Here is a 56,876-nt window from a genome sequence, read left to right as displayed (position 1 = left end):
TGCAGTGAACGCTAACTAAATTCACTTATAAGTAAGGCCCGTGCGAGAAATCGTACGGGCCTTATTTTTTTCCCAAAAATAATTACTTCTTAGGCTCCGGTGGTATCTCGCCAACTTTAGCTTTCATTGCAGCAACAGCTTTTGCGGGAGATAAATCATTACCGTTCTTCCAGGCATCTAAATACTTCCACGGTAGAACTTCTCCACGACGCACCCACCACGTATCTGGCGGTGTTGGCCAGGAAATTCCAAAGTGAAGATGTGGCGATGTTCCGCGCGCACTTCCGGTAGCTCCAATTGCTCCGAGGATGCGACCTGCGGTAACTGCAACGCCGGGCTGAATGCTAAGCGGAATGGATCGCAGATGTGAACCGTAGTAACGAACACCATCTTCACCAATAATTGACACAGATAAACCACCTCGTGTGATTCCTAGATTAGGTGGACTCCGCCAGGTATCTACCCGATTAACTTCATCAACAACGCCGTTAATAGGTGCCACGAATTTGCAGCCCGCCTTTGCCAAAATATCTGTCGCGGCATAGTCATGATGTGCTCGTGCATAGTTCACTTCGCAATTTGCTACCGGAAAAACATATACAGGCGCCGCATGTGCTGAAGGCGTAGCGCTAAGAAGTAAGAGCACAACAAGAGTTTTCTTAAGCATGTGGGCAAGAGTAACTAAGCGGTACTTATTTCTTGAGTGCGGCGCGGTCTAATCTGGCTGTGACTATCATGTGAGGAACTGTTAGCGCCCAGATTGTGACCAAGGTCAACCATAAGAATTTGTCACTGAGATCTTGTTGTGAAAAGCCAGCCAAGATAACGACGAAGATTAATGTTCCAACAAGTGCTGGCAGCCCTGGAATAACGGCGGCCACAAAGGCCTGACCAGGGCGTCCCCGCAAGTATGCACTCTCTGAATTAGGTAAGAGTGAGGTAAGACGAGCGGTATGGCGCATTGCATGCCAACAGCCGAAGTAGACGGCAAACGCCACAAGAGGTGGTGCAAAGGAGGCGAGGGCGGCCAAGAGCAGAATGTCGAGTGCATCTCGATAACGCTTACGTTGGAGCAGTGCCAGAAGGCAAAGAGTTGTAACTACGGCAACTGCCATCAGAATTTCAGTAGTGAACCCACTATGCCAATTAATCAGCGCAGGATTAACTTTTTCAAGTGCATCGGTACTGCGGCTGTTTACCAGCGGGATGGCAACCGGAAGCAGCCCAGCAGCAGGTGCATAGAACCAAGCCGGAATTCGGGAACTGCCATCTAGTGAATCTTTCTCACTTAAGAATGCTGCATCTCCGATTCCAAAGTGGGTGGCACTCATGATGACAACAAAGATGAATCCCCAGACGTTCCATCGCAGGATTGCATAGATAGCGAGTAGGGCGATGGCGACGTAGAGCATGATAAATAACGCCATCCGAATAGGAGCTGCCTTAGGAAGTGTGACCAGATGATCTAGGGCGCCATGTGGAATACCAATAGCTAAGGCGATCGTTGCCAGAACTAACTGCCAGCCCAGGGAGTTTGTTCCAAGCCACTGCGAGAAGAGCAGTGAGAGCACGGTAGCAATGGCAATCACCGCGCTGGAGAGAGTGCGGACCCGGCTAAAGAGCCGTAATTTAGTCTCACTCATAGCGAACACAGTAGCAATTTTTCACAGAGTTATATGCAAAAATGCAGGCATGAAACAGTGGTCTTATATGGCGATGCTCATATTTACCTTCTGCGGCTCGGCCTGGCTAGAGATCTATTTGAAGACCGGCGTCTTGCGTCGCATCAAGCGAGTAGCAATTAGCGTTTTGCCCATCAGTATTTTTTTTCTTGCTTGGGATGCCTATGCAATCGCACAAGGCCACTGGTTCTTCGATCGGGAACAAATGTTAGGGATTTATGGACCGTTTAGTATTCCGCTAGAGGAATATATTTTCTTTATGGTGATTCCGATGGCAGCTATCTTTACGATTGAGGGCGTCACCACCGTTAAACCACACTGGCGTAAAGATGAGTTCGGCGAATGATTTACTCTGATATCGCAATTACCGCATTTGCCATAGCGGTTATGGCAGACCTCTTTCTCTTTAAAACTTCCATGCTCACGCGACCAGCATTCTGGACCTCTTATGCAATCATCTTGCCATTCCAGTTTCTGACAAATTGGTGGCTCACCTCAAGAAATATCGTGATGTATAGCCCTGATGCGATTGTGGGACTTCGATTCTTCTCCGCTCCAGCAGAGGATGTTCTCTTCGGATTCGCACTTGTTTTGAGTGTGATGGCCCTCTGGGAGTTCTGGGGCCGCCGAGGAATGCAGCGCCACTGAGGTACTGCAACTGACCAAGCAGAACTAACTGGCTACTTACATACCGATGAGGATTTTAGGCAATTTCCTATCTGGGTTAGCTAATAACTTGATTGCATCACCAAACTGGGCAAAGTCAAAGACTTGATCAATAATTTTTGATGACTGAATAACACCCTTAGCAATCAGTTCAAGTGCCTCGTTATACAAACCAGGCCCATTGAGTACTCCATAAATAGAGATCTCACGTAATACGAGATCGGCAATATCGAAACCTTCCATAGGTTTATCTGGAACTCCAAGGAGCACAACCTCGCCACCCGCAGATACAGCCTTAAATGTGGATTGGATGGAACGATTTGTGCCTGCAGCCTCAACGACAACATTGACTGAAATGCTTTCCATTTGATGTGGCATGACAGGTTCAAATCCCAGCGAACGCACACGCTCTGCACTTACTTCATTGAGAACTGCTACTTGCACCTTCCAGCCTCTATGTGCAAGAACTTGCGCAGCAATTATTCCAATAGTGCCATCTCCCACTACTAGTGCGCGACCCCCAGAGGCTTGAATTCTAGATACGCCATTAATGGCAGTGACTGCCGGCTCGGTAAGAGTTGCATCACGAAGTGAAACTCCTTGTGGAATCGGATAAACATTTCCCATAGGGACTTTTACATACTCTGCCAATGCACCGGGTCCCCCGCGTCGTACTCCAATCTCAACGCGCTCCTGACACCACGTCGCACGATTTTTGCAACCTTCACAATTTCCGCACCCTACGATTGGATCCATAATCACTTGCGTACCAACAGGTAAAGCTGGATTCATGGATTGAACAATTGTTCCGCTCATCTCATGCCCAATTTGCATTGGGAAAGAAGCATTATTTGTTGAAAAATATGGATGCTTTCCGTTTAGTAGCTCCAGGTCAGTACCGCAAAGTCCGACAAAGCCAACACGAAGAAGCACCTCAGCTTGAGTGATTTCGGGAGTAGGGACTTCTAAAATCTCCCACTTTTGAGGAGCAGTGATGAAAAGTGCTTTCATCGCAACTTTAGGATGTTGCATGCTTAAAGAGCCACAGGCGCAAAGTCTCACGCTGTGAGTCCAAGAAGACGGCGAACAAAATGATAAATCCTCGAATTGGCTCTACCCAGAATGGGTCGATAGTAGTGAGGTTGAGAGCATTTGCGATGATTGATAACAAAAGCACTCCTCCTAAGACATCGAAGTAAGACCCACGTCCTCCGGAAAGACTTACCCCACCAATAACTGTTGCAGCAAATACTTCAAAAATCACACCCTGACCAACATTTGCTGGCGCTGACCCAAGTTCTCCGATGATGAGCAATCCGGCAACGCCGGCAGTTCCTCCGGCAACCATAAACATGCGACGCTTTACCGCACCTGGATCAATACCTGCAGCTCGTGCAGCTACTGCATTGCTTCCCACTGCATAAAGACGACGTCCGCTACTGGTAAAGCGAGAGATCATTATCGCAAGTCCAAAGGCGCAGGCAGTAAGAATTACTGAGTTAGGAACTCCAAATGATTTCTCTCCTCCTAAAAACAACAGGGCCGGGTCGATTCCGTTCAAAGTTCTGGCCTGATTTAACACATAGGTAAGTCCACCCAAAACAATAAGACTTCCGAGAGTTACAAGGAAACTATCCATCTTAAGTCGAGTTACCAATGAGCCATTTACCCAGCCAATTCCAATACCCACGGCAATGCCGATAAATGCTGCAAGAATTGGATTTACATTCCAACCACTACCGACATCTCCTTCGCCTAAAGATATCCAGGCAACCAGATAACCAACAAAACCCATATTCACACCGAGCGAGAGATCTTGATCTCCGCCGATAATTACCGTTGCGGCGGCAATAGATAAAAGGCCAAGGACTGTGCCATGAAGCAGCACATTAGAAAGGTTATTGAACTGGAAGAAGGTATCAATTGTCAGGGCTATCACAATAACTGTTACAGCTAACACAATCCAAATTAGATGGTCAACCAATCTGTTGATCCATTTTACTCTTTTCATGCGTTGATCCCTTCGATTGCTCGGATAAGTGTTTCGCCATCTAAATCTTCAGTTTCAAACTCACTAACTTTATTGCCCTTATATAGAACGATGACTCGGTCAGTTACCTGTAACAAAGTCTCTACTTCATCTGAGATGAGTAGCACTCCTGCGCCACGCTCACAAGCCTCTGCAACGATGGTCGTAATGCTCGCCTTGGCTGCAATATCAACACCTTGCGTCGGCTCCTCAAGAAGTAACAAAGAAGGACCGGATTGCAACATTTTGGCAAGTGCAACCTTTTGCTGGTTGCCTCCACTTAATGTGCCAACAATTTGACCGGGACCTGTACAAACAATGCTGTAAGTTTTAATTGCATCCTTAGATACTTTTCTAGCCTTACTTGGGAATTGCAGGCCCCATTTATTCTGCAACCTATCAAGTACTGTCATCGTGAGATTATCTGCAACGTTGAATTTTTCGAATACGCTTTCTCCTCGACGATCCTGCGATAGATATCCCACTCCCCGTGAAATCGCTTCTTTGGGGCGCTTTGCAACGCTACTTGCGCCACCGTATTCAGCGCTACCCGATGTCGCTCCTTGCAAGCCGAAAAGTGTCTGAACTAATTCATGCTTTCCGCATCCCTCTAACCCGGTTAACCCAACAACTTCACCAGTTCGAATCGTGAGAGAGATTTGGCTAAAAGCATTTTCCTTACTTAAATCTTTAACATCAAGCACAACTGCGCTCTTACCGAGATCCGAATCTGATGAGTGACTATCTGATTTGCGAGCTCTCTTCGTGAGCGCAGAGCTAGCCCCCATCTCCCTAATCAAATCATCGGATGAAATTTCAGAAGTTTGAAAAGTCCCTCGCGATAAGCCATCGCGCAGCACTGTCACTCTCTCTGTAATAGCAAAAACTTCTTGAAGGTGGTGTGAAATATAAATAATTGAAACGCCGGAGTCAGATAAATTCTCTATTAATTTGAAGAGTCTATCAATTTCAGGTTTTGCTAAGGCTGCGGTTGGTTCATCAAGAATTATCAGTTTTGCAGATCGAGATAGCGCCTGCGCGATTGCAATCATCTGTCGGGATGCAACACCAAGAGTTGCAATAGGAACTCTCGGGTCAATATCTAGACCAACTAATTTCAGAGAAGTTTCAGCCATCTCCCAGACTTTTGTCCAATTAACCAAGCCGTGCTTACCCATGGGCAGGCGGCCAACAAATAAATTTTCTCCTACCGAAAGCGTGCGGAATGAACTCATTTGTTGCGGAACAATTGCGATGCCCGCTTTAAGTGCGAATTCAGGATTGCCTGGTTCAAGTTTTACGCCATCAAAAATTACATGACCGTGGTCTAGCGTTACGAGTCCGGTGATGCCACCTACTAGCGTGGACTTTCCGGCACCGTTGCGACCAACAAGCCCGTGTACCTCTCCCTTAAGCACATTCATAGATACGTTCTGCAAAACCGTAGTCTTGCCATAGATCTTGGTAGCTTCAATAGCTTCCAAGCACATTTCATTCTTCAAGACGAATCCTTTTCCAAGAGATTAATTATTAAAAGACTACGCCAATCATCCATATAAAAGTGTTAATTCTCCCCGGAGAGATCATTGCTGATCTCTCCGGGGAGAATTTTTAACTCAACTACTTAGCATTACCCCACAAAGCGGTGTTGTCGACATTTGCCGGTGTAACCGGAATTGTCTTCAACGCCAATGTTGGGCCAGCTGGGCCGTTCTTGATCTTTCCAGAGATTGGTCCTGAAGCACCTTCAGCAGCAAAAGCGCCTTCAGTGATTGATCCACCTTCAAGTACAACCTTGACAAGATTTGTTACTGACCCGAAATCAGGCAAGGCCTGGCTTGAGGTTGCATCAAAATACCCATCGCGGAATACCTTCATTGTGGCTGAGCATCCATCTACTCCGGTAAGGAATACATGCTTTGCATTTCCACGCTTGAAGAGCTTGTTAACGGATTTCAGTGCTGTTGTCACTACAACTGAACCGACACAGTCGGAGTGCATGTAGATACCATCAAGTTTTTTAGTTGATGCAACGTCACGTGTGGCTTTAGAGAATTCAGCCTCAGTCCATTTAGTTGGCTTCTTGATGAGAGTTATCTTTGGATACTTCTTAATAACATCATCAAATCCGTTTCCACGGTCTTGGGCGGTGATGCTTGACATGTCGCCTTGAATCTCAAGGACGATACCCTTTGCTGATCCATACTTCTTAGTAAGAAGTTTGACCATTGCCTTACCGGAGTCTTGGCCAGCTAGGTAATTATCTGCCAACACAGTTGCTGCAACTTTGCAGCCATCTGGCAATCTGTCGATTGCAAAGACAGGAATACCAGCTGCTTCAGCCTTAGCTATAGGTGCGCAAATTGCTGCTGCATCTGCTGGAACCAGAATAATCGCGCTAACTTTTTGCTCAATGAGTGCTTCAATCTGTGTTGCCTGATCTTTGGCGACACCATTTGCGTTCTTAGCAACGAGTGTCCAGCCTTGCTTTGCCACCCAGGTCTTAACGCCAGCTGCAATAACTTGCTGCCCGGCATCTGCAAGAGATGGTGAACTCATTCCGATTACAACTTCAGCGCCTTGTGCGCTAGTGCTATTTAAACCCATTCCAAGCAGTGAGGCCACTGCGAGCATTGAGGCTTTCTTCTTCAAACTCTTCATCTTTCCCCCTTGATTCTAGAATCGTTTCCAAAAGAAACTTCAGCTATTCAAATCCCTATCGCCAATAAGGTCAACCCTTTTTCTCAAGAATTCACCACAATCTTCTATCCGCTCTCATCTGCCCACGCTCATCATCTAGGGGTGGCGCTAGGTCAGGTCCTCCCGAGACAAACCCAGCCGAGTCATCTGAGTGGAGAAAACCTCACGCCTTCATCCCTCCAACTCGCTTTGAAACAGATGAGATTGCATGACCTATCTAAAGAGTTATTAAGCGCCTGAGTCCAAGGGGCGAACTAGTTCCAATCGAACATAGCATTAGCACATGAAATCTTTGCCGAAAGCCGATCTTGATTTGGTTGCAAAGTATTTCCAAGAAAATGACATTAATCTTGAGAAAGCCTCCTTTCTGATTTCTGGCATGACGGGATTTGTCGGATCGTGGTTAGTTGAATCATTAATGCATCTCAATAAAGAGTTCGGTTTAAAGATTGAAATCACTGGGATCACTCGTAATGCATCTAAAGTCAACGCTTGGATTGATCTGACGTCAAAGAAAAATGTGAAGATCATTGAGTCAGATATAAGGGTGTGCAAAGAAATCGCAGGTACCTTTACTCACATTGTTCATGCCGCTACTCCGACGACTACCGCCACTCGGGCTGGTGACCTAGGAAATGTTTTTGAGTCAAGTGTTACAGGTGCTCAAAATTTACTTGAGATTGCGAAAAAACAAGATGTCCCGCCGATTTTTTTGCATACAAGTTCCGGTGCTATCTATGAAAAATCACCTAGCTCCTTGGAGAACATTCCCCTCAATTGGCCAAGGCGAGATCTTGACCCTTCTGATGAAGTTGATAGCGAGTATGCGAGAGCAAAAATTGAAACCGAGAAATTGATTGAAGCTGCCACCATTGAAGGGGCAGTGAAAGGAATTAACGCCAGGTTATTCTCCTTTATGGGCCCGAGAGTGCCACTTCAGGAGCATTACTCCATAGGTAATTTTATGCATTCGGGGATGTATGAAGATGAAATTAACCTCGCAGTAAACCCAGCTACCGTGAGATCTTACGAATACGCCGCTGACATGGCTAGCGCTTTGATCTACGTCTTGGGGTTGGGTCAAGCTGGTTCGATTCATATTGGTTCAGATAAGGGCCGTGAACTCAGTCATTGGGCAGAGCTTGTCGGTAAAGTTTTTTCAAAGCCTGTGAAAAATCTCAGCGCAGATTTAGCGAAAAAACCCATCACTATCCCCTATGTTCCAGAGCATGATCAGCGAATTCCAAGGGGTTTAGGGGAATCATTACTCATTGAAGAACAAGTGGTCATCTGGCGAGATTGGTTGAGAGAAAAGTATTGAACTCAATGCGGGTAATTTTGCATAGTTGCTCCACCCTTAACGTTTATTTTGCCGATTGATGTAGAACGAGTTCTGAGAGGCTAAGAAAAATAAAGGGAACGATGAACTCATAAATGAGTCAGTCCGCATAATCGCACCCATCACCGATTTTCCTTGGAATATTAAAACTTTTCCTCTAGGGTAAAGATATGAGAATTTTGATTATCGGTGGTGGCGGCATGGTCGGGCAGAAATTAGCCCACAACTTAGCGCGCTCAGGCAAGCTCGGTAATCGAGAGATAGCTGAACTTACACTGGCAGATGCCTTTGCGGCTCCAGCGTTATCGACCACGGCAAAATTTCCAATAAAACCAGTAGTTGCAGATATTACAAACCCCGTAATTGCACAATCTCTCATTACAAATAAGCCAGATGTCATTTTTCATCTCGCTGCTGTTGTGTCAGGTGAGGCAGAGGCTAATTTCGAAAAGGGTTACAGCGTCAATGTAGAGGGAATTAAGAACATCCTTGAGGCAATTCGTCTTACTGGTAACGGTTACATGCCGCGATTAGTCTTCACCTCATCTGTCGCCGTTTATGGCGGGCCTTACCCAGAGATCATCCATGATGATTTTCATCTGCAGCCTCGTACTAGTTATGGCACTCAGAAAGCAATTTCAGAGCTGCTTGTCAACGACTATAGCCGACGGGGTTTTGTCGACGGCGTAAGTCTGCGACTTCCCACAATCTGCGTTCGCCCAGGAAAACCTAATAAGGCTGCCTCTGGATTCTTCTCAAATATTCTCCGCGAGCCACTTGTTGGAATAGAGGCCATACTTCCTGCTTCAAAGAGTGCTACTAACTATTTCGCTTCACCTCGTTCGGCAGTTGGTTTTCTTGTCCATGCAGCGAATTTAGATACATCGGTTCTCGGTGATAACAGAGCAATGATGATGCCTGGGGTTTGGGGCACGGTCGGTGATGAAATTGATGCACTTCGCAGGGTGGCGGGAGATGAGATTGTTGCACTCATCAAAGATGAGCCTGATCCTGTGATCGAAAAAATGCTCTCTAACTGGAACTTCCCCGACATTACAAGTGCAAGAGCTAGAGCACTTGGCTTTAAAGCTGAAAATACACTTGATGAGATTATTCAGGTCCATATTGATGACGAACTAGATGGAAAGATTCCGGGGCGAAGCAAATGAAGCAGATTGCAGTCGTAACAGGAGCAGGCCGTGGCGTGGGTCGTATTACTGCCATTACCCTGGCACAAAAGGGTTGGCTAGTAGTTGCTGCAGGACGTGACAAGGTTGCAATCGACGCTGTCGCTAAAGAAGCAGGTGGCGGATCTGTCGGCATTGTCTGCGATGTGAGTGATCCCGAATCAGTTAAATCTCTTTTTGCACAAATCAAAAGTAGTTTCGGTCGGGTAGACCTACTTTTTAATAATGCTGGGGTAGTGATTCCGGGAGTTCCGTTAGAGGATGTAAAAGTTGAAGATTGGCAGAAGGTAGTGGATGTAAACATCTCTGGCGTCTTCTACTGCACCCAACAAGCATTTGCTCTCATGAAAACTCAATCGCCGATGGGTGGGCGCATCATCAACAACGGTTCTATCTCTGCCCAAATTCCTCGCCCGAATTCATCGGCATACACAGCATCAAAACACGCTGTGACCGGACTAACCAAGACCGCCTCACTCGATGGTCGCGCTTTTGATATCGCCGTTGGCCAAATAGATATTGGTAATGCCAATACAGATATGGCTGAAGTGATGCGAGTTGGCGCAACTCAAGCAGATGGATCAACGAAGATTGAGCCAACGATAGATCCACAAAATGTGGCAGATGCCGTAGCTTTCATGGCTAGTTTGCCCTTGACTTCAAATGTGCCATTTATAACTGTGATGGCTACCAAGATGCCATTTAGTGGACGCGGGTAAAGGTCTGCGCTCCACCAATTAAAGTGGTTTTACAACTCATAAAAGCTCTGCAGAAATCCTTGGCTCGATACTCGTGGCCCCACCCCGTAAGATTGCGCCCGACGAGGCGGTAGCTCAGTTGGTTAGAGCCCCAAACTCATAATTTGGTCGTCGTCGGTTCGAGCCCGACCCGCCTCACTCGAAGTGCAATAGTGCACAATAAAAAGGGGTTTGAATGTCCAAAAGTTCCGGCGCGATAAGCGTTGGCTTGCTCGCATATGGGGCAATCGGTGATGAACACAACCGTGCAATCGCAGCAACGCCAGGTCTGCACCTTGTAGCTGTGGCTGATACAAATCCGGAGCGATTAGCTGCTGCGCAACTCTTAGCACCTGATGTCACAACCTTTGCCGATTCAACTGCGATGCTCGATTCTGGGCTACTTGAACTTGTTGTCATCTCAACTCCACCCAACAGCCATTATCAATGGGCGAAGGAGTCACTAGCCCGCGGAATTAATGTGATCTTGGAAAAACCAATGGCGCTGACGGTGCAAGAGTGTGACGAATTGATGGAGTTGGCTGCCGCAAAGAACCTGCTGCTCGTTGTCTATCAAAACCGTCGCTTTGATGCCGATTTTGTGACGATGAAGAAACTTATTGATGATGGAAGTATCGGTGAAGTCTTCTCTTACGAGAGCTTTGTCGGCGGTTACTCCAAGCCATGTTCATATTGGCACTCAATGGTCGAAGTCTCAGGTGGTGCCATCTTTGACTGGGGCAGTCACTTCATTGATCAAATTTTGGCAATCATTCCGGGGAAGGTGGATTCAGTCACCGGAATTAATCAAAAACGACTCTGGACCCATGTCACAAATGCCGACCACGCAGATGTTTCAATCACCTTCGCAGGTGGGGCTCGCGCAACTTTTACCAATTCAGATCTTGCCGCAGCTCGTAAACCAAAGTTCTATGTATTAGGAACAACGGGAGCGATTATCGGTAACTGGGATCCAGCTGCCGGGTCAGCCCCCGCTGATTTACCGGCAATTCTGACAATCCATCGCGCCGATGGCACATCGGAAGTAATCACCAACACCGCCCCTACTCCTTATTCATTCCACCAAAGCGTTGTCGCCTATTTACAGAACAACATCCCAATGAATGTCACCACCGCCCAATCCCGAGATGTTGTTGCAATCATGCAGGCAGCTGAAGAGTCAGCGCAATCAAATGGCCGTTCCATAACACCTTCACTATTGCGATGACGAACACTCGCTGGGGGCTGCTGGGTGCAGGGTGGATTGCAACTAAAGCAATCGCACCAGCGATGCATGCTGCATCGGATGCGATCGTGCAGGCAGTGGCTAGTCGAGACTCGGCGCGATCACGAGCACTGAACCCTGTAACAATTCATGAAAGTTACGAAGCGCTAATCAATGATCCGTTAGTTGATGCCGTCTATATCAGCCTTCCCAATCACTTACATTGCCAGTGGAGCGTTGCCGCACTTAAGGCAGGTAAGCATGTCTTATGTGAAAAACCATTTGCTATTAACTCAAGTGAAGTTGAGCTTATGGTGAAGACTGCCCGAGAAAATGATCGATTGCTCGTTGAAGCAGTGTGGTCACGTTGGCATCCACGCATGGCACGGTTAGTTGATTATGTGAAAGCTGGAAATATCGGAAAGTTGCACTCGATTGAGTCATCATTTACTTTCCCAGCAAACATTGACGGCAACTATCGACTCTCACCGGCTATGGGAGGTGGAGCGCTCTTTGATGTTGGCGTGTATCCACTGCATGCCATGGCAGCCTTAGTTGGTGATAACGCGCAGATGGAGATTCAAAAGTGTGATGTCACGACGGGGCCGACCGGAATTGATCTGACCACCACCTGGCAGCTGCGCTTTGCTGGCTCTATTACTGCACAAGGTGTGGCCTCCTTTGAGATGCCAGAAAATCAAAGCTTGATTGTGCACGGCGAGAAAGAATCAGTTGAACTTGTTGGCAAAGAAGCATTCACATCGTGGAACTCACAAAGTCAATTGCGCTTAGGTGAAAACATTGAAGAATTTGATGCAGTTGATCCCTACCAGCTCATGATTGAAAATTTTGGCAAGAAAATTCAAGGACAAGAGAGTTGGGTGCTTCCACTGGAGACTTCACTCTTTGTGCAAAGAGCCCTTGATCAACTTCGCGCCAGGTTCTAGCCAGGCTTAGGCTCAGCGCTCTTTTCTCATAATGGGTGGAGTGCTTGTAAAGTGGGTAGTTCACCAGTTGGTTACCTACCATTTACCGAATTAGGACATTCTTAGACCGTGAGAGATCAGTTAGCGAATTACCAGGATAGAGAATTAACCTGGCTCGATTTCGATACTCGGGTGCTGGAACTGACAGAAGATCCCACTATTCCACTTCTCGAGCGAGTGCGCTTTCTGTCGATCTTCTCTTCAAATCTAGATGAATTCTTTATGGTGCGCGTTGCCTCACTGAAAGCAAAAATTGAGCGAGGCGTGACGACACCCAACTCTGCCGGTTACACACCAAGAGAATTGCTGAAAATTGTCCTTGAGCGCACCCAGAATTTAGTAAATATCCAAGCCGAGCGATTTAAAGATGTCATCATCCCTGAGCTTGCTACCCATGGCATTGAATTTTGCAAGATTAGCGAACTCACGGATGAAGAACGTAGTCAGCTGAAGGATTATTACGATAAGCGAGTCTTTCCAGTGCTGACTCCCCTAGTTGTGGATCCATCACACCCATTTCCATATATTTCCGGGCTCTCACTTAATATCGGTATCAATATCGAATCTAGTGAAGATCAAGACATTAGCTTTGCGCGCGTAAAAATCCCCACCAACCTTCCGCGCTTTATTCGCACCTCAGATCAGTCAAAGATTCGCTTTGTGCTCATCGACGAACTTATTGCCGAGCATCTCTCGGAGCTCTTCCCCGGTGTCACACTCAAAGATCACTTCTTCTTTCGCGTAACCCGAAATCAAGACCTCGACCTTGATGAAGATGAGACCGATGACATCCTGGAAACGATGGAGAAGGAACTTACTCGTCGTCGCTTTGGGCCTCCCGTGCGCCTTGAGGTAGATAAGGTCATTCATCCTGAAGTTCTGAACGAACTCATGGATGAGTTAAAAATCGAACCTATCGATGTCTTGAAATATGACTCGCCGCTTGATCTGCGCAGCCTGAACCAGATTGCAGATCTTGATTTCCCGGAGCTGAAATATGCGCCATTTAGAAGTGAGACTGCACCTGAGCTGCGCGATGTTGATCTAGATTCAAGTGATTCTTTCTTCACCGCGCTTCGAAAAGGTGAGATTCTGCTGCATCACCCGTATCAATCCTTTACTACCTCCGTTGTGAATTTCCTAGAAAATGCAGCACGAGACCCACATGTATTGGCAATTAAGCAGACCCTCTACCGAACTTCAGGTGATTCACCCATCGTGCAGGCGCTGATTGAAGCTGCCGAAGCCGGCAAGCAAGTACTTGCGGTGATTGAAATCCGTGCTCGCTTTGATGAAATGGCAAATGTGCGCTGGGCTAGAAAGCTAGAAGAAGTCGGCGTGCATGTTGTTTATGGACTTATGGGTCTTAAAACACATGCGAAGTTATCTCTAGTGGTGCGTGAAGAAGGCGAGAATTTGCGCCGTTACTGCCATGTGGGCACAGGTAACTACAACCCAAAGACTGCCCGTTTCTATGATGATCTTGGAATCCTTAGCGCTGATCCTATTTTGGGCGAAGATCTCTCTCGTCTCTTTAACGAACTCTCTGGTTACTCAACTAAGCATGAGTATTCCCGTCTTCTCGTTGCCCCACACAGTATGCGAAAAGGATTGATTGCTCGAATCAAGCGAGAGACCCGCAATCACCTCGATGGCAAGCCGGCCTGGATTAGATTTAAACTCAACTCACTTCTTGATGAAGAGATTATCGATCACCTCTATGAAGCAGCTGACGCAGGTGTAAAAGTTGAAATTGTGGTGCGTGGTATTTGCTCAATTCGCTTAAATACCCAAGCTCGCCGGGAGAACATCAAGGTTCGCTCAATTTTAGGAAGATTCTTAGAGCACTCACGTATTTATTATTTCCGCAACGGTGGAGCTGAGGATTACTACATCGGCAGCGCCGACATGATGCACCGAAACCTCGATCGCCGAGTGGAATCACTGGTGCTCATCGAATCTGAAAAGCATAAGCAGCGACTTGCTGCAATTCTTGATGACTCGGTCTCAGATAAGTATTCAACATGGAAACTAACGGATGAAAACAAGTGGGTTCGAAATATTAAAGATCATGATGGAAATCTCCTAGTTAACTTTCAAGATCACTTCGTCGATAGACATAACCGTTCATGATAAGAGCAGCCGGAGCACTTCTCTGGCGCGAGAATTCTGATCTTGCTATCGAGGTGGCACTGATTCACCGCCCGCGCTATGACGATTGGTCACTACCTAAAGGTAAAGTTGAAATGGGTGAGACGGCGCTGCAATGCGCTTACCGGGAAGTCTTAGAAGAGACTGGAATCCGTGCCTCATTTACTCGCCAGCTTGGCGCTGTTGAATACGAAGAGTCAGGCCAGCAAAAGCGCGTGAAGTACTGGGCCGCCTACTGCGCCCTTGATCAGAGTGATTTTATTGCTAACGATGAAGTTGATCAGATGAAATGGCTACCTGCAACCCAAGCACTGGAGCAGGCAACTCATGACTCTGATAAATCAATTATTGAAACATTTATGAATCAAGAGCAACATACAGATACCTTGATTATCTTGCGCCATACAAAATCCCTTGAGCGCGGTGACTGGGATGAAGCAGATTCTCATCGCACCTTAGATGAAACTGGATTTGATCAGGCACAACTATTGATTAAACACCTCGAGCCTTTCGCCATCGATGAGCTCTATACCTCGGACTACACCCGCTGCGTGCAGACTGTGACTCCCCTTGCTCATGCTCGCGGATTATCGATTACCACTGTGCCAAGTCTGAATGAAGAGAGTTTTGAATTAGATCCAGAGAAGGCAATTTCCTTTGCTAATGCGCTCAAACAAGATGAGAAGAACATTCTCATCTGCAGCCACAACCCTGTGATTCCTTCGATGCTACGCGGGATCCTTAACACCAAGTTAAAGAATAAGGATTTGATTAAACTTGAACCGGGTGATGCCTGGATTGTGCACCGCGTGCGCGGTGAAATTGTGGGCCTTGATTACTTAAGCATTTCTAACTAATACCGCACTCCTTTAAGTATTAGCGCTCTATCCAATCAAGGCGATGCAAGACGATCCCTTCGCGTAGCGCCCATGGGCAGATCTGAATCTCTTGCAAATTAAGTGTCTTCATCAGCTCTTTGGCAACCATTGCTCCCGCAACTATCTGTGGGGCGCGCTCTGCCGAAATGGATTGCATGGCTTTTCTGCCCTCAATATCAAGTGATTGCAGTTTAGGCACCATCGCTTCCAGTGCGCTGTAAGTTAAGTGTGGACCAAACTTTGGATAGAAAGTGGTTGCAATCTTTGCCAGCGTTCTAAATGTTTTACTGGTCCCTGTGGCAACATCTTTTTCATAAGTTGAAAGTGATTGCGAAAGCGGTGCAATTGCATCTTGAAGATACTCTTCCAGTGTGCGCAGTGATTTGGCTGTGAAAGGATCGCCCCTCAGGAATTTTCGGGTAAGGCGGCCCGCACCTAATTGCACAGATGTCTTGAAAGCGGGGTTCTCATCGGTTCCACGAGCAATTTCCAGAGAACCTCCCCCAATGTCGAGCACCAATAAATCTCCCGCTGACCATCCGAGCCAACGGCGGGCGGCGAGAAATGTAAATCGTGCTTCTTCTTCACCGCTGAGTACCTGTAAATCAATTCCACATTCTCGGTTAACGTGCGCCAACACTTCATCTGCATTAACTGCTTCACGGATGGCAGAGGTAGCAAAGGCGAGAAGTTCATCAATATTTAGGTGGGCTGCATCCTTCATGTTGGTAAGGATCGCATCGGTGATCTTGGTGATACCCAATTGAGTAATTGCACCTGATTCATCCAGATATTCAGTCAGACGAATAATTGATTTATGTGAAGAGTTTGGAATCGGCGGGGCACCTAAGTGCGCATCAACTACTTGCAGATGTATGGTGTTAGAACCGACATCTAATACGCCTAATCTCACTACCGAAGTCTAGCGAGTTGAGTTAGCGAAAGTTCCTGTAACTAAGAAATAGACACGGCGGGAGACCGAGACGGCATGGTCTGCAAATCGTTCGTAGTAGCGACCAAGTAAGGTGATATCCACGGCAGCCTCGACGCCATGCTTCCAAGTGTTGTTGGTCAGTAATCCAATGAGCTGACGGTGCAATTTATCCATTTCATCGTCATCTTTTTCCAGCTGAAGAGCTAACTCGGTATCGCGTGTTTCAATTACAGTAGGAATCTTGCGAGAGATATTTTCAGCGACAGAGCCAATGTGGTTAACGAGATCATTAAGTTCAGCCGGAACAACTTTCTCCGGATGGCGAAGTCGCGTCACTTTAGCAATGTGGTGAGCAAGATCGCCCATACGTTCTAAATCAGCGCTCATACGTAGCGCGGTGACTAGTGCACGCAAATCTGAGGCAACTGGTTGTTGGCGAGCAATAATGTCGATGATGCGTGAATCTAAATCGTGTTGGTATAGATCGATTTTTTCATCGTTGGAGATAACTTCTTCGGCAATCTTTAGGTCGGCTTCAATAAGTGCCTGGGTAGCGCTATGAATAGAGTCAGAGACCATATTTGATAGATCAACGAGTGACTGTGATACCCCGTCGAGTTCCTCTTGAAAGACCGACCGGATGAGTGCCATGGGGGTTAAGGTAGGCGAAGCGGGTGAATTTCGCAATGACTAAAGGTGAACGGACGGTAAACCGTCCCAGGCAGAGGTTAGGCTATTGCCATGTGGTTTCGTCGCGATGAAAATGACGTTGTCGTAGATGAGATTTCTCCTACTTTTCTCAATGTGTTATCGCAACTCGATCAAGATGCGATGCTTGTCGCCCCGGGTGAGGTCGTTCGATTTGCAACCGATGGCGTTGAAACGCTCAATCTATTGCGCGATGGTCGTATCACTAGCCCTGAATTAGTCGCCTTAATTCGCGTTGTCAGGCGCACACATCAGCGACATATCGGAAAGATTGAAATTCCACGAGGACCCATTGGTGAAGGTTTGCGAGAGCTCACTGTGCGCGCAATCTATTTAGAAGATGTCGATAACATCGTTGTTCTTCTTAGTGATGAGAGTGAAGCAGAACGCGTGCACGAGGTACGCCGAGACTTTGTTGCAAATATCTCACACGAACTAAAGACTCCAATCGGCGCCCTCTCACTCTTAAGTGAAGCTGTTCTCTCGGCAGCCGATGAACCCGCATCTGTCGTTAAGTTTGCTACACGTATGCAGCTTGAAGCCAAGCGCCTGACTGACCTTGTGCAAGAGATCATCAATCTTTCTCGGCTCCAGGATTCAGATCCACTTCAAGTGGCGACTGAAAATAACGTGGCTGACCTGATTAATGAGGCGATTGACTTGGTCAAGACAACTTCGGAAGCTAAAGGAATTTCAGTCGCTGCTGGAGATATCCCAGCAGTAGTCGTACTCGGTGATAGCGAACAACTGATTATGGCAATTCACAATCTCCTTGAAAATGCTATTAACTATTCGCCAGAGAATACAAAGGTATCTGTCTCCTCCAATACAAGTGATGGCATTGTGGAAATCGTCGTGGCGGATCAAGGAATTGGAATTCCAGAGGAAGCACAAGATCGTATTTTTGAGCGCTTTTATCGCGTGGATCCTGCGCGCTCACGCGAAACTGGTGGCACCGGACTCGGGCTCTCAATTGTTAAGCACGTAGCTTCAAATCATGGCGGAGAAGTAAAGGTATGGAGCTCGCCCAATGTTGGCTCTTCCTTTGCGCTACGTTTGCCGATTTACACACCTAACGGAGGCGTTACACAATGACCAAAATACTGATTGTTGAAGATGAGACATCATTTTCAGAGGCAATCTCCTTTCTTCTTGGAAAAGAAGGATTTGAGAGTGAAATTGCGGAAAACGGACGTGTTGCCCTCGAGCTCTTTAAGAAAAATCATTACGACCTCATCTTGTTAGACCTCATGATTCCGGAAGTTTCTGGAATAGATGTCTGCCGCGCAATTCGCACAACATCTCCTGTTCCCATCATCATGCTCACCGCTAAAGATTCAGAGGTCGATAAGGTTGTTGGTCTTGAACTTGGCGCTGATGACTACGTAACTAAGCCTTATTCATCGCGTGAATTAGTTGCGCGAATCAAAGCTGTGATGCGCCGTGGTGTACCCGATGAATCAGGATCAGATGCCAATTCTTCCATTCAAGCAGCTGGTCGCATCCGGATGGATATCGACCGTCACCAAGTGACTGTCAATGAGATTCTGATCAACTTACCTCTGAAAGAATTTGAACTTCTCGAATTTCTCATGCGCAATGCTGGCCGGGTGCTCACTCGTGGCCAACTCATCGACCGCGTCTGGGGCGGAGATTATTACGGGGATACCAAGACTCTGGATGTTCATATCAAGCGTCTGCGTTCAAAGATTGAAGATGATCCAGCTAATCCACTGCTGATTCAAACTATCCGCGGGCTTGGATATAAGTTCGAGGCTTAAGCCTGGTGCTTCGATAGGGATACCCCCAGGATACAAAGGGCGCGATGCGTCCTATCATTACATGTGCTCACACGACAAGGATCAACAGTTCGAGTCTTGCTCGTTAACGATGATTCCTTTGAGCTTGCCACGATGGCCGCCTCACTTCGCCTTCATAGCGTCAATGTTGTGGGAGAAGCGCCAGATAAGTTCATGGCCGAGAACTTATTTCGCTCACTTGAACCTGAAGCTGTCTTAATTGACCTGCAATTCTCAGGTGAAGCAGCGATTGTCTTATTACAGAAGCTGCGTAACGTAAACCCAGCACTGGGAATAGTTATTACAACATCCTGTCCTGATCTGCGCCTCTTTGGCCTCATGGAAAAAAATATTCCACCGGGTTCCAAGATAATTCTCAAGCGCAGCATCTCAGATTTGTCGGTCATCACCGGAGCCCTTGCACAGAGCGTGATATCTGCAACAGATGGCTCAAAGATGAATTGGATCAATATGCATACCTCAATTCATAAGGAAGATTTCATCACAGTTCTCAATGAGCTCACCGATATTCAGATCGAGACGCTGCGCCTTGTTGCACAGGGGCTAAGTAACTCTGAAATTGCTAAGGTGCGCTTTGTCTCAGAAAAGTCAGTTGAGCAGATTGTGGCGCGCATCGCACAACACCTATCTATAACCCCAGATCGTCGCCGTAATCTGCGCGTTGTCTTAGCCGGCGAATACTTTAAGTGGCTCGGTGCGCCAAGACATTAAGGCGCCTTGCGGTAATCTCTGCGCATGTCTTCCGCTCTTACCCTGGCAAAAATCCGGGTGCGCTGGAATGAAGTCCTTGATCTAGTTGAAAGCCAAGACCGAGTTATTTGGATTGCCTACTTTGATGCTCGCCTTGAATCATTTGATAACGGGCGCCTGACCTTAGATTTCAGTGATAGCAATAAGTTGGCAACCGGCCATGATTATCAAGAGGCACGCCTGCGTCATCGCTCAGTATTGCAAAGTGCTTTTCTTGATGTTTTCGGTGAATCGGTTGTGATCGTAGAAAAATGAGAAAATTTCTTACAATCCTGCTCTCACTCTCATTTCTCTCATTTGCCTTTCATGCCAGCCCAGCACGTGCTGCAGAATTAGTAGAAGCAGGTCCTGCTGGAAAGATTCATGGCGCAGATATCAGCAGGTGGCAGCATCCAAACGATAAGCCAATTAACTTCAAGAAAATGCGTGCTGCTGGAATTGATTTCGTGATGATTAAAGCATCAGATACCAGAGAATATTCTGATCGCCTAGCTCTGAAATATGTGAAGGCTGATCGCGTTGGCGCACAAGAAGCTGGAATTCACACTGGTTTTTATCACTATGCGCTCTTACCCAATGTGACAACTACGGCCGCAGTTCAACGAGATGCTCGGGCGCAAGCTCAGAAAGTTATCTGGAGAGTTGAGGCGCTGGGCGGCTTTAATGATTTAGATTTGCCATACGCACTTGATCTTGAAAATAACTGCGTCAAAGTCAGTTCTTCTGGCTCCTGTAGTAAATACGCAACTCGCGCACAAGCAACGCTCTGGAGTAAGACCTTCCTTGCCACACTCAAAGATAAGACTGGTCGCACACCCTTGATTTATTCTTCGCCACATTTTCTGGAAAATGCCTTGAACCGGGACAAAGAACTTTCACAATATCCGTTATGGATCGCCCAATACACAATTGATCCAGCTAAGCCCGAGGCTAGACCCAATGTGAAACCAGGTGGTTGTTATGTGCACTCGTGGACCACGGCGCAATGCTCAGCTAATTGGACGATGTGGCAATACACCTCGTGTGGAATCGCACCTAAGTATGGCGTTCCAGGTAATCGCTTAGATCTCAATGTCTTTGGTGGCACCTCTGAGAAATTTGAATCACTGCTCACGGGCTCGTGGTCCCCAGATCCAGCAGATCTGATGCCAGTCGGTGAAAGTTCAACCATCATAATTTCATCAGTTAAGGCAACGACAACGAATAAGAGTGCGGTGATTGCCATTGAGGTCACACGTCCAGACAGTTCACCTGTTGTCACCGGTTCGGTCAAGTTATATTTCACATCTGCAAATGCAATTAAGCCTACTGTTGAGCAGAAAGTTGAGCGCGAATCTAGTGGGTCGTGGACGCTTTCAATTTCTGGGCTTCCTGCTGGAACCTGGTTTGGCAGCGTTGCATATAAAGATCCCTCTGGAACTCACGCAGATGCAAAGACGCTAGTTGAACTGACGATTACGCAGGGAGAAGCACCTGTGCCTAAACCAACTAAGAAGGCTCCGAGCAAACCGGCCACTGATGGCTGCCGAAATCAGATTAAGAATTAACTCCCCCGCGATAAGGTTCTCGCACTATGGATGAAATCCTCGAGCTATCTGCCGGTGTAGTGCGCACAAGTCGCACCATGAGCGATGGCCGAACAATTCGTTATTACGACACAGCTGAACAGAAACGAACTGTTGCAGATCAACGCCCTGCCGAAGAACAACCTGGTATTGGCGAGCTACGTCTTGATCCATTAGTCAACGAATGGGTTGTGATGGCAGCTCACCGCCAGAGTCGCATCTTCTTGCCTCCAAAAGAACTCTGTCCGCTCTGTCCCACCACAGGTGATTTACTGACTGAGATTCCAGAAAATGATTTTGAAGTTGTTGTCTTTGATAATCGCTCACCTTCAATGCGTCCACCTAATGGTGACTTTGCCTTGCCCGATATGGTGGGTTCAGATACTGATGAAGGTGTGGCTGCCGGAAAGTGTGAAGTAATTTGTTTTACGGCCAATCACGGTGGCTCTTTTAAAACACTCTCTGCCCAAAGAGTGCGCACGCTGCTAGAAGCATGGCGTGATCGCACGCGCGAACTCTCGCAACAACCATTTATTGAACATATCGCTCCCTTTGAAAATCGCGGTGAAGAAATTGGCGTTACCTTGGCTCATCCGCATGGGCAGATTTATGCTTATTCATATCTACCACCCCGTGTTGTGAAGATGCTTGAAGTTGCCAAGGCACACCATGCCAAGACCGGGCGCGTGCTCTTTGATGATGTAGTTGCGCGCGAACTTCGTGATGGCACTCGAGTTATCGCCAAGAATGAACATTGGGTTGCCTACACCCCTTATGCCTCACGCTATCCATTTGAAATTCACGTCACCCCACTGCAACCTGTTGCAGATTTAGCAGAGTTAGCACCTGCTGTCTGTGATTCGTTTCCATCGATTGCCATCGAAGTAATGCAGCGCCTCGATGGAGTATTTGGTATCGATATGGCATATATCGCTGCCTGGCATCAAGCACCTGTGCGCCAAGGGCGCGATGTACTGAGGTTGCATTGGCAGATCACGAGCGTGCGCAGAGCACCGGGCAAACTTAAATATTTAGCCGGTTCTGAATCCGCCATGGGGGCATTTATTATGGATATGAAGCCAGAACAATCTGCGCAGCAACTCAAAGATGTGAAGCTGTAAAAAGAAAGTTATCTTCCTATAGCGACGGTGCTGAACCTAAAGTTACCTTAAAGCTCTTGCTGGCACCCGTTGGTAGATCCACCACCACAGTTACTGTGCTACCTGGTGCATAAGAGCGAATGCGCACAATTGCCGCTTCCGAGTTAGCAACCTTCACGCCATCGATACTACGAAGAACTGAGTTCACTGGGATGCCAGCTTTCTCTGCTCCTTCACCGGGGCTGAGCTGAGTAATTTTGGCACCAACTCCTGTGTAGGCAGGATCAAAGTAAACGCCAAGTACCGGACGCTTTGATTTTCCAGTTGCAATGATTTCATCAATCACACGTTTTGCTTCATTGATAGGAATTGAGAATCCAAGTCCGATATTTCCACTTGCCGCACCTGAAGATATTGTGGCAATTGCAGAGTTCACTCCAACGAGCCTTCCTGCGGCATCGACGAGTGCTCCGCCTGAGTTTCCAGGGTTAATGGCGGCATCTGTTTGGATTGCATTGACATAAGACTGTGCATCTTCTGTGCCAGTTGATACCGGGCGATTAAGTGCAGAGACGATTCCGCTTGTGACTGTACTAGCCAAGCCGAGTGGAGAACCGATCGCTAGAACAGGATCTCCAACACTGAGTTTAGAAGAGTCTCCCAAGGTAATGGCTGGAAGATTTCCCATTTGCACCTTGAGTACTGCTAGGTCATATCCAGGATCTCGTCCCACAATCGTTGCTGAATACTGATTGCCATTGGTCAGTTCTATCTTAATTGTTCCTGATGTCACAGCCGTATCAATCACATGGTTATTGGTGATGATGTAACTAAATGCAGATGTGCTCTGATAGACCGATCCGGAACCGGTGCCAGAACCCGAAGGAGCGGTAACGCTAATCGAGACGACCGATGGAGTTACCAGCGAAGCAATGGTCTTTGCATTCATTTCACTGCCACCGAGTTCAACAAGTGTTCTCGACGAAGAGCAGGTGCCGGTAGGCGAGAGATAGAGCGCATTGGTGCGCTTATCAGCACATGCCTTCACAACACTGGTTGAGTTTGTTGAGGCAGTTGCAACTGAGCCCGCAATGGCAGCTCCTGCAATAAAGGCTGCGATAACTTTGGCGTTCTTCATAACCATGATGCTTCCCTATTCTTCTGTGATTTTCCTGTTAGAGCAGTGAGAGCGTTGAGAGAGTTTAGGCTTCAACCACCCACGCACCACTTATTTTTACTTTTACTTTATCCAGCGGTCTTTCAGCTGGTCCGGAAACGACTTTAGCGCTAGCAAATGGATCAAATTGTGCTGCGTGGCAAGGGCAGATGAGTTTCTTCGATGAAGATTTATAGGTAACTGAGCAACCTTCGTGGGTGCAGATTGCTGAGTATGCAAAGAAGCCAGCCTTGGTGCGAAAGAGGATTGCTGGGACCCCTTGTGCAGAATGCACAAAATTAAATGTCTTTCCCACAGGCAGTTCGGCAACTTTAATTATCTGCGCTCCCTTACCTTTCGTTGAAGATTTCACTGAGGCCGAACTCTTTGGTAAGGCTCTTCCGGCAAAGGTTGCGGCTACGGCTAGGGCGCCCACAATCGCTGTGCGCAAGACACTTCGGCGCTGAAAATTTGTAGCAGGCATTCGTCGATTTCCAATCAGTAGTAGTAAGTAAGCAAGCCACATCACTGCGTATGCGCTATCACCTGCCAAGAAATATGGAGTTGTATAGAAAGAGCTAGAAAGCCAGAGCGTAACTGAAAGTAAAAATCCGCCAAAGGCAGCTGTTGCTGGTGCAACCCAGAGTAACGTTGCAATTCCAACTGCAAACTCTGCAACCATGACCAAGATTCCGACATAGGTTGCATGATCTAGAATGCGATTAAGTAAGAATCCGATCGGTGAATTTGCGGCAAAGGCAGCTAACTGGGTGCCGATATATGTGGGCTCACCTTGTGTGAGAAATCCAGGATCAGATGCTTTATCCCATCCGGCATAGATAAAGGTGGCACCGAGAAATACACGTAACAGGCGAGGGGCTCGATTCTGCGTGGCCCATGAACTCATTGCACCTCGGGAAATACTCTGCAATGCGTTCATAACTTTAGGATATCGCGAGCCGTGGCGCGTGGCTCCCTGACTTGGATTCGAACCAAGAACCTGTCGATTAACAGTCGACTGCTCTGCCGTTGAGCTATCAGGGAATGAGTGCTGACTCTACCGCAGGGGGTAAGCCTGCGCCAAAATGCCCACGTTAGAGCGAACTAATGGAGAGTTCGTGCAGCCCACGTTTCTGGGTTTCCAGGGCAACCAACTCTGCAAATGCTGCGTTGTACTGCTCCTGATTTTCAACCGGGTTAAGGCGCTGCAGACTTGATTTCAGATCTGCAATCTTTCGACTGACAAGTACTTCTCGTAATCTGGCGACGATACTAGAAACATACTTTTCAGAGACCGCCCCATCTGTGCGCACTGGTTCCACCGAGAGTTCAGTAAATAGCTGCTTCATGCGATCATCGTCAACTTTTTCCAGAGCTAGCGGTTCGGTGCCAAATGAATCGATAATGCGGCGTAGTTCCCGGTAGGCCGGATGAGTAAATGCTTCATCTTCAATAGTGCTCCAGCCAAAGACAAGTCCTGACATCTGTAACTTAGCTTTTAATACCTCTCGCTCTAACATCAACGTTGGCTCAGTCGGATTAGGTCGCCACTGCGCATCGGCAGCCGGTGCCTCGCTCTGAACCTGAGTTGTGCTCACCTTTTTCAGGGCCGTGTTCACTGCTGCGGTGACAACTTCGGTCTCTGTTCCTAACCACCCTGATAAAGATTTGATGTATTCCGGGCGTAGTGACTTATCGCGAATGGCTGCGACCAGCGGGGCTGCGGTGTTGAGCGCATTCACGCGTCCTTCGGCGGTGTTCAGATCATGTTTTTTAAGTTCGGTGCGAATCGCGAATTCAAAGAGTGGCACTCTCTTTGCAATCAAATCACGCAAGGCCAGATCGCCCTTATGTTGGCGAAGGTCGCATGGGTCAAGGCCATCTGGTTCAACTGCAACAAAAGTTTGGGTCACAAACTTCTGGTCATCACCAAAAGCTTTCATGGCAGCTTTTTGTCCGGCGGCATCGCCATCGAAGGTGAAGATCACTTCACCGCGGAAGGTATCGGCATCCATCAGTAATCTGCGAATAATGCGGATGTGATCATCACCGAAGGCTGTGCCACAGGTTGCAACGGCAGTTGTTATTCCAGCCAAATGACATGCCATCACATCGGTATAGCCCTCAACCACAACTACCTGACGGCTCTTGGCAATTTCTTTCTTAGCCATATCAAGGCCATAAAGTACTTGTGACTTCTTATAGATAGGAGTTTCCGAGGTATTTAAATACTTAGGACCTTGATCCTCTTCATCGCTGGCTAATTTACGAGCTCCGAATCCGACGATATCGCCTGAGATATCTTTAATTGGCCACATGATGCGATTTCTAAACTTATCGATCGGCCCGCGCTCACCCATCTTAGAAAGTCCCGCTTCTTCTAATTCTTCAATGGTGTATCCGGCAGCGCGCAGATGCTTAGTCAGTGAATCCCAACTATTGGGGGCATATCCCACGCCAAATAAATCACATGCCGCCTTATCAAATCCACGTTTAGTAAGCAGATCACGGGCATGGGCGGCATCGGGGGAAGTATTAATCAGTTCTTGATAGAACTTTGCTGCAGCTAGGTGGGCTGAATATAAACGTGAACGTTGGGAAGTCGGTTGTGCTGGTCCACCTTCTTCATAACGAAGGGTGTAACCAATTTGAGAGGCAAGCCGTTCAATTGTTTCGGTAAAACTCAAATGCTCTGTCTTCATCATAAAATCGATGACATCCCCGCCGGCGCCGCAACCAAAGCAGTGATAGTAATTCTTAGAAGGTGTGACGTGAAAGGAAGGAGATTTTTCATCATGGAACGGGCAAAGCCCCTTCTTCTGTCCCCCGCCTGCGTTTTTAAGTGCAACGCCGGCTGCTGAAACAACTTCGTCGATATGTGCATGCTCGCGCACATAGACAATGTCATCAGCCTTAATCCGCCCGCTCATGTTCCTACCTTATCTACGCTTTGTGGGAGCTTGCGAGAGATGGGCGTGTAAGGCATATGCGCCGGGGTCGGTCAGGCTAGCAATTTGGTCAATGACAATACGTAACCGCTCTGAATCATTTGTGGCCTGCTTCCAATCGTCTTCAAAGATTGGGTCGAGTTCGCTGGGGGCTGCATCGAAGAGCATCTGCACCAAATCATGAATGACTACTTGTTGTTTTGCATAGCGCTCTTGCGACGCCGCAGCGCTAATCAAGTAATGCCCAGCAACAGCCTTCAGGAAATCAACCTCGACTTTTGCTTCGCGTGGAATTTCTAGATTGGCGCTATAGCGAGTCAGTGGGCCATCGCCATGAACATTGCGAGTTTCAAGTTCGGCAGCCAGCACAAAACGGCCAATCAGTTGTGAAGTCGTATCTTTTAAACGAGCAAGGGCGCGATGTGTGCGATCAAAGTGAGTTGGCCAGCAAGTCAGTGATTGCAAACGTGTAAGGGCAGCTGCGGCCTCGCTCTTGGTGGCATCACTGCCGTAGTTCGCGGTCATCTCTTGATATAAAGTATCGAAATCGTTATCAAAATTCTTTACCCGCACTTGGCCAGCAAAGATGGCATCTTCTAAATCGTGTACGGAGTATGCGCAATCATCCGACCAATCCATGATCTGAGCTTCAATACATTTGCGCTCATCGGGTGCACCTGCACGGACCCAAGTGAAGATTTCTGTGTCATCGCTATACACGCCAAACTTGCGCGGATTCTCTGCTCTGGTCCACGGATATTTCGTTGCCGCATCAAGTGATGCTCGGGTGAGATTAAGTCCAAGACTTTTTCCAGTTGCTGAAACAGTCTTGGCTTCAATGCGGGTGAGTAACCTAAAACTCTGAGCATTTCCTTCAAAGCCACCACACGATTGCGCAGCATCGGCTAGCGCTTCTTCCCCATTGTGACCAAATGGTGGATGTCCCATATCGTGTGACAAACATGCAGTCTCAAGTAGATCTGGGTCTGCGCCAAGTGACTCGCCTAGTTCGCGACCAATCTGGGCACACTCCAGTGAGTGAGATAAACGAGTGCGTTGAAAATCATTCTCCCAAGGAACTGCGACCTGAGTTTTGGCAGCTAGTCGACGAAGGGCGGCAGAGTGAATAACACGGGCGCGATCGCGCATGAATTCAGTGCGACCAGCACGCTTTGCCGGTTCATCAAGAAATCTCTCTTGATCGGCAGCGCTATATGCCTTAGGCAACTGGGTCATACACATACCTTACAAGTTTGCTGTTAGTCAGGTGATCGCTGATATGAATGCCTCGTCTGCCTAGCGTGATGTATGCCAGATAGGCACCTGCTTCGCGAATCAAATATCGATACCGTGATTTTGTAAGGGTATTTGGCCCAGTGCTGGCAGGTGAACATGTTGCAGTTGCTCCTAAGTCTTTTGCCATCGTGATGGTGCGCTGGCAGTGATAAGCATCAGTTGCAATGATGACGTTATATAACTTTCGACTCTTCATCTCTTTGATATATGCCTGCGTCTGGGAAAAAGTATCTCGCCCTACCGGAATTGAGATAACTTTATTTTTCGCCACTCCATTTTGGGTCAACCAATATTTTCCAGCGGCTGCTTCAGTTGTGCGATCTCCCGGGGCACCGGCTCCCACGGTGATAATAAGTGGTGCATATCCAGCATCTTTGATTCGCTTTGCCTCAATCAGACGTGCAAGTAATACCTCACCTGGTGCGCCATCTAATTGCGCAGCCCCCGGCACAACAATGACTTCTGCCGTAGATCTAAAGGTTGGGTTCTTAGCCGAGTTCCAGGTAACAAAGAGTGCATAGGTAGGAATAATGAGAACCACAGCCAGCACCAAAGAGATTGCTCGTCTGATTAACTTAAACATTAACCACCCGAGAACATATCTTCAGCATCAAGATGAATCATTTCATCGGGATCATTAAGCCATCCATCAGGCAAAGTTGGCGGGCGACCACTACTTGTGCGACCTCGGGGTTTGTCACCGATTTCAACCGGATAGGGCTGATCATCTAATTGATTAAGTAGTGAACGAAGTTCGTTTAAGGAAGCGACCATTCCGAATTGGCGGCGTAGCTCTGATGGAACACTGAATCCTTTGAGATACCAGGCCATATGTTTACGTAAGTCGCGACAACCACGATCTTCAGATTCAAAGTATTCAACGATGAGTTCGCCATGGCGAAACATGACTTCCCGAACTTCATGAAGAGTGGGCAATGTGCGGCTACTTTCACCGTTAAAAGCCGCCACTAAATCAGCAAAGAGCCACGGGCGACCTAGACAACCACGGCCCACAACAACTCCCGCACAACCGCTTTGGCGAACCATCTCGATGCCATCGGCGCCAGACCAAATATCACCATTGCCTAATACCGGAACCCCGGTTGGTTTTAAATGTTCAACAAGTTGGGCAATGGCAGACCAATCAGATTTACCTTCATACATTTGCTGGGCGGTGCGCGCATGCAAAGCCACCCAAGCAACACCTAAGTCAGCGGCTGACTTTGCTGCCTCTAAGTAAGTGTGGTGATCTGAATCGATACCAATACGCATCTTGACTGTGACTGGAATTCCATAAGGCTTTGCGTTTTCTACTGCAGCTTTCACAATTTCACGAAAAAGATTACGTTTAAAGGGAAGCGCTGCTCCCCCACCTTTACGAGTAACTTTCGGAACCGGGCAACCAAAGTTCATATCAATATGATCAGCTAGATTCTCGCGCCCAATCATTTTGACCGCTTCGGCCATATGGTGTGGATCAACGCTATAGAGCTGCACCGAACGTGGCCACTCGCCCGCACCTGGTTCAATCATGCGAAGTGTTTCCGGGATGCGCTCTAGTAATGCGCGCGCAGTCACCATTTCCGAGACAAATAAACCTGCGCCTTGTTCGCGGCAGAGCATGCGAAATGGTGCGTTGGTAATTCCGGCCATCGGCGCCAGAACTACCGGCGGATCGATTAAATGAACTCCATCTTTAAGAGGGAGTTCTAGCGGCGCTAGCAGCCGAGTAGACGAGGTGCTAGCCATGCTTGAACTTGATCAAGTGCAATACGTTCTTGCCCCATTGTGTCGCGATCGCGAATTGTGACTGCTTGATCTTCCAAAGTTTCGAAGTCAATGGTGATGCAGTACGGAGTACCGATTTCATCTTGGCGACGATAGCGGCGACCGATAGCACCAGAATCATCGAAATCGATATTCCAGTTCTTGCGTAGCTCTGTCGCCAAATCACGTGCTTTAGGTGATAAATCAGCGTTACGAGAAAGCGGCAATACCGCAGCTTTTACGGGAGCAATGCGGTGATCAAATTTCATCACCGCACGCTTTTCCATCTCGCCCTTTGCATTCGGTGCTTCATCTTCAGTAAATGCATCCATCATAAATGTGAGCGCGCAGCGGTCCACACCTGCTGCAGGTTCGATGACATATGGTGTCCAGCGCTCATTCTTCTCTTGATCAAAGTAGGACAAATCTTTTCCAGATGCTGCTGAGTGCGCCTTGAGGTCGAAATCGGTGCGGTTAGCAATACCTTCTAGCTCACCCCACTCAGTTCCGTTGAATTCAAATTTGTATTCAATATCTGTTGTGCCCTTTGAATAATGTGAGAGCTTCTCTTTTGGATGCTCGAATAGGCGCAGACGTTCTGGGTTAATTCCTAGATCTTTATACCAATTAAGGCGAGTCTCGATCCAGTACTTATGCCATTCCTCATCAGTGCCAGGAACCACAAAGAATTCCATCTCCATCTGCTCGAATTCACGAGTACGAAAGATGAAGTTGCCTGGGGTAATTTCATTGCGGAAAGATTTACCAATCTGGCCAATACCAAAAGGTGGCTTCTTGCGTGATGTTGTCATCACATTATCAAAGTTAATAAAGATTCCTTGGGCTGTCTCAGGTCGCAAATAGGCAAGCCCTGTCTCATCTTCTACTGGGCCAAGAAAAGTCTTGAGTAAGCCAGAGAATTGTTTAGGTGTTGTAAATTGTCCTTTGTTGCCACATGCCGGGCAGTTCATATCAGCAAGTGAATCAAGCTTCTTCTTATGCTTTGCTTCATACTGCTCTTCAAGGTGATCTGCGCGATAACGCTTATGACACGCGGTGCACTCTGTGAGCGGATCGCTAAATGTTGCAACGTGACCAGATGCTTCCCAGACTTCACGGGCCAAAATAACCGACGAATCAAGACCGACGACATCTTCGCGCCCCATGACCATCGACTTCCACCATTGGCGCTTTACGTTGTTCTTGACTTCAACTCCGAGTGGGCCGTAATCCCAAGATGCTCGAAGGCCGCCATAAATTTCTGAGGAAGGGAATACAAATCCACGACGCTTTGAGAGTGAAACAATATTTTCTAAACGGTCTACCGCCATTACAAATCTCCATCCGGCTGGCTGTCGGCGAATTACAACGGTCGTTGAAATCGTGTACTTAGTTTACTCGTACGCTCCAGGCTCATCGATCGCTCTGGCAAGAACAGGAATTGCTTCTAATTTTGCGCGGGTAGAGCTAAGCGCCCTTCGATAGGAGCCCACGTTCTGCCACTCAGTTGTGAGCACCCAGAGCGTTGGCTCATCTAGATTCTGCCCAACCACACCTGAAATAAAGCCGGTTGCCTCTGCCAAGACATCGCGCACCGCCTCTAGTTCTACGCGGAATTTCTCTCCTTCAGCCAAGGGGAGCTCAAATCGGGAGATTGCAATCATGGGCTGAGCCTAGAGTGGTGGGGAACGGGAATGAAAATCATTTTCATTTGTGATACGGTCCGGCTATGAATATCGCAATCGGCCTAGCAGCCTTAACAGCTATAGCAACTACAGCGGGTGGCTATTTAGCAATCCGCGCCAAGGACAAACTCCACTTGGTTCTTGGATTATCCGCAGGACTACTTCTAGGTCTTGTTGCATTTGATCTTCTTCCTGAGGTCTTTGAACTTGGAACTCAAGAGATTTTCCATGCACCTGCCGTATCAGTAGCACTCATTGCAGGATTCCTTCTGCTTCACTTCTACGAGCAGATTTTTGGTTCGCACGAACCAGCTGAATCAGATTACGGTCATGACCACACGCACTCAGCGAGCTCTGTTGGAGTTCTGGGCGCAGTTGCAATGGGCGGTCACGTATTCCTCGACGGTCTAGCGCTGGGCGTTGCATTTAAGGTCAGCTCAGATTTGGGTGTCGCTGTCTTTATTGCACTCTTGGTCCACGCATTCAGTGATGGCCTCAATACAGTTTCATTTCTAATCAAGAGCGGAAAGTGGAGCAAAAAGGGCATATGGCTTTTAGCAGTCGATGCACTTGCTCGCATCAGCGGCGCCGCACTTGGAACTAGCTTGGCTCTTGGAGATAACGTAATCGCTATCTACCTCGCTGCTTTCTCTGGAATTGTTATCTACCTTGCAACATCACATATCTTGCCAGAGGCACATTCACGACATAAGTCTCGCTACACAATTTTGGCAACGATCGGTGGAGTTCTCATTATGTGGGGACTTGTCAGTTATCTGCATTCAGGTGATTCACATACTCATGGCTCGACCACTGCTATTCATGAAGAGCATGAAGGTGAAGAGCATGAAGGTGAAGAGCATGGCGACCATGAAGAGGAAGATCATAAGTAGTGTCTCGTTCCAACCCTAGAGTCTTAAGTACTCTCGAACGCGCTGGCGGTTTTGCCAGCGCGCAAGAGGTTTACAGACTCATGCAAAGAGAAGGCGAAAGTATTGGTTTAACTACTGTCTATCGCTCTCTGCAGAGTTTGGTCAATGACAAGATTGTCGATGTACTGCGCCGCGAAGATGGAGAAGCTATCTACCGTCTCTGCGGAGAGGCTCACCATCATCACTTAGTCTGTAAAGGTTGCGGCGATACAGTCGAGATTGAAGGGGGAGCAATTGAAAAATGGGCCAAGGTCATGGCTGAAGAACACGGTTTTCGCGAAGTGGGACACACTGCGGAAATCTTCGGCCTCTGCACCAAGTGTTGAAATGGGTAATTTTCGAGGAATCCCTACATGTGCATGTCCGGCATGTGGCTCACATCTGATTCAAATAACTGCGGCATTTTGCCCTCACACATATGAGCTTGAGATGTATCTACTCGACAATGCATGTTGTGCCGTTTGCCACTCATTGTTGACAGCCCCAACACCTATAGATCACCCGGCCGCTTAAGCGCTTCCGAAACGTCGCTCTCTCGCCGAATAAATCTCAATCGCTTTCCACAATAATTCCGGCGTCATATCTGGCCACAAGACATCCATAAAGACAAACTCTGCATAAGAAGATTGCCACGGCAAGAAGTTGCTGGTGCGCTGTTCACCGGATGAACGCAGGAACATATCGACATCGCGCATCTTTGGTGAATAGAGATACTTTTCTAGAGTCTTCTCATTAATGGAATCTGCTTTGACTTTACCGCGCTTTACATCGCGAGCTAGCTCTGTCGCTGCATCAACGATCTCTGCGCGCCCGCCGTAATTCACACACATATTAAGGGTCAATTTCTTATTTTTCTTCGTTAACTCTTGGGCTTCTTCTAGCTCTGAAATCACTGATTTCCATAGCCGCTGTGGGCGCCCGAGCCATTGAATCTTGACTCCCATCTCATTCAAACTATCCCGGCGAGTGCGCAGCATTTCGCGGCTATAGCCCATCAAGAACTTCACTTCTTCTGGGCTGCGCTTCCAATTTTCAGTCGAGAATGCATAGGCACTGATCTCTTTGACACCAAAACCAATTGCAGCTTCTACTAAATCAAAGAGAACTTTTTCACCAGCTTGATGTCCGGCAGTGCGAGGTAATCCGCGCTCTTTTGCCCAGCGCCCATTTCCATCCATCACGATTGCGATGTGTTGGGGAATATCAATCTTCTTACTCATGTATTTCTAGTTAAGCCCTTTCCACCATCGGCAAACTTCGCAGTCCACGTTCCAGGTGCCATTGTAGGTAGGCAGTAACCAAACCACTAGCCTCTCGGCGATAGCGAGCTTCACTTTTTTCCGCCACATCCCAATCACCACGCAATAGCGCTTGCATCAGCTCGAGCGCTTCTGCAGATGCGGTAGCCGATGCTGATGGCCGACAATCCATGCAAACAGATCCACCGCCCACTAATGAGAAATAACGATGTGGTCCTGGCTTTTCACAACGAGAACATGCTGTCATCGATGGTTCATAACCACCAATAGAAAGTGAGCGCAATAGAAATGCATCGAGAATTAGCGATGAATCGTAACGATTATCAGCCAGGGCTTTCATGCCACCAACTACTAAGTGAAATTCTTGTGGAGCTGGCTCTTCCTCTTGCTGGGTAAAGCGCTCAGCGGTTTCCAGGATGGCGTGGGCAATTGTCCAACGCTGATAATCGTTGGTGAGTGCTTCCCCGTAATTCATAATCGCTTCAACTTGGGTGATGGTGTCAAAGGTCTTGCCGGCATGCATCTGAATATCGACATGGCTGCCAGGCTCTAGGCGCGCACCGAATTTAGACATGGTGCGACGAACACCTTTTGCCACACCACGAATACGCCCATGCTCTTTGGTGAGCAACGTAATAATGCGATCTGCTTCGCCCAGTTTTTGCGTGCGCAAAATGATTGCCTCATCGCGATAAAGCTTGGACTGAGGAGCAGACATACTGCGTACGGTAGTTAGCGAATAGCGCGATTGATTGCAGACACGACGGCCTTAAGTGAAGCAGTCGTTGTATTTGGGTCGATTCCGACTCCCCAGAAGACTTGGCCATCAATTTCGCACTCAAGATATGCAGCGGCAGTTGCATCGCCGCCGGAAGAGAGCGCGTGCTCATGGAAATCAAGAACTCTCACATCAACACCATGGTTTTGCATGATGTGACAGAAGGCAGCAATTGGACCATTACCAGTTCCAGAAAGCTCAACTGGCTCACTGCGATCTGTAATCTTGATTGTCAGCTGCACATCTTCACCCATGACTGAGTTCTGTGACATTCCCTTTAATCTGAAGCGGCCCCATGGCGCAGAATCTGTTGGCAAATATTCATCTTCGAAAATATGCCACAACTGCTCTGCTGTAATTTCCCCGCCCTCAGTATCAGTTTTGGCCTGAACAATTCTGGAGAATTCAATTTGGTGGCGACGTGGCAGATCAAGATGATGTTCACTCTTCATCAAGTAGGCAACTCCACCTTTACCTGATTGAGAGTTCACCCGAATTACCGCTTCATAGGAACGACCCACATCTTTCGGATCGATCGGCAAATATGGAACAGCCCAGGTGTAATCATCGACTTCTTTGCCAGCAGCTTTTGCATCGCGTTCTAGATGCTCAAAGCCTTTCTTAATAGCATCTTGATGGGAACCAGAGAAAGCAGTAAAGACCAGATCTCCACCATAAGGATGGCGCTCTGGCACGCGTAATTGATTGCCATATTCCACCGTGCGACGGATCTCATCAATATCACTGAAATCAATATGTGGATCAATTCCGTGTGAAACCAAGTTCATGCCAAGAGTAACAAGGCAAACATTTCCGGTGCGCTCACCATTACCAAAGAGCGTTCCTTCGATGCGGTCTGCTCCTGCTAAATATCCAAGTTCGGCAGCGGCAACACCTGTGCCACGATCATTATGTGGGTGAAGTGAAACAATGACGCTATCGCGGTTATTTAAATTTCTACACATCCACTCGATGGAATCGGCATAGACATTTGGTGTTGTCATTTCCACGGTAGCTGGCAAGTTCAGAATCGTCTTCCACTGCGGAGTTGGCTTCCAAACATCATTAACCGCATTACATACCTCAACGGCAAATTCGAGCTCGGTGCCGGTATATGACTCAGGTGAATATTCAAAGGAGACCTTGGTCTCTGGAACGGTGGCCATTAGTTCAAGGCAGAGCTGAGCGCCATCGGTTGCAATCTTTTTGATTCCATCTTTATCAAGACCAAAGACAACGCGTCGTTGCAAGGTTGAAGTCGAGTTATAGAGATGCACGATTGCTTGCTTGGCGCCAGCAATTGCTTCATAGGTGCGACGAATAAGTGGTTCGCGAGCTTGGGTAAGCACCTGAATGATCACATCATCTGGAATCAAACCCTCATCAATAATCTTGCGCACGAAGTCGAAATCTGTCTGCGAAGCTGATGGAAAACCAACTTCGATCTCTTTATAGCCCATGGCGACAAGTAACTTAAACATCGCAAGCTTGCGAGGTGTGTCCATCGGGTCGATCAGCGCTTGATTGCCATCTCGAAGATCTACTGAGCACCACTTAGGTGCCACTGTCATCTTCTTACTTGGCCAGGTGCGGTCTTCTAATTCAACTGGAATAAAAGGTGCATAACGATGCACCGGCATCTTGGAAGGCTTCTGCTTTGGAAAATTCATTTCACTTAACTCCTATGTGTTTGGTAGTCGGAAAAAAAGGTTTACCGGCAACACCAAACTCCGCAGCGAGGAGACCGGTCTTTAGGCCTCGCTACGGCGGATAAGGAGGAGTCCGCGGAGCTTCATAGTGGGTAGAGCATAACGCGAGAATGCATATTCAATCAAGCGGCTTATTGAGGTGGAATCAAGGTCCCCGAGAAGATCTGCCATGCGAGTGCAGATTTAGCCACAAGTGAGAGCGTTATATAAGTCTTCTCACCGCGCAAATAATCCGACCATTTTCCAACCTTCTTATATTGAAGGTATTGAACAACAGCAAAGGTATTAAAGAGAAGAAATATTGAGAAGACGATGCCATAAACAAATGCAGGAGCCTTTGTGTCTCCTGGGCCACCGATAGCAAGAACATAGAACGCGAGTGCGAGCCAAGGAATAGCACCGGCAATGCAGCCAAAGATATATGCAAGCCATCCACCATTTCCTGGCTCTTCATATTTCTCTTGCAGCCAACCAAAGAGAATCATCGATGCATTGACCCCAAAGAGGGCGATGATTGCAACAACATCAGAGACGCCAGTAATGAGCGCAATAAGAACAATCATTACTGATGAGCTAATTGAATATTCAACCCAACGGAAGTAGTTGCGGTGAGCCGCAAGGCCGGCGGCATAGCGCGGGAAGAATTGTGGGCTTACAACAATAAAGTGGAAGAAGGCTGAAAGGCCTAAGAAGATTGCAACTGTTATTCCGATTGGAGCCTCGAGCAGAGTGACAGGTTCTGCAAAGTCACTTCCTGGAGGTCCTGCTGCGTAACGGGCAACAATAGGCAAGGTGAAGTCACTTGATAGGACAAGCACTACCGCCATTTGAACGAGGTGGAAGAAACCTGCAATGAGGTTGTAATTACGAATCTTCTGAGTATTGATCTCTTTAGCCATAACCTCAGGTTATATCCACAGCCAGCCATTTTCTCGGCAATATCGATGGCTAATCGAAATATTCTCCGCCTGTTCGCTTCAACTCCCTCATCGAAGGCTTCTTGTGAGCCAACGGCTGCTTCCTCGCTAACTCTCTCTGGCAACTAGCCAGAGATTGCACAAAGAGTGCATAACGAGGGAGGAGGACGAAGTGGAATCAGTAATTTTATTACTGAGATTCCTTTTTGAGATATTCAAATCTATTTTTGAAATTATTGAAAAAAGGAAAGCCCGCCGCATAAACGGCGAGCCTCCACCAAGTGCTTGAACCGAACACTCATCCGGAGGGCAGATGCTCTCCGGATGGGCTATTTCTAGCAGAATCTTTCTACGGAACTGGGTAACTTGGCGTCACCCTTGGAAAAGAATCTCCTGGTTGTAGCAAAATTCTGATTTCTATTACTAAGAGTTACAAAACAGGTAAATAACGATCTAACTCATAGGCACTCACCTGGCGGCGATAGTCCTGCCACTCAGAGCGCTTATTGCGCAGGAAGTAATCAAAGACATGCTCGCCTAGAGTCTGGCGCACGAGTTCGCTCTTCTCCATCACAGTAATTGCTTCTTCCAGGTTCGATGGAAGCAGCTGTGTATCAGTGGAAGCTTCCAGCACATACTTCTTCTCAATACCTTGCAGCCCTGCTGCCAACATCACGGCATAGGCAAGGTATGGATTACATGCTGAATCTGGTGAACGAAATTCAATCCGGGTGGAGTTCTCTTTATTTGGTTTATACATCGGGATGCGCACCAGCGCCCCACGATCATTGTGGCCCCAGTTAATGATGGAAGGTGCTTCTCCCCCACCTTGTAAGCGCTTATAAGAGTTTACCCATTGATTTGTGACGGCCGTGATTTCAGCAGCGTGCTTTAAAATTCCGGCAATAAATTGGCGACCAACAGCAGAGAGATTGAGCTCGGCCTTGTCATCATAGAAAGCGTTCTTCTCACCTGCAAAGAGTGAGACGTGGGTATGCATTCCAGAGCCAGGATGTTCGGTAAAGGGCTTGGGCATAAAGGAGGCGAAGAAGCCTTGATTAAGGGCCACTTCTTTAATCACATGACGGAAGGTCATGATGTTATCGGCAGTGCTTAAAGCATCTGCATAACGAAGATCAATTTCTTGTTGTCCTGGAGCGCCTTCATGATGGCTAAATTCAACTGAGACACCCATTGCTTCCAGCAAGGTAATTGCTTGCCGGCGAAAGTCGTGGCCCACAACTGCTGGGGTGTGATCGAAGTAGCCGCCTTGATCAACTGGAACAGGTGGAACGCCTTTTTCTGGTTGTGAGGTGAAGAGAAAGAATTCAATTTCTGGATGGGTGTAACAGGTGTAACCCATCTCGGCAGCTTTCGCTAAGGTGCGGCGCAACACATTGCGCGGGTCGGCCGGGGATGCTTGCCCGCTAGGCAAGGTAATGTCACAGAACATACGGGCGGCGCCTTGCGCCTCTGCCCGCCAGGGCAAGATAGTAAAAGTTGCCGGATCAGGTTTTGCCAACATATCTGATTCAAATTCGCGAGCGAAGCCTTGAATCGCAGAACCATCGAAACCGATTCCCTCTTCAAATGCATTTTCAAGTTCGGCCGGTGCAATGGCAACAGATTTCAAGGTGCCAAGAATGTCGGTAAACCACAAGCGAATAAAACGAATATCGCGTTCTTCCACCGTGCGCAGGACGAACTCTTGCTGCTTGCTCATATTTTCACTATCTGGGGACATGGTCACATCGTGCCAAAGTCACGTTACGCCCATGTTACAAAACTAGAGTTCGCGCCACTTACTTGTCATAGGCAGGCGCCGATCTTTACCAAAAGCACGCTGGGAGACCTTGGTGCCAGGCGGATATTGGCGGCGCTTGTATTCGGCCCGATCGACCATGCCGATCACGCGAATCACTAACTCTTTATCAAAGCCTGCTGCAATCAGGGCATCGTGGCCTAGGTCTTCATCGACATATGCCTTAAGGACTCGATCTAGCAATTCATATTCAGGAAGAGAATCGGAATCTTTTTGATCAGGTCGAAGTTCAGCCGATGGCTCCTTCGTAATGGAGTTCTCCGGAATGGGAGCAACCTCGCCAGCTTCGATTGCAACGCGATTGCGCCAACGAGCAAGTGCCCAAACATCGGTCTTGTAAATATCTTTAATCGGGGCATAGCCACCGACGGCATCGCCATAAAGCGTGGAGTACCCACACGCCAGCTCTGATTTATTTCCGGTTGCTAACACCAAGTGGCCATTCTGATTGGAAAGTCCCATCAGAGTTGTGCCGCGCACGCGCGCCTGCACATTCTCTTCGGCAAGTCCGGTCAGTTCCACTTGGCCAGTGAAGGCATCGACCATCTTCTGTATTTCAATAACGCGAAAACCAAGGCCGGTGGCGCTGGCCATCGCTTGCGCATCAGCGATGGAATGTTCGGAAGAATATTTACTTGGCATGGCAACCGCGTGCACCTGCTCCGGGCCGAGTGCATCAACAGCCAGGGCTGCCACAACGGCAGAATCGATGCCGCCAGATAAACCAAGTAGGACGGAGGTAAATCCATTCTTGGCCACATAATCGCGCAGCCCCACAACAATGGCCTTCCACATCTGCTCTTCATCGCCAAGGCGTTGTGCGATTCCAGGAATCAGTGGCTGAGCAATTTCTACCGGGCTTTCCGAAATGATGACATCGGGCTTCGATGTTGTCGTGGCAACTTCGACATCGACCAGCATCACGCCATCTTCAAATTGTGGAGCACGAGCAATCAGTGCACCAGCTTTGTCGACCACAATACTGTCGCCATCGAAAACTAAATCATCTTGGCCGCCGGTCATATTGAGATAGGCAAGTGGTGCGTTCATTTGGGCAGCGCGCCGGGTAACAAGTTCTAGGCGCACATCATCTTTAGCGCGCTCAAAGGGTGAACCATTGGGCACGATGACAAGTCCAGGCTTGCGCGCTGCGAGTTGGGTGGTGATGCCACCATCGATCCAGAGATCTTCACAAATTGCGATGCCCACATCAACGCCATGAATGCGCACGACCAGCGTGGAATCTCCGGCAACAAAATTGCGGTACTCATCAAAGACGCCGTAATTAGGTAGGTGGCACTTGGCATAGCGGGCTTTTACTTCACCCCCAGCAATAACTGCAACCATATTTTGTGGTCGCCCAGCTAGGTGATCGAGGTAGCCAACGATGCTGACAATCTCCGGGTTGATCTGGCGCGCCAGTGATTCCAGTGCGCTCTTACTTGCTACTTGAAAAGATGGCCGGAGCGCTAAATCTTCGACCGGATAACCGGTCAGAACCATCTCTGGAAAGATCGCAATGTGGGCGCCAGCTAACTGCGCTTGGTGGGCACATTTAATAACCATCGCGGCATTACCCGCGAGGTCTCCGACCGTTGGGTTCACCTGCGCCAGGGCCAATCGCAACTTCATTGTTCAAGATTATCGCCCAGTTGCGTATCAGGGGTACCATTGTTTTTGACCCGGGGACCGCGCCAAGCGGCTTCGAGGCAGGAGAAATAATGAGTACAACCCTTTACGGTGGCGCCTCCCATCGCCGCGTGACCATCCTTGATCTGCGCGCAGCCAAGGTGCGCGGTGAGAAGTGGCCGATGCTCACCAGCTATGAACAGATCACGGCATCAATTTTCGATGAGGCCCAAATTCCAGTACTGCTCGTCGGTGATAGCGCCGGCAATAATTTTCTCGGCGAAGAGAACACCATTCCGGTCACGGTTGATGATTTGATTCCCTTAACCCGAGCAGTAGTACGCGGATCCGCGCGGGCAATGGTCGTGGCAGATCTGCCCTTTGGTTCTTATGAAGCTTCCCCGGAACAAGCACTGACAACTGCTACCCGATTTTTCAAAGAGGCCGGTGCGATGGCGGTGAAGTTAGAAGGTGCACATATTGCAACCGTTGAAAAACTCACTTCATCTGGCATTCCGGTCATGGCCCACCTAGGCCTTACTCCGCAATCACTTCATCAATTAGGCGGCTATCGAGTGCAGGGTCGCACCGATGGCGATGCCATGTTGGAGGCCGCACTCGCCCTCGAAAAAGCAGGTGCTTTTGCCCTCGTGCTAGAACTTGTGCCGGCCGAATTGGCGGCCAGAATTACGGCGGCTTTATCCATTCCCACCATCGGAATCGGCGCCGGCGCACAATGCGATGCCCAAGTTTTAGTCTGGACAGATATGGCTGGCTTTACCGCCAATCCACCCAAACTTGCTAAGGCATATCGCAATCTGCGCCAGGAATTGTTAGCTGCCACCCAAGAGTTTGCTAGCGAAGTTCGCACCGGAGCATTTCCCACTGAGGCGCAGAGCTTTCACTAGTCTTTGGTAGTGGCAAAGCATTCAATAGATCTCACTCCGCTTAAGAAATACCCGGATTTTCGTAATCTCTGGGCGGCCGGGCTGATTTCTTACCTCGGATCGATGATTACCTATGTCGCTATCCCTTTTCAGATTAAAGAGCTCACCAATTCCTACCTTGCGGTAGGTATCGTCGGTGCCATCGAACTCGTGCCACTGATTGTTTTTGGTCTCTACGGCGGGGTCCTTGCCGATTCAGTCAACCGAAAGAAGATGGTCTGGGCGACCGAAGCTGGCGCCATGTTGTTGGTGGCGCTACTTCTTGCCAACTCGATGCTGTGGGAGCCAAAGGTCTGGGTCATCTACATCGCAGCCGGACTCTTTGCGGTAGTCGATGGTTTACAACGTCCTAGCGCCGATGCCATGTTGCCTCGATTAGTTGGCCACCAAGATCTGCCGGCAGCTACTGCGCTGATGAGTTTGCGTTGGCAGCTGGGTCTGATCGTGGGCCCCACAGTGGGCGGCATTATCTTCTCCACATTTTCGATCTCGGCTGGTTTCGCAGTAGATATGGCAACTTATGTTGTTGCACTCGTTTTTCTGGCACGTGTGCGATCTATGCCTTCTTCAAAAGAGGCGAAAAAGCCATCTCTGGCAGCGTTATTAGATGGTGTGAAATATGCATTTAGTCGCCAAGATTTAATTGGCACATACATCATTGACTTGGCGGCCATGACACTTGCAATGCCGATGGCGCTCTATCCATTCTGGGCCGACCAACTTAATGCGCCGTGGGCCCTTGGAATGTTCTATTCCGCAATTACAGTCGGCTCTGTGCTTGTCACTGTGACATCCGGATGGACAACTCGCTATCGCTTTCATGGCAGAGCGGTAATTCTGGCCGCCATCGGTTGGGGTCTTGCCATCGCTGTTGCTGGCCTGAGTACATCCTTGGTTCTTGTCTTACTCTTCCTGACTATCGCCGGGGCCTTTGACATGATCAGCGCCCTGTTTCGTGCAAATATCTGGAACCAAACAATCCCGGACCACTTCCGCGGACGACTTGCCGGTATCGAATTACTTTCTTACTCGGTCGGTCCGCTGGCCGGACAATTACGGGCGGCGACAATCGCCTCTGCTACTAGTTTGTCCTTTTCGGTAACTTCCGGGGGCATTTTATGTGCCATCGTGGTCGCATTTCTGGCCTTTTTCTTGCCGAAAATGTGGAAATACGACGTCGAAACGAACGAATTCGCGGTTCGAGAACGCCAAAATCGCAAAAATCTGGAAAATTCCTAAAATTCCATTCGATTTTCTTACTTTTTTAGAAAAAAACACCAAGAAATTTCCGTAGATGCATAGAAATAATCAAAAAATAATTTGCGACACGCACTGAAATATTTCTCACTATGTAGTGGTATTTCTTTCAAAATTCCGTCACACTTATCCACGAAACAGGTTTGGGTGACGGATCCGAACCCTTCCGATTAGGAGAAAACAGATGGCTGCAAAGCGTCGTAAGAAGGCAGCTGCACCAGCAGCACCTAAGAAGCGTCGTAAGAAGGCTGCCGCAAAGGCAGCAGCACCAAAGCGTCGTAAGAAGGCAGCAGCAAAGAAGGCTGCTCCAAAGCGTCGTAAGAAGGCAGCAGCAAAGAAGGCTGCTCCAAAGCGTCGTAAGAAGGCAGCAGCAAAGAAGGCTGCTCCAAAGCGTCGTAAGAAGGCAGCAGCAAAGAAGGCTGCTCCAAAGCGTCGTAAGAAGGCAGCAGCAAAGAAGGCTGCTCCAAAGCGTCGTAAGAAGGCAGCAGCAAAGAAGGCTGCTCCAAAGCGTCGCAAGAAGAAGGCAGCAGCTCCAGCAGCTGCTCCAAAGCGCCGTCGTCGTAAGAAGGCAGCAGCTAAGTAATTCATTTACTTATAAAAAACCCCGCCAGGTAACTGGCGGGGTTTTTTATTCTGCTGGCGGATTGATTTTCAGGGAATGCGTTACTCGTTCAAATATTTCTGATAACACTCGTTGATCTTCTTTCGTTAAGTGATCAACAAACCTAGTGCGCACACTCTCCACATGATCAGGGGCAGCAGAAACAATTGCCTTCCACCCCTTGGCGGTCATGACCGCGAAGTAGCCCCGCTTATCTTCCGGGCAGGCCTCTCGCTTTACCCAGCCCGCCTTCTCCATCACCTTGATCCGGTGGGAAAGGCGCGAGCGCGAGAGCATGGCAACATCGGCTAGCTCACTCATGCGCATCCTGCGTTCTGGGGCATCACTGAGTTGGGCCAAGACTTCATAGTCGGCCATCGAAAGCTCATGGCTGGCAAGATCTAAATCGAGTGCTTCAAGTAACCGGCGGCTAGCGATGATGTATCGGCGCCAAGCCTTCATTTCGGCAGCATTAAGCCAGCGCGGTGTTGTAGCGTTTTGCCCTGCCATAGCGGCAATAGTACGCTCTTTAGTGACAAAGTTGAACTTTCAACTACTTTTACACACGATGAAATGGAACTCATGAGCCCGGTGAAATCTGGAATCGAAACTTCTGCCCTCGACCCACAGGTGCGTCCACAAGATGACCTCTTCCGTCACTACAACGGAAAGTGGATTACCGAGTATCAGATGCCAGATGACCGATCTAGCGATGGCATCTTTCGCAAATTACATGATGCCGCCGAGGCCCAGGTTCGACAGATTATCGAGAGCGCAACTGGCACAGGTGAGGCGCAGAAAATTGGCGACCTCTACAAATCTTTTATGGATACCGATGCCATTAAAGCCCGCGGTATCGCGCCCATCGTCGAAGATTTAGCCGCCATCGATGGCATCACCAACTTGCCCGAATTTATCTCAGTCATGGCCAGACTTGAAATGCGTGGCATTGGCGGAATCTTTGGCGCAGCCATCTATCCCGATGCGATGGATTCTGATACCAATATTCTCTATCTCGGCCAGGGCGGGCTATCGCTACCCGATGAGTCCTATTACCGGGAAGATCAATTTGCCGAGATTCGAAGTGCCTTTGTGGAGCATGTGGCAAAGATGTGCGCACTTGTGGGAATTGCAGATGGCGCTACCGTCGGAGCACAGATCCTGGCGTTGGAGACAAAAATTGCTAGTCATCACTGGGATCAGGTAAAAGATCGCGATGCAACTCTGACCTATAACAAATACAGCCGCGCCGAGCTAGAAAGCCTTGCCCCACACTTCTTATTCGACCTCTGGGCCGAGCACGCCAAAGTGCCAGCGAAAGCATTTGAATCCCTGGTCGTATGTGAACCATCCTTCTTTGAATCCGTCTCGGCCCTACTTGGTGACTTTTCTGGCGAGCGCGATTCGTGGGTCGCCTGGCTCAAACTCAATCTCGTCTCTGCTAGCGCCGCATTTCTCACCGATGACATCGTGCAGCAGAACTTTGAGTTCTATGCCAAGACCCTCTCTGGCACGCCACAGATTCGCGATCGCTGGAAGCGCGCCGTCTCTGTCACCCAAGGCGCCCTCGGTGAAGCCATCGGCAAGGTTTATGTCGAACAGCACTTCTCGGAAAAAGCAAAGAGTGAGATGAAGGTATTAGTTGATTATCTGCTTGAGGCTTATCGGCTAAGCATTATTGACCTGCCCTGGATGTCAGCGGCAACGAAGGAAAAGGCGCTAGAAAAGCTGACTAAGTTCACCCCCAAGATTGGTTATCCCGATAAATGGCGCGACTATTCCACCTTAGAAATTTCTGCCAGTGATCTGATTGGCAACTTATGGCGAATCGCCGAGTTCGATCATGCCTATGCCATTGCCAAGATTGGCGCACCGGTTGATCGCGATGAGTGGCATATGACCCCGCAGACGGTCAACGCTTATTACAACCCACTTGCCAATGAAATTGTCTTTCCGGCGGCAATCTTGCAGCCACCCTTCTTTGATTTAGAAGCTGATATCGCAGCTAACTACGGCGGCATTGGCGCAGTTATTGGCCACGAAATAGGCCATGGCTTTGATGATCAAGGTTCCAAATATGATGGTGATGGCAATATGGTGGATTGGTGGAGCGATGAAGATCGCAGCAAGTTTGAAGAACTCACTGCCGTGCTGGTTAAGCAATTCGATGCCTTATCCCCTGAAAGCACCCCTGATATCCACGTCAATGGCGCCTTTACTTTGGGTGAAAATATTGGTGATCTCGGTGGCCTGGCGATTGCATATAAGGCATGGAAATTAGCTTTGGGAGGTGCGCAAAGTCCAGTCATTGACGGACTCACTGGTGAACAACGATTCTTCCTTTCCTATGCCCACTCCTGGCGTAATAAGAATCGCCCGGAAGAAGTGCGTCGCCGGATTGCAACAGATCCACACTCCCCTGATGAATTTCGTTGTAATCAGATTGTGCGCAATATGCCCGAGTTCTATCAAGCATTCGGTGTCAGTCAGAGCGATGAACTCTGGCTGGCAGAGCACGAGCGTGTGCGAATTTGGTAGCTCTGCCACACTTACCTAATGGTGGCCCCCAATGAGTAAACCCACAAACGGTTTCGCTTTTGAGATCAACCACGCCGCCGACTCTGGTTTAGCGCGCGTCGGAACACTGACAACACCTCATGGGCAGATTCAGACCCCTGCCTTTATTCCGGTGGGCACCAAGGCAACGGTGAAAACAGTTCTGCCAGAGGCGATGGAGAACCTCGGGGCGCAAGCCCTGCTGGCAAATGCTTATCACCTCTATCTGCAACCTGGCCCCGATGTATTAGATGAGGCCGGCGGCCTTGGTTCATTTATGAATTGGGATAAGCCAACTTTTACCGATAGCGGTGGCTTTCAGGTGCTCTCACTCGGTGTGGGATTTAAAAAGGTCTTAGCGATGGATGCGCAGACCTTCCGTTCTGATCAAGTGATTGCAAAGAATAAAGAGCGGCTAGCCCATGTTGATGATGAGGGCGTTACCTTTAAGAGCCACCTCGATGGCTCGATGCACCGCTTTACCGCCGAAATCTCTATGCAGATTCAACATAAGTTGGGCGCCGACATTATGTTCGCATTCGATGAGTGCACCACCCTGCATAACACTCGCCCCTATCAAGAGCTGGCTATGTCTCGCACCTATGACTGGGCCATTCGCTGCCTGGATGAACATAAAAAATTGACCGATGCCCGCACGGCAAAGCCATATCAAGCACTCTTTGGCGTCATTCAAGGCGCGCAGTATGAAGACTTGCGCAAGAAAGCCGCCGGTGATCTGGGGACCATGAGTTCATCTGGAATTGAATTCGATGGCTTTGGTATTGGTGGCGCGCTAGATAAAGATTCACTGGGCACAATTGTGAGCTGGGTGAATTCAACGCTGCCGCAGGAGAAACCGAAACATCTGCTTGGCATCGGCGCCCCGGAAGACTTATTTGTTGGAGTGGAGAACGGAATCGATACCTTTGACTGCGTGCTGGCATCGCGCATTGCCCGCACCAGTGCGGTCTATACGATGGAAGGTCGTTTTAACGTCTCTAATCAACCATTTATCCGTGACTTTAATCCGATTGATGATGAATGTGATTGCTATACCTGCACGCATTACACCCGCGCCTACCTATGCCATCTCTTTCGTGCCAAAGAGATGGTTGCTGGCACCCTGGCCACAATCCATAATGAACGATTTATCGTGCGCTTAGTTGATCAGATGCGACAGGCTCTACTTGATGGAAACTTCCAGGATATGAAAAAAGAATTTATGGGCCGTTATAAGCATAAATCGGGGCAGTCGCGCGACTAGTAGGACTTAGAGAATGTAGTTTGCTCGCGCTTTTTCCACGGCCGTTACCCGGCCATCAACGCCCATCTTTCGATAGAGATTCTTTAGGTGAGTTTTCATCGTGTTGTGTGAGATGTGAAGTGTGATTGCAATAGAACTAATTGGGCGATCTGTTGATAGATGACGCAATACTTCCAATTCTCGCTTAGTCAGTGGTGCTGAAAATTCGGAAGACCCGGCACGCCGACTCTTAATCTTTTCGGCCACGCTGGCAGCTAGATCTTCTAGATAGACAGTGGGACTCTCACTTGCGATTTTCAAAATTAAGTTTCCCATCTCATCTGATAGGCGCAAGAAAATCTCCTTAGCCCCCACGCGCGATCCAATATCAAGGGCTTTCTTCATCTCAATCAGGGCGACTCGCTCTTGGTCTATTACCCCTCCAGCCATGACAAGATGTTTAACTATCTGCTCTCTCGGAGTTTTATCGGGCAGGGAACCAGCAATATCAATTGAGTTGCCCTTGTTCCCATGGCGAGCCAGCGCCAGTTTGATGAGTTGAACTTGTGGGAGTTCAGGTACACGTTGCAAAAGTGCTGAGAGTCGATCGTAATCTTTTATCTCATAGCGCACACTGAGCTCGGCTACATCAATGAGAGTTTCAATTCCTTGCGAATAGGCCAGCTCTGAAGCTTTCCGGCGCATGCCATTTATTGCTTCAACGGCGCCGCGCGCATTTGCCTGCATCGCCATAGTTTTAGCCAAACTTCCCTCTGCCATGAAATACCAATGCCACTGTTTCCATCCCTCAGCCAGGGTTTTGATTTGCTCAAACCGCTCATCTGCTTCGCGATATCGCAAGAATTCACGTTGACATCTAGCGATGACAAAGAGTGACTCCAGTGGCCCAAAGATTCCGACATAACCCTGCTTGGTAAATTGCATACTGCAATTTTGGGCAACTTCAAAAGCTCTTCGGTAATCACCCATTTCTAGTTGGACCATTGCATTGATTGACATAAGCATGAGATTGTTTTTCGAAATTTTTGAAGAGTTGACTAGCGTGTTTGCTTCCTCAAAAATCTGCTCTAGCTCTGATGTCTGGCCCAGCATGAAGGAGCGTGTTGCCGCCAATCTGTGGAGTGCCAGCTGCTCATCGGCACCTAACATCAGTGGGCTGTTGGCCGGTTGCATCGCCAATGAAAAGTCTTGGCTAAATTCTTCAAATTTTGCCTGCGATATATCCACATAAGCCTTAGCGCCGTGGGTGAGTTGGCTAATGAAACCTTCCAAATCTGTTCCTTTGGCATCAAGGTTCATCTGATCTGCCATGTTCGATACCTCTGAAAATTCCAAGTTAGCTAGCCGGCCCGCTATTTCAACGGTGGCTCTTTTTAACAATCCAAGTTCAGATGCATCGCCAGCAAAAATCGACCACTTTATAAGTTCTCGCCCTTTACCGGTTGCCTGCAGGATGCGGGCCGCATCTGGAAAAATCTCGCCTACTTTTTCATAATCCTCAGCTAGGTATGCATGTTCTAGCGCTAAATTTGGCTCGTTTCGATGCTCATGGAACTGCAGAAGTTTTGCATGTATACGCAACTTTCTAAATTTATCTGCCCGAAGTTCAGCGAGCAGAATCTCTCGAAAAATCGAGTTGAACTCAAAGGATACTTCTGGAGATCCGGTCTGGGAGAAGATGTTGCCATCCAGGGCAAATTGATTGATCTCGTCATACGAGTAATCTGCTTCAAGAATAATCTGTGCTAATTCGTGGCTAAATTCACCGACAATGCTCAAGGATTGCAATTTTGTCCGCAGCGATGCTGGGAGCGTGTCAAGAACTGATACAGCTAGGACTCGCAACGGGTTTGATTGCGAGGCCAATACTTTTTCAAAATCAATTTCCGAGCCAGTGCCAGAAATCTGATGAGCAATCATAGAAACAGCCGCTGGCCACCCTTGGGCTGAATTCAGTGAAGATTTAATACTTGGATTAGAAAAATCAATTGAGTATTGACCCGCTAGCGCCTGAGTCTCGCTCTCTGAAAATGCTAATTCATTCTTGCCTACGATTGCCAGGAGTCCACGAGATGCAAATGTTGCATAGACGGTTTCAATTGAATCTCTTCGAATCGTAATGAATTGCAAATTTGGTGGGAATTGTTCAATTAACTTTACGGCAATATCAACATCTCTAGCTGTGTGCTGACGTAAATTGTCAATGACTAAAATGTAATCCTTGCCTGTTGCAAACAACTCATTACCCCAACGGCGTACATTTTCTACCGGGCGAATTCCAGGCTCGTCATCAAACCAGCTTGCAAAACCTGGAATCACATTGCGGGTTGCTTGAATGAAAATCTGGGACATCTCTTCCAGTGAATCACTTTCGGTAAGAGTTAGCCAGATAACGCGATCTCGTTGGGTACTGGCCCACTCTGCAACCAAGGAAGTTTTTCCATATCCGGCAGGGGCAAGTACAACTGTGGTCTGCGGTGCAGGATGGACTAGTAAGTGAAAGAGATGCTTACGTGATAAATAGTTGGGTGGCAGGGTGGGAATTACCGTGCGAGAGAGGGTGACCCCGGAAGTCACCTCAAATTGGGTGAGAGCCTCACCTTTCACCTTCGCCATGAGTAAAGGGTGATGCACGCGGTGGCGATTGTGAAGAAGTAATCACCCCTTCTGGGGTGAGGTTCTGCGGTGATTAATCCTAAATCAGGCTAGAGCGAGGCAAAGCCTTCGGCTAATACCCCGAGTGCATCCTTTAATAGCTCATCTGTAATGACAACTGGCGGCAAGAAGCGAATCACGTTGCCGTAAGTGCCGGCGGTCAGGATCAACACGCCCTTGCTCTGGCAATACTTAATCACCTTTGCCATCGCCTCTGGGTTGGGATCCTTTGTTCCGGCATGTATCAATTCAATTGCAACCATGGCGCCACGTCCGCGAACTTCACCAATGATTGGGTATTGCGCCTTGAGTGCATTCAGCGCAGCAAAGAGAATGTCACCGATGTGGGCTGCGCGTTCGACTAACTTCTCTTCTTCAATCATTTCAATCACGGCAAGTGCTGCGGCGCAGGCAATCGGATTTCCACCATAGGTGCCACCGAGGCCACCCACATGTGATGAATCCATGATTTCAGCGCGAGCAGTCACTGCAGCTAGTGGCAGTCCACCAGCAATTCCCTTAGCCGAAATGATCATGTCCGGCTCCATACCTTCATGTTCGACGGCAAACATTTTTCCGGTGCGGGCAAAACCTGATTGCACTTCATCGGCAATAAATACAATCTTGTTCTCGGTGGCAAACTTCTGCAGCCCTGGCATAAATCCAACTGGTGGCACGATAAATCCACCCTCGCCAACAACTGGCTCAATCAAAATGGCGGCAACGTTATGTGCTCCCACTTCTTTCTCAATTTTATGAATCACCATATCAAGTGCGTCTTCGGCGATAGTGTCAGGATTTCCAAGCCAACGATAGGAATATGGCATCGGCATTCGGTAGATCTCATTGGCAAAAGGACCGAAACCATCTTTATATGGCAAGTTCTTTGCTGTAAGGGCCATAGTCAGGTTTGTGCGGCCGTGATAAGCGTGTTCAAAGACAACTACTGCTGGGCGCTTTGTGTAGTGACGCGCAATTTTGATTGCATTTTCTACCGCTTCTGCTCCTGAGTTTTGCAGAATTGACTTCTTGGCAAATTTTCCAGGAGTTAAACGATTGAGGGCTTCGCAGACTTCGATATAGCCCAGATATGGAGCAGTGGTGAAGTTGGTGTGAGTGAATTTCTCCACTGCTTCTTGCACAGCTTTTACAACGCGAGGTGCGGCGTTTCCTACGGTGACAACACCGATACCTGCGCCGAGATCGATAATTCGGTTGCCATCGATATCTTCAATAATCGCATCGTGTGCACGCGAAACAATGACCGGCATCGCAGTTCCTAGTCCCCCAGAGACAGCCTCTTTGCGTCGCGCCATCGCCGCCGTCGATTTCGGCCCAGGAATTTCTGTGACCAGATGACGAGTTTGCGGGAGTCGATCCTGTGATGTCATGGCCTAATTCTAAGCCCCGTATTTCCTACTCGCAGACCTCACCAGCTCTGACTAAGAGTTAGGCTTGCCACATGAGCAGACTCAGAGATAGCGCACCGCTACTTGATGCCTACCTCGCCTACTTCGAGCGCACCAGAACTCCTTTCACCATTCCTGGACATAAGCAGAAGGCGAGCGCGCTAGATGCCGACTTAGGTGCTGTGGTGGATGCAGATACACCTTTATATGGCGGCCTTGATGAAATTAAGTTAACGAATCAGACTCTAAAGATGGCTGAATCACTGGCGGCCACCTTGTGGGGCGCAGATTACGCACGCTTTTCAACAGGTGGTTCCACTCATGCAAACCAGGCAATTATCTTTGCACTAGGAAAGCCCGGCGATAAGGTCGCTGTATCTAGAACCGCCCATCGTTCGGTCTTAAGCGCACTTGTTCTTGCTGGCCTTGAGCCAATCTGGATGTCACCCGAGATTGATGGCGCAACAGGTGTTCCCACCGGAATTACAGCTGGCGAACTTGCAAAAGCTTTGAGTGAGAAACCAATTGCAGTGCTGCTTACCGAGCCAGGTTATTTGGGAACAATCTCAGATCTGCCGGCGCTGATTGAACTTTCACATGCACAACGTGTTCCAGTGATTTTAGATGCAGCATGGGGCGGACACTTTGGTTTTCACCCACACCTGCCACAGCATGCATTTCAGTTAGGTGCTGATGCGCTGATCACTAGTACACATAAAGCTCTGCCTGGTTATAGCGCCTCCGCACTCTTACTTGCCCGCACCACGTTGCTTAGCGCAGAACGTTTGGAACAAAGCTTTGAAACAACCCACACAACTTCACCAGCTGGCGCACCTCTTGCTTCCATCGATGGCGTGCGCGCGCTTCTGCAAACTCGCGGGGAAGAGTTAATCGGCGCCCTGCTTGAAAATGTTCACCACTTCAAAGAGCTGGTGCAAGCAGAATTTGCCCTTCCTATCTTTCTCTATCCACACGATTTTCCAGCTGGCCGCTTTGATGCTTCCAAGATAGTTCTGCGCGTGCAGCAGCTGGGCGCTTCCGGAGTTGAGATTGAGCAAGATCTACAAGCCGAAGGAATTCGGGTGGAGATGGCAGATCGAGACACGATTGTCTTCCTGGGCACTATTGCCGATACCAAAGCAGATTTTGACCACTTAGCCGATGTGTTAATTCCGATTCTTAAGCGCAGACAGGAACAACGGCGAGAGAGTGCGGCGGCGCTGAGTTGGTCTGTTGTGCCACAGCGCGCAATTTCTATGCGTGATGCCTATTTTGCAGAGACCGAGTTAGTCAGCGCCCGTGATGCCATTGGGTGTATTTCAGCAGATCTGATTGCGCCATATCCGCCAGGTGTTGCAGTTGTTGCACCTGGTGAAATTCTTACCGCCCAGATTGTTGAGGGTTTGGGGGCTTCACGTGCTGCAGGCGTTCGCATCGCCTATGCAACTGATCCCACTCTTGCCAAGTATCGAGTCGTAAAGAGAAGTTAAAGCGGTTGTCGATACACCTTATGACTCTGTGCTTGCGCAAGTGGGCGAATCACTAAAGAATCCACATTGAAGTGAGATGGCAGCATCACTGACCATCTAATTGCCTCAGCCACATCTTCTGCCACCAACGGTCTTGTGACACCTTCATAGACCTTTGCCGCTTTTTCGGTATCACCACCAAAGCGTTGCACGGCAAACTCATCGGTCTTGACCATTCCAGGAGCAATCTCTGTCACCCGAATCGGTTGCCCATTAAGTTCTAGGCGAAGTGTTTCAACGAGAGAAGTTTCGGCAAACTTTGCCGCCACATAACTTCCACCATTTTCATAGACGCGGTGTCCGGCAGTTGATGAAATCATCACGATATGCCCATGGCCAAATGCCTGCATCAGCGGGGTCATTGCTTTGACCATCCGCACCGAACCCACAACATTGATATCAAATGTCTTCTTCCAAATTTCAGGATCTGAGTCATTAATAGCAGCTGCATCAAATGCCCCACCAGCGCAGTTGATAAGAATGGAGACTGGTTTTCCTTGCAAGTGCTTGGTGAGTGAATCAACGGAATCTTGCTTGGTGACATCGAGTGTGAAGGCTTCAATGTTCTGATCTTCTGCCGCAAGGGCAGCTAATCGATCTGCCCGTCTTGCTGCGGCAATCACGTGATAACCATTGCTTGCCAATAGTCGCGCTGTTGCCGCGCCGATTCCACTACTTGCTCCAGTAATAACTGCATATTCGCGCGCGCTCATGGAGTTAAGAGTACAGGTGCGAGATAGAATTAAGATATGAGCAAACAAATAAAGACAGATGTGGAAATCAACTATAAGAAGCGTAATCAGACCACAGTCTTTTGGCGTGGCATCCTCGTGTTCCCAGTCGCCGTCTTCATCTGCTCCTTTGCCGTTCAGAGCAACGCTGGTTTTGCCGCTGGATTTATCATCGTGCCAGCGCTACTTGCCCTGGTATTCCGTGAGGTCTATCCAAGCTACCTGCTGACTTTCAACCACGCATTTCTTGAATTGCAGACTCGTGTTGTTGCCTATGTTCTCCTGCTCACTGATGATTACCCCTCTATTGAGCGCAACAAAAATATTGAGGTAGTTTTCCCAGATATCAATGGCGGGAAAGCACTTAATCGATGGCTTCCTTTGGTCAAGTGGTTCTTAGCAATTCCACTCATCATTGTTGGCGTTATTTACTCACTGATAGCTCTCGGCATGACTTTCATTGCCTGGATCATGACTTCTGCGACCGGAAATTATCCAAAGTGGGCTGGCAAGTTTGTCCTTAAGACCATGCGCTTTTGGAACCGTGTGAACGGTTATGCATTTATCTTGGTCTCCGACAAGTACCCTTCATTTGCACTCTAATGTCTCTTGAAATCAGAGCTGCGCTAGCTGCAGATAAGCAACGTTGGTTCATTCTCTGGCAGGGCTATCTCGACTTTTACAAGACTGAGCTTTCGACTGAACAGAGCGAACTCACCTGGCAGCGAATTCTGGATTCAGAATTTAATATGAAGTGCGCTCTTGCAATTCATGATGGCCTCATCGTTGGCTTTACGACATATAGCCTGCAGAACTCAACCTGGTCTGAAAACGGGCATTGCTATCTGGAAGATCTCTTTGTGGATCCAGCTGCGCGCGGAAAAGGTGTAGGGCGCGCTCTGATTGAGTATGTGAAGAGCTATGCGATAGAAAATAACTGCTCGCGTCTTTATTGGAATACTGATGAAGATAATGCAACAGCTAGAAAGCTCTATGACACCTACGCCTTAGAATCTGGAAAACGTCAGTACCGGATTGCCCTTAATTAGGCTCTGGATTTTTCGGTTTTCGCTTGAGCAACTTTCTTGGATCAACTTTCTTCCCCTGCGCTTTGACTTGATCCAGCATTCGATCAGCCCAGGCAAATTCCAGCGCCAGTATGGCAAGTCCCAGGACTAAGAACGGGATAGTAAAAGGCCCAGGAAGCACAATCAGCAGTAAGCCTAAAACTATTAAGGTAAAGCCAATGACTGAGACAATTATTTTTCGCATCCCGGCAGGAAGTGTTTTCCAGGTGGCGAGAAATTTACTCTTCTGGGTCATGCCCCGATGTTACTCGCCCGGCATGGGCACGTGCAGCAGGATCGGATTTGGATTTGATGAGGCTGGCCACAGTTGAAACTATAAGAATTCCCCCGATAACGGCTAACCCAATCGGAGTGGAAATCTTAGGGATTGAATCAAACTGCTCGTGCAGGTAGGTCATGATCAGTTTTACGCCGATAAACATCAGAATAATTGATAGTCCAAGTGAGAGATAGATAAGGCGATCCAACAAGCCTTTGACTAAGAAGTAGAGCGCTCTTAATCCAAGGAGTGCGAAGGCGTTGGCGGCAAATACCAAAAATGTCTCTGAAGTAACCCCGAAGGTTGCTGGGATTGAGTCGAGGGCGAAGAGTAAATCGGTCGAGCCAATGGCAATCATGACTAAGAACATTGGGGTTGCAATTCGCTTGCCATCAATGCGGATAAACATTTTTGAACCATGATATTCATTGACCATCTTGATGCGAGCTCTAATCTTCTTCACAATCGCATTGTCATTTGGCTCAGGATCTTCATCCCAGTGCTTAAAGAGCCCAACACCGGTCCAGATAAGGATGGCACCAAAAATTACGAAGGTGAATGAGAACGCAGCAAGGGCGGCGGCACCGACTGCAATGAAGATGCCTCGTAAGACCAGCGCCAAAATCACTCCAATAAGAAGAATTCGCTGGTGATAGATGCTTGGAACAGCAAACTGAGCCAAAATAATGACGAATACGAAGAGGTTATCTACGGAAAGTGATTTCTCGACTAGGTAGGCGGCGAAGTACTCAGTACCTGCGGTGCTTCCATATTCTTGCAAGACCCACACCCCAAATGCCACTGCAATACCAATATAGAACAGTGACCAGCTGGCTGCTTCTTTGAATTTAACTTCGTGAGGTTTAGCACTCACGGTAAATAGATCGACGGCAATCAGAACAATAATTGCTCCGATTGTTATTGACCAAACAGTTAGTGAAACATCCATAGTTTTCTCCCCTTGACGCGCGTATGTAAGAACGAGGTCAAGGTCTTCCTAACCGAATCTCGGCCAGCGCCCCGGGTTTTCACACCGTATTGACGAGGTAGCTGTATCTAGGTACTCCCCTTAATTGAAGAGGAGAATACGGCAAAGGCTTTGGTGAAACAAAGTAAAATCCCAATATGTCCGGATTTAATGTGCAGGCCGTGAAGGCGCTCACACGAGAATTGCCCCCACTGGGTGATAAATCAGTGGCCTTTGGTGCTTATGCATATATGAAGGGCGCTGCGCCCTTTCTCGGAGTCAGAGCACCTGAGCGGCGCAAACTCTTTAAGGAAATATTTAAGTCGTTACCCATTCCCACATCAGATGAATTAGGTCTGACAGCGAAAGCCTTGTGGAAATTGCCGGAGCGCGAGTACCACTATGCCGGTTGCGATCTCATTGATTACTTCATTGATTGCGCTGATAGAAAATTCTTAGCAGATCATGTTGAGTACCTAGTCAGCCACAAGTCGTGGTGGGACACAGTTGACACCCTGGGATCCGTTGCCATCTCTCCACTGACTGTGAAATACCCATCGGTGAAACTGATGCGTAGTTGGAGTAAGAGTCCAAATATGTGGCTTAATCGAGCGGCAATCCAACACCAACGTGGGCGCAAATCTGAGACTGATATTGCACTTCTCTTTGAACTCATGCATCAGCACGCCAACGAATCAGAATTCTTTATTGCCAAAGCTATTGGTTGGGCGTTAAGAGATCTATCGCGGATTGATAATCGAGCAGTGAAGAAGTTCTTAGCAGATCATCCAGAGTTAGACCGAGTGGCGGTTCGCGAAGCGCAGAAGTTGGGCTTTAAGTAAGAAGTGTCAGTATGCACCCGTAGTTACCGGGTGCAACATAATCTGTCATGACAACTCCTTTGAGGTGGGCAGAAATGCCCAGGTTTCCTGTGACGGTACTCCTCGTTGCCTGGATTTAGAAGAAGTTTCTCCGGAGAAGTTCAACAAAGAGGGGTATCACCGAGAAGGTCTTCCTGGATCTCGGATAGCTGCGCCCTGTCACCGTTCCAAATCTGGATAAGTAGAGATAAGTTGCCTCAATGACATCACTTCCCAAGCCGCATCTCTTTAGACCAGAAGATTCACGGCCGCTGCGATGGGGAATCTTCGGCGCTGGCTGGATCGCTGAGCAGATGATTAAGACTGCGCAGAAGAATTCAAGGCAGAATTTTGTTGCAGTTGCCTCTAGAACACCAGGTAAGGCAGAGACTTTTGCA

Annotated in this window: 56 protein-coding genes and 2 tRNA genes (2 of these 58 cut by a window edge); 29 read left to right on the top strand and 29 right to left on the bottom strand. The window is 48.3% G+C overall.

Annotated features, from left to right (window positions below; translation table 11 throughout):
* Window positions 1-19 carry the final stretch of a cold-shock protein gene (locus A1sIIB76_RS01760; protein WP_017955223.1) on the top strand. The gene continues 185 nt to the left of window position 1, outside the view, so only the last 19 of its 204 coding nucleotides appear in the window; its start codon lies beyond the left edge, outside the window; the stop codon is at window positions 17-19.
* A gap of 63 nt (window positions 20-82) precedes the next feature.
* On the opposite strand, the gene A1sIIB76_RS01755 is transcribed toward A1sIIB76_RS01760, so the two are convergent.
* Both A1sIIB76_RS01755 and A1sIIB76_RS01750 read right to left on the bottom strand, forming a co-directional pair.
* Entirely contained in the window at window positions 83-667 is a 585-nt protein-coding gene (locus A1sIIB76_RS01755; protein WP_095696832.1) for a M23 family metallopeptidase, read from the bottom strand.
* Window positions 668-692: 25 nt separating this feature from the next.
* Entirely contained in the window at window positions 693-1,643 is a 951-nt protein-coding gene (locus A1sIIB76_RS01750; protein WP_095696831.1) for a Brp/Blh family beta-carotene 15,15'-dioxygenase, read from the bottom strand.
* Between the two features lie 49 nt (window positions 1,644-1,692).
* On the opposite strand from A1sIIB76_RS01750, the gene A1sIIB76_RS01745 reads away from it, so the two are divergent.
* Complete coding sequence (locus A1sIIB76_RS01745; RefSeq protein WP_223298175.1) at window positions 1,693-2,028, top strand: lycopene cyclase domain-containing protein; 336 nt, start codon at window positions 1,693-1,695, stop codon at window positions 2,026-2,028.
* Window positions 2,025-2,330 carry a lycopene cyclase domain-containing protein gene (locus A1sIIB76_RS01740; RefSeq protein ID WP_095674520.1) on the top strand — a complete coding sequence of 102 codons (306 nt, stop codon included), beginning with the start codon at window positions 2,025-2,027 and terminating at the stop codon, window positions 2,328-2,330. The genes A1sIIB76_RS01745 and A1sIIB76_RS01740 overlap by 4 nt, the downstream gene beginning before the upstream one ends.
* Window positions 2,331-2,366: 36 nt before the next feature.
* Here the strand turns inward: A1sIIB76_RS01740 and A1sIIB76_RS01735 are convergent, their stop codons facing one another.
* The 4 genes from A1sIIB76_RS01735 to A1sIIB76_RS01720 all read right to left on the bottom strand — a co-directional run bounded on the left by A1sIIB76_RS01735 (window position 2,367) and on the right by A1sIIB76_RS01720 (window position 7,038).
* A complete protein-coding gene (locus A1sIIB76_RS01735; protein WP_095696830.1) occupies window positions 2,367-3,380 on the bottom strand; it encodes a zinc-dependent alcohol dehydrogenase in 1,014 nt (337 codons plus the stop codon).
* Window positions 3,367-4,359 (bottom strand): ABC transporter permease, encoded by a 993-nt coding sequence (locus A1sIIB76_RS01730; RefSeq protein ID WP_095696829.1) that lies wholly within the window; start codon window positions 4,357-4,359, stop codon window positions 3,367-3,369. Before A1sIIB76_RS01730 ends, A1sIIB76_RS01735 begins: the two co-directional genes overlap by 14 nt.
* Entirely contained in the window at window positions 4,356-5,879 is a 1,524-nt protein-coding gene (locus A1sIIB76_RS01725) for a sugar ABC transporter ATP-binding protein (RefSeq protein ID WP_125918782.1), read from the bottom strand. Before A1sIIB76_RS01725 ends, A1sIIB76_RS01730 begins: the two co-directional genes overlap by 4 nt.
* A 118-nt stretch (window positions 5,880-5,997) precedes the next feature.
* Entirely contained in the window at window positions 5,998-7,038 is a 1,041-nt protein-coding gene (locus A1sIIB76_RS01720; protein WP_095684451.1) for a sugar ABC transporter substrate-binding protein, read from the bottom strand.
* 322 nt (window positions 7,039-7,360) lie between these two features.
* Between A1sIIB76_RS01720 and A1sIIB76_RS01715 the strand changes: the two genes are divergently transcribed.
* The 8 genes from A1sIIB76_RS01715 to A1sIIB76_RS01680 all read left to right on the top strand — a co-directional run bounded on the left by A1sIIB76_RS01715 (window position 7,361) and on the right by A1sIIB76_RS01680 (window position 15,559).
* Entirely contained in the window at window positions 7,361-8,398 is a 1,038-nt protein-coding gene (locus A1sIIB76_RS01715) for an NAD-dependent epimerase/dehydratase family protein (RefSeq protein ID WP_095696827.1), read from the top strand.
* Window positions 8,399-8,586: 188 nt separating this feature from the next.
* Complete coding sequence (gene denD / locus A1sIIB76_RS01710) at window positions 8,587-9,585, top strand: D-erythronate dehydrogenase (protein ID WP_095696826.1); 999 nt, start codon at window positions 8,587-8,589, stop codon at window positions 9,583-9,585.
* Window positions 9,582-10,322, top strand: coding sequence for an SDR family oxidoreductase (locus A1sIIB76_RS01705; protein ID WP_095674511.1), 741 nt, complete (start codon window positions 9,582-9,584; stop codon window positions 10,320-10,322). The genes denD and A1sIIB76_RS01705 overlap by 4 nt, the downstream gene beginning before the upstream one ends.
* Window positions 10,323-10,425: 103 nt before the next feature.
* Window positions 10,426-10,499: transfer RNA gene (locus A1sIIB76_RS01700), tRNA-Ile, on the top strand.
* Between the two features lie 37 nt (window positions 10,500-10,536).
* Entirely contained in the window at window positions 10,537-11,568 is a 1,032-nt protein-coding gene (locus A1sIIB76_RS01695; protein ID WP_095696825.1) for a Gfo/Idh/MocA family protein, read from the top strand.
* Window positions 11,565-12,512 carry a Gfo/Idh/MocA family protein gene (locus A1sIIB76_RS01690; protein ID WP_095696824.1) on the top strand — a complete coding sequence of 316 codons (948 nt, stop codon included), beginning with the start codon at window positions 11,565-11,567 and terminating at the stop codon, window positions 12,510-12,512. Before A1sIIB76_RS01695 ends, A1sIIB76_RS01690 begins: the two co-directional genes overlap by 4 nt.
* 108 nt (window positions 12,513-12,620) lie before the next feature.
* Window positions 12,621-14,684, top strand: a complete 2,064-nt coding sequence (locus A1sIIB76_RS01685; protein WP_095696823.1) for an RNA degradosome polyphosphate kinase — start codon at window positions 12,621-12,623, stop codon at window positions 14,682-14,684.
* Window positions 14,681-15,559 carry an NUDIX hydrolase gene (locus A1sIIB76_RS01680; RefSeq protein ID WP_095696822.1) on the top strand — a complete coding sequence of 293 codons (879 nt, stop codon included), beginning with the start codon at window positions 14,681-14,683 and terminating at the stop codon, window positions 15,557-15,559. Before A1sIIB76_RS01685 ends, A1sIIB76_RS01680 begins: the two co-directional genes overlap by 4 nt.
* A 19-nt stretch (window positions 15,560-15,578) precedes the next feature.
* On the opposite strand, the gene A1sIIB76_RS01675 is transcribed toward A1sIIB76_RS01680, so the two are convergent.
* Window positions 15,579-16,493: a Ppx/GppA phosphatase family protein gene (locus A1sIIB76_RS01675; RefSeq protein WP_095696821.1), complete on the bottom strand. Its 915-nt coding sequence runs from the start codon at window positions 16,491-16,493 to the stop codon at window positions 15,579-15,581.
* 9 nt (window positions 16,494-16,502) lie between these two features.
* Window positions 16,503-17,165, bottom strand: coding sequence for a phosphate signaling complex protein PhoU (phoU, locus tag A1sIIB76_RS01670; protein WP_190277072.1), 663 nt, complete (start codon window positions 17,163-17,165; stop codon window positions 16,503-16,505).
* Window positions 17,166-17,255: 90 nt separating this feature from the next.
* Here phoU and A1sIIB76_RS01665 point away from each other — a divergent pair, with 90 nt between their 5' ends.
* From A1sIIB76_RS01665 to galT, 6 genes are all read left to right on the top strand, one after another.
* Complete coding sequence (locus tag A1sIIB76_RS01665; protein WP_095696820.1) at window positions 17,256-18,317, top strand: sensor histidine kinase; 1,062 nt, start codon at window positions 17,256-17,258, stop codon at window positions 18,315-18,317.
* Window positions 18,314-19,003 (top strand): response regulator transcription factor, encoded by a 690-nt coding sequence (locus tag A1sIIB76_RS01660; protein ID WP_095684439.1) that lies wholly within the window; start codon window positions 18,314-18,316, stop codon window positions 19,001-19,003. Before A1sIIB76_RS01665 ends, A1sIIB76_RS01660 begins: the two co-directional genes overlap by 4 nt.
* 63 nt (window positions 19,004-19,066) lie before the next feature.
* Window positions 19,067-19,753: a LuxR C-terminal-related transcriptional regulator gene (locus A1sIIB76_RS01655; protein WP_095674503.1), complete on the top strand. Its 687-nt coding sequence runs from the start codon at window positions 19,067-19,069 to the stop codon at window positions 19,751-19,753.
* Window positions 19,754-19,777: 24 nt separating this feature from the next.
* Entirely contained in the window at window positions 19,778-20,047 is a 270-nt protein-coding gene (locus A1sIIB76_RS01650; RefSeq protein WP_095674502.1) for a hypothetical protein, read from the top strand.
* A complete protein-coding gene (locus A1sIIB76_RS01645; RefSeq protein WP_095696819.1) occupies window positions 20,044-21,339 on the top strand; it encodes a glycoside hydrolase family 25 protein in 1,296 nt (431 codons plus the stop codon). Before A1sIIB76_RS01650 ends, A1sIIB76_RS01645 begins: the two co-directional genes overlap by 4 nt.
* A gap of 26 nt (window positions 21,340-21,365) precedes the next feature.
* Window positions 21,366-22,478, top strand: coding sequence for a galactose-1-phosphate uridylyltransferase (galT, locus tag A1sIIB76_RS01640; protein WP_095696818.1), 1,113 nt, complete (start codon window positions 21,366-21,368; stop codon window positions 22,476-22,478).
* 16 nt (window positions 22,479-22,494) lie between these two features.
* On the opposite strand, the gene A1sIIB76_RS01635 is transcribed toward galT, so the two are convergent.
* The 9 genes from A1sIIB76_RS01635 to A1sIIB76_RS01595 form a co-directional block, all read right to left on the bottom strand.
* The gene (locus tag A1sIIB76_RS01635) at window positions 22,495-23,601 is read right to left on the bottom strand and encodes a S1C family serine protease (protein ID WP_223298782.1); all 1,107 of its coding nucleotides are present in this window, start codon (window positions 23,599-23,601) and stop codon (window positions 22,495-22,497) included.
* A gap of 58 nt (window positions 23,602-23,659) precedes the next feature.
* Window positions 23,660-24,553, bottom strand: coding sequence for a Rieske 2Fe-2S domain-containing protein (locus A1sIIB76_RS01630; protein ID WP_095696817.1), 894 nt, complete (start codon window positions 24,551-24,553; stop codon window positions 23,660-23,662).
* Window positions 24,554-24,582: 29 nt separating this feature from the next.
* Window positions 24,583-24,657 (bottom strand) — tRNA-Asn (locus tag A1sIIB76_RS01625).
* A gap of 50 nt (window positions 24,658-24,707) precedes the next feature.
* Entirely contained in the window at window positions 24,708-26,543 is a 1,836-nt protein-coding gene (gene dnaG, locus A1sIIB76_RS01620; protein WP_095684434.1) for a DNA primase, read from the bottom strand.
* 9 nt (window positions 26,544-26,552) lie between these two features.
* Window positions 26,553-27,797 carry a deoxyguanosinetriphosphate triphosphohydrolase gene (locus A1sIIB76_RS01615; protein ID WP_095684433.1) on the bottom strand — a complete coding sequence of 415 codons (1,245 nt, stop codon included), beginning with the start codon at window positions 27,795-27,797 and terminating at the stop codon, window positions 26,553-26,555.
* The gene (locus tag A1sIIB76_RS01610; RefSeq protein WP_095696816.1) at window positions 27,781-28,440 is read right to left on the bottom strand and encodes a YdcF family protein; all 660 of its coding nucleotides are present in this window, start codon (window positions 28,438-28,440) and stop codon (window positions 27,781-27,783) included. The genes A1sIIB76_RS01615 and A1sIIB76_RS01610 overlap by 17 nt, the downstream gene beginning before the upstream one ends.
* Window positions 28,440-29,606 carry a tRNA dihydrouridine synthase DusB gene (dusB, locus tag A1sIIB76_RS01605; RefSeq protein ID WP_095697346.1) on the bottom strand — a complete coding sequence of 389 codons (1,167 nt, stop codon included), beginning with the start codon at window positions 29,604-29,606 and terminating at the stop codon, window positions 28,440-28,442. The genes A1sIIB76_RS01610 and dusB overlap by 1 nt, the downstream gene beginning before the upstream one ends.
* Window positions 29,576-30,955 carry a glycine--tRNA ligase gene (locus A1sIIB76_RS01600; RefSeq protein ID WP_095684430.1) on the bottom strand — a complete coding sequence of 460 codons (1,380 nt, stop codon included), beginning with the start codon at window positions 30,953-30,955 and terminating at the stop codon, window positions 29,576-29,578. Before A1sIIB76_RS01600 ends, dusB begins: the two co-directional genes overlap by 31 nt.
* 63 nt (window positions 30,956-31,018) lie before the next feature.
* Window positions 31,019-31,288 (bottom strand): antibiotic biosynthesis monooxygenase family protein, encoded by a 270-nt coding sequence (locus A1sIIB76_RS01595; RefSeq protein WP_095696815.1) that lies wholly within the window; start codon window positions 31,286-31,288, stop codon window positions 31,019-31,021.
* A gap of 65 nt (window positions 31,289-31,353) precedes the next feature.
* On the opposite strand from A1sIIB76_RS01595, the gene A1sIIB76_RS01590 reads away from it, so the two are divergent.
* Window positions 31,354-32,202: a ZIP family metal transporter gene (locus tag A1sIIB76_RS01590; RefSeq protein ID WP_095696814.1), complete on the top strand. Its 849-nt coding sequence runs from the start codon at window positions 31,354-31,356 to the stop codon at window positions 32,200-32,202.
* Window positions 32,202-32,567 (top strand): Fur family transcriptional regulator, encoded by a 366-nt coding sequence (locus A1sIIB76_RS01585; protein ID WP_095674491.1) that lies wholly within the window; start codon window positions 32,202-32,204, stop codon window positions 32,565-32,567. Before A1sIIB76_RS01590 ends, A1sIIB76_RS01585 begins: the two co-directional genes overlap by 1 nt.
* Before the next feature lie 183 nt (window positions 32,568-32,750).
* Here A1sIIB76_RS01585 and A1sIIB76_RS01575 read toward each other — a convergent pair whose 3' ends face one another.
* The 6 genes from A1sIIB76_RS01575 to A1sIIB76_RS01550 all read right to left on the bottom strand — a co-directional run bounded on the left by A1sIIB76_RS01575 (window position 32,751) and on the right by A1sIIB76_RS01550 (window position 40,358).
* Window positions 32,751-33,461: an isoprenyl transferase gene (locus tag A1sIIB76_RS01575; RefSeq protein ID WP_095684427.1), complete on the bottom strand. Its 711-nt coding sequence runs from the start codon at window positions 33,459-33,461 to the stop codon at window positions 32,751-32,753.
* Window positions 33,462-33,471: 10 nt separating this feature from the next.
* Window positions 33,472-34,218, bottom strand: a complete 747-nt coding sequence (recO, locus tag A1sIIB76_RS01570; RefSeq protein WP_095696813.1) for a DNA repair protein RecO — start codon at window positions 34,216-34,218, stop codon at window positions 33,472-33,474.
* A gap of 14 nt (window positions 34,219-34,232) precedes the next feature.
* Window positions 34,233-35,948, bottom strand: coding sequence for a 2-isopropylmalate synthase (gene leuA, locus A1sIIB76_RS01565; RefSeq protein WP_095684425.1), 1,716 nt, complete (start codon window positions 35,946-35,948; stop codon window positions 34,233-34,235).
* A gap of 170 nt (window positions 35,949-36,118) precedes the next feature.
* Complete coding sequence (gene heR / locus A1sIIB76_RS01560; RefSeq protein ID WP_095696812.1) at window positions 36,119-36,886, bottom strand: heliorhodopsin HeR; 768 nt, start codon at window positions 36,884-36,886, stop codon at window positions 36,119-36,121.
* 448 nt (window positions 36,887-37,334) lie between these two features.
* Window positions 37,335-38,627, bottom strand: coding sequence for a glutamine synthetase family protein (locus A1sIIB76_RS01555; RefSeq protein ID WP_095685187.1), 1,293 nt, complete (start codon window positions 38,625-38,627; stop codon window positions 37,335-37,337).
* A gap of 63 nt (window positions 38,628-38,690) precedes the next feature.
* A complete protein-coding gene (locus tag A1sIIB76_RS01550) occupies window positions 38,691-40,358 on the bottom strand; it encodes an NAD+ synthase (protein WP_095684424.1) in 1,668 nt (555 codons plus the stop codon).
* A gap of 89 nt (window positions 40,359-40,447) precedes the next feature.
* Here A1sIIB76_RS01550 and panB point away from each other — a divergent pair, with 89 nt between their 5' ends.
* From panB to A1sIIB76_RS01535, 3 genes are all read left to right on the top strand, one after another.
* Window positions 40,448-41,263: a 3-methyl-2-oxobutanoate hydroxymethyltransferase gene (gene panB, locus A1sIIB76_RS01545; protein WP_095674484.1), complete on the top strand. Its 816-nt coding sequence runs from the start codon at window positions 40,448-40,450 to the stop codon at window positions 41,261-41,263.
* Between the two features lie 9 nt (window positions 41,264-41,272).
* Window positions 41,273-42,541, top strand: a complete 1,269-nt coding sequence (locus A1sIIB76_RS01540) for an MFS transporter (protein WP_095684423.1) — start codon at window positions 41,273-41,275, stop codon at window positions 42,539-42,541.
* Window positions 42,542-42,743: 202 nt separating this feature from the next.
* Window positions 42,744-43,142: a hypothetical protein gene (locus tag A1sIIB76_RS01535; protein WP_095696811.1), complete on the top strand. Its 399-nt coding sequence runs from the start codon at window positions 42,744-42,746 to the stop codon at window positions 43,140-43,142.
* A gap of 45 nt (window positions 43,143-43,187) precedes the next feature.
* Here the strand turns inward: A1sIIB76_RS01535 and A1sIIB76_RS01530 are convergent, their stop codons facing one another.
* Window positions 43,188-43,670, bottom strand: a complete 483-nt coding sequence (locus A1sIIB76_RS01530; RefSeq protein ID WP_095693382.1) for a MarR family winged helix-turn-helix transcriptional regulator — start codon at window positions 43,668-43,670, stop codon at window positions 43,188-43,190.
* 63 nt (window positions 43,671-43,733) lie between these two features.
* Between A1sIIB76_RS01530 and A1sIIB76_RS01525 the strand changes: the two genes are divergently transcribed.
* Both A1sIIB76_RS01525 and tgt read left to right on the top strand, forming a co-directional pair.
* Window positions 43,734-45,698: a M13 family metallopeptidase gene (locus A1sIIB76_RS01525; RefSeq protein ID WP_190286250.1), complete on the top strand. Its 1,965-nt coding sequence runs from the start codon at window positions 43,734-43,736 to the stop codon at window positions 45,696-45,698.
* 31 nt (window positions 45,699-45,729) lie between these two features.
* Window positions 45,730-46,980 (top strand): tRNA guanosine(34) transglycosylase Tgt, encoded by a 1,251-nt coding sequence (gene tgt, locus A1sIIB76_RS01520; protein ID WP_095696809.1) that lies wholly within the window; start codon window positions 45,730-45,732, stop codon window positions 46,978-46,980.
* Window positions 46,981-46,986: 6 nt separating this feature from the next.
* Here tgt and A1sIIB76_RS01515 read toward each other — a convergent pair whose 3' ends face one another.
* Together A1sIIB76_RS01515 and gabT are read right to left on the bottom strand one after the other, a co-directional pair.
* On the bottom strand, window positions 46,987-49,596 hold the full coding sequence (locus tag A1sIIB76_RS01515) for a helix-turn-helix transcriptional regulator (RefSeq protein ID WP_125918781.1): 2,610 nt from the start codon (window positions 49,594-49,596) through the stop codon (window positions 46,987-46,989).
* Between the two features lie 89 nt (window positions 49,597-49,685).
* Window positions 49,686-51,026: a 4-aminobutyrate--2-oxoglutarate transaminase gene (gene gabT / locus A1sIIB76_RS01510; RefSeq protein WP_095696807.1), complete on the bottom strand. Its 1,341-nt coding sequence runs from the start codon at window positions 51,024-51,026 to the stop codon at window positions 49,686-49,688.
* 71 nt (window positions 51,027-51,097) lie between these two features.
* Between gabT and A1sIIB76_RS01505 the strand changes: the two genes are divergently transcribed.
* Complete coding sequence (locus tag A1sIIB76_RS01505; RefSeq protein ID WP_095696806.1) at window positions 51,098-52,534, top strand: aminotransferase class I/II-fold pyridoxal phosphate-dependent enzyme; 1,437 nt, start codon at window positions 51,098-51,100, stop codon at window positions 52,532-52,534.
* On the opposite strand, the gene A1sIIB76_RS01500 is transcribed toward A1sIIB76_RS01505, so the two are convergent.
* Window positions 52,531-53,286 (bottom strand): SDR family oxidoreductase, encoded by a 756-nt coding sequence (locus tag A1sIIB76_RS01500; RefSeq protein WP_095696805.1) that lies wholly within the window; start codon window positions 53,284-53,286, stop codon window positions 52,531-52,533. The genes A1sIIB76_RS01505 and A1sIIB76_RS01500 overlap by 4 nt on opposite strands.
* Before the next feature lie 36 nt (window positions 53,287-53,322).
* On the opposite strand from A1sIIB76_RS01500, the gene A1sIIB76_RS01495 reads away from it, so the two are divergent.
* Complete coding sequence (locus A1sIIB76_RS01495) at window positions 53,323-53,907, top strand: hypothetical protein (RefSeq protein WP_095696804.1); 585 nt, start codon at window positions 53,323-53,325, stop codon at window positions 53,905-53,907.
* A complete protein-coding gene (locus A1sIIB76_RS01490; protein WP_095696803.1) occupies window positions 53,907-54,353 on the top strand; it encodes a GNAT family N-acetyltransferase in 447 nt (148 codons plus the stop codon). The genes A1sIIB76_RS01495 and A1sIIB76_RS01490 overlap by 1 nt, the downstream gene beginning before the upstream one ends.
* On the opposite strand, the gene A1sIIB76_RS01485 is transcribed toward A1sIIB76_RS01490, so the two are convergent.
* Complete coding sequence (locus A1sIIB76_RS01485; protein ID WP_095696802.1) at window positions 54,346-54,627, bottom strand: PGPGW domain-containing protein; 282 nt, start codon at window positions 54,625-54,627, stop codon at window positions 54,346-54,348. The two genes, A1sIIB76_RS01490 and A1sIIB76_RS01485, sit on opposite strands and share 8 nt — an antisense overlap.
* Window positions 54,611-55,600 carry a TerC family protein gene (locus tag A1sIIB76_RS01480; protein ID WP_095696801.1) on the bottom strand — a complete coding sequence of 330 codons (990 nt, stop codon included), beginning with the start codon at window positions 55,598-55,600 and terminating at the stop codon, window positions 54,611-54,613. Before A1sIIB76_RS01480 ends, A1sIIB76_RS01485 begins: the two co-directional genes overlap by 17 nt.
* 176 nt (window positions 55,601-55,776) lie before the next feature.
* Between A1sIIB76_RS01480 and A1sIIB76_RS01475 the strand changes: the two genes are divergently transcribed.
* Window positions 55,777-56,460, top strand: coding sequence for a DNA alkylation repair protein (locus A1sIIB76_RS01475; protein WP_095696800.1), 684 nt, complete (start codon window positions 55,777-55,779; stop codon window positions 56,458-56,460).
* 239 nt (window positions 56,461-56,699) lie between these two features.
* Window positions 56,700-56,876 carry the start of a Gfo/Idh/MocA family protein gene (locus A1sIIB76_RS01470; protein WP_095696799.1) on the top strand. 846 nt of this gene lie beyond the right edge of the window, so only the first 177 of its 1,023 coding nucleotides appear in the window; its start codon is at window positions 56,700-56,702; the stop codon falls past the right edge of the window.

It is taken from the genome of Candidatus Planktophila versatilis, from assembly GCF_002288265.1.
Taxonomy (GTDB): domain Bacteria; phylum Actinomycetota; class Actinomycetes; order Nanopelagicales; family Nanopelagicaceae; genus Planktophila; species Planktophila versatilis.
This window is presented reverse-complemented; position numbering and strand designations above follow the sequence as displayed.

Bases quoted from the DNA above. Each gene is read 5' to 3' on its own strand.
- A1sIIB76_RS01755 (WP_095696832.1), bottom strand. From the start codon at position 667: ATGCTTAAGAAAACTCTTGTTGTGCTCTTACTTCTTAGCGCTACGCCT.
- A1sIIB76_RS01750 (WP_095696831.1), bottom strand. From the start codon at position 1,643: ATGAGTGAGACTAAATTACGGCTCTTTAGCCGGGTCCGCACTCTCTCC.
- A1sIIB76_RS01745 (WP_223298175.1), top strand. From the start codon at position 1,693: ATGAAACAGTGGTCTTATATGGCGATGCTCATATTTACCTTCTGCGGC.
- A1sIIB76_RS01740 (WP_095674520.1), top strand. From the start codon at position 2,025: ATGATTTACTCTGATATCGCAATTACCGCATTTGCCATAGCGGTTATG.
- A1sIIB76_RS01735 (WP_095696830.1), bottom strand. From the start codon at position 3,380: ATGCAACATCCTAAAGTTGCGATGAAAGCACTTTTCATCACTGCTCCT.
- A1sIIB76_RS01730 (WP_095696829.1), bottom strand. From the start codon at position 4,359: ATGAAAAGAGTAAAATGGATCAACAGATTGGTTGACCATCTAATTTGG.
- A1sIIB76_RS01720 (WP_095684451.1), bottom strand. From the start codon at position 7,038: ATGAAGAGTTTGAAGAAGAAAGCCTCAATGCTCGCAGTGGCCTCACTG.
- A1sIIB76_RS01715 (WP_095696827.1), top strand. From the start codon at position 7,361: ATGAAATCTTTGCCGAAAGCCGATCTTGATTTGGTTGCAAAGTATTTC.
- denD (WP_095696826.1), top strand. From the start codon at position 8,587: ATGAGAATTTTGATTATCGGTGGTGGCGGCATGGTCGGGCAGAAATTA.
- A1sIIB76_RS01705 (WP_095674511.1), top strand. From the start codon at position 9,582: ATGAAGCAGATTGCAGTCGTAACAGGAGCAGGCCGTGGCGTGGGTCGT.
- A1sIIB76_RS01695 (WP_095696825.1), top strand. From the start codon at position 10,537: ATGTCCAAAAGTTCCGGCGCGATAAGCGTTGGCTTGCTCGCATATGGG.
- A1sIIB76_RS01690 (WP_095696824.1), top strand. From the start codon at position 11,565: ATGACGAACACTCGCTGGGGGCTGCTGGGTGCAGGGTGGATTGCAACT.
- A1sIIB76_RS01680 (WP_095696822.1), top strand. From the start codon at position 14,681: ATGATAAGAGCAGCCGGAGCACTTCTCTGGCGCGAGAATTCTGATCTT.
- phoU (WP_190277072.1), bottom strand. From the start codon at position 17,165: ATGGCACTCATCCGGTCGGTCTTTCAAGAGGAACTCGACGGGGTATCA.
- A1sIIB76_RS01665 (WP_095696820.1), top strand. From the start codon at position 17,256: ATGTGGTTTCGTCGCGATGAAAATGACGTTGTCGTAGATGAGATTTCT.
- A1sIIB76_RS01660 (WP_095684439.1), top strand. From the start codon at position 18,314: ATGACCAAAATACTGATTGTTGAAGATGAGACATCATTTTCAGAGGCA.
- A1sIIB76_RS01650 (WP_095674502.1), top strand. From the start codon at position 19,778: ATGTCTTCCGCTCTTACCCTGGCAAAAATCCGGGTGCGCTGGAATGAA.
- A1sIIB76_RS01645 (WP_095696819.1), top strand. From the start codon at position 20,044: ATGAGAAAATTTCTTACAATCCTGCTCTCACTCTCATTTCTCTCATTT.
- galT (WP_095696818.1), top strand. From the start codon at position 21,366: ATGGATGAAATCCTCGAGCTATCTGCCGGTGTAGTGCGCACAAGTCGC.
- A1sIIB76_RS01635 (WP_223298782.1), bottom strand. From the start codon at position 23,601: ATGGTTATGAAGAACGCCAAAGTTATCGCAGCCTTTATTGCAGGAGCT.
- A1sIIB76_RS01630 (WP_095696817.1), bottom strand. From the start codon at position 24,553: ATGAACGCATTGCAGAGTATTTCCCGAGGTGCAATGAGTTCATGGGCC.
- dnaG (WP_095684434.1), bottom strand. From the start codon at position 26,543: ATGAGCGGGCGGATTAAGGCTGATGACATTGTCTATGTGCGCGAGCAT.
- A1sIIB76_RS01615 (WP_095684433.1), bottom strand. From the start codon at position 27,797: ATGACCCAGTTGCCTAAGGCATATAGCGCTGCCGATCAAGAGAGATTT.
- A1sIIB76_RS01610 (WP_095696816.1), bottom strand. From the start codon at position 28,440: ATGTTTAAGTTAATCAGACGAGCAATCTCTTTGGTGCTGGCTGTGGTT.
- dusB (WP_095697346.1), bottom strand. From the start codon at position 29,606: ATGGCTAGCACCTCGTCTACTCGGCTGCTAGCGCCGCTAGAACTCCCT.
- A1sIIB76_RS01600 (WP_095684430.1), bottom strand. From the start codon at position 30,955: ATGGCGGTAGACCGTTTAGAAAATATTGTTTCACTCTCAAAGCGTCGT.
- A1sIIB76_RS01595 (WP_095696815.1), bottom strand. From the start codon at position 31,288: ATGATTGCAATCTCCCGATTTGAGCTCCCCTTGGCTGAAGGAGAGAAA.
- A1sIIB76_RS01590 (WP_095696814.1), top strand. From the start codon at position 31,354: ATGAATATCGCAATCGGCCTAGCAGCCTTAACAGCTATAGCAACTACA.
- A1sIIB76_RS01575 (WP_095684427.1), bottom strand. From the start codon at position 33,461: ATGAGTAAGAAGATTGATATTCCCCAACACATCGCAATCGTGATGGAT.
- recO (WP_095696813.1), bottom strand. From the start codon at position 34,218: ATGTCTGCTCCTCAGTCCAAGCTTTATCGCGATGAGGCAATCATTTTG.
- leuA (WP_095684425.1), bottom strand. From the start codon at position 35,948: ATGAATTTTCCAAAGCAGAAGCCTTCCAAGATGCCGGTGCATCGTTAT.
- heR (WP_095696812.1), bottom strand. From the start codon at position 36,886: ATGGCTAAAGAGATCAATACTCAGAAGATTCGTAATTACAACCTCATT.
- A1sIIB76_RS01555 (WP_095685187.1), bottom strand. From the start codon at position 38,627: ATGAGCAAGCAGCAAGAGTTCGTCCTGCGCACGGTGGAAGAACGCGAT.
- A1sIIB76_RS01550 (WP_095684424.1), bottom strand. From the start codon at position 40,358: ATGAAGTTGCGATTGGCCCTGGCGCAGGTGAACCCAACGGTCGGAGAC.
- panB (WP_095674484.1), top strand. From the start codon at position 40,448: ATGAGTACAACCCTTTACGGTGGCGCCTCCCATCGCCGCGTGACCATC.
- A1sIIB76_RS01535 (WP_095696811.1), top strand. From the start codon at position 42,744: ATGGCTGCAAAGCGTCGTAAGAAGGCAGCTGCACCAGCAGCACCTAAG.
- A1sIIB76_RS01530 (WP_095693382.1), bottom strand. From the start codon at position 43,670: ATGGCAGGGCAAAACGCTACAACACCGCGCTGGCTTAATGCTGCCGAA.
- A1sIIB76_RS01525 (WP_190286250.1), top strand. From the start codon at position 43,734: ATGGAACTCATGAGCCCGGTGAAATCTGGAATCGAAACTTCTGCCCTC.
- tgt (WP_095696809.1), top strand. From the start codon at position 45,730: ATGAGTAAACCCACAAACGGTTTCGCTTTTGAGATCAACCACGCCGCC.
- A1sIIB76_RS01515 (WP_125918781.1), bottom strand. From the start codon at position 49,596: ATGGCGAAGGTGAAAGGTGAGGCTCTCACCCAATTTGAGGTGACTTCC.
- gabT (WP_095696807.1), bottom strand. From the start codon at position 51,026: ATGACATCACAGGATCGACTCCCGCAAACTCGTCATCTGGTCACAGAA.
- A1sIIB76_RS01505 (WP_095696806.1), top strand. From the start codon at position 51,098: ATGAGCAGACTCAGAGATAGCGCACCGCTACTTGATGCCTACCTCGCC.
- A1sIIB76_RS01500 (WP_095696805.1), bottom strand. From the start codon at position 53,286: ATGAGCGCGCGCGAATATGCAGTTATTACTGGAGCAAGTAGTGGAATC.
- A1sIIB76_RS01495 (WP_095696804.1), top strand. From the start codon at position 53,323: ATGAGCAAACAAATAAAGACAGATGTGGAAATCAACTATAAGAAGCGT.
- A1sIIB76_RS01490 (WP_095696803.1), top strand. From the start codon at position 53,907: ATGTCTCTTGAAATCAGAGCTGCGCTAGCTGCAGATAAGCAACGTTGG.
- A1sIIB76_RS01485 (WP_095696802.1), bottom strand. From the start codon at position 54,627: ATGACCCAGAAGAGTAAATTTCTCGCCACCTGGAAAACACTTCCTGCC.
- A1sIIB76_RS01480 (WP_095696801.1), bottom strand. From the start codon at position 55,600: ATGGATGTTTCACTAACTGTTTGGTCAATAACAATCGGAGCAATTATT.
- A1sIIB76_RS01475 (WP_095696800.1), top strand. From the start codon at position 55,777: ATGTCCGGATTTAATGTGCAGGCCGTGAAGGCGCTCACACGAGAATTG.